General features: G+C 63.5%; 52 protein-coding genes, 1 tRNA gene and 1 riboswitch (2 of these 54 running past the window's edge). Of the genes, 30 read left to right on the top strand and 23 right to left on the bottom strand.

Annotation, left to right across the window (positions count from 1 at the left end; genetic code table 11):
• From B0G80_RS09200 to boxA, 4 genes are all read left to right on the top strand, one after another.
• Window positions 1–957, top strand: partial view of a helix-turn-helix transcriptional regulator gene (locus B0G80_RS09200; protein ID WP_116117779.1) — the 3' portion only. Its footprint begins 18 nt before the window's first position; 957 of the gene's 975 nt are visible here — the last part of the coding sequence; its start codon lies off the left edge, out of view; its stop codon occupies window positions 955–957.
• Between the two features lie 117 nt (window positions 958–1,074).
• Entirely contained in the window at window positions 1,075–2,745 is a 1,671-nt protein-coding gene (gene boxC, locus B0G80_RS09195; RefSeq protein WP_116117778.1) for a 2,3-epoxybenzoyl-CoA dihydrolase, read from the top strand.
• A 124-nt stretch (window positions 2,746–2,869) separates the two neighbouring features.
• Window positions 2,870–4,297, top strand: a complete 1,428-nt coding sequence (boxB, locus tag B0G80_RS09190; RefSeq protein WP_116117777.1) for a benzoyl-CoA 2,3-epoxidase subunit BoxB — start codon at window positions 2,870–2,872, stop codon at window positions 4,295–4,297.
• Between the two features lie 62 nt (window positions 4,298–4,359).
• Window positions 4,360–5,601: a benzoyl-CoA 2,3-epoxidase subunit BoxA gene (gene boxA / locus B0G80_RS09185; RefSeq protein ID WP_116117776.1), complete on the top strand. Its 1,242-nt coding sequence runs from the start codon at window positions 4,360–4,362 to the stop codon at window positions 5,599–5,601.
• Window positions 5,602–5,661: 60 nt separating this feature from the next.
• On the opposite strand, the gene B0G80_RS09180 is transcribed toward boxA, so the two are convergent.
• On the bottom strand, window positions 5,662–6,414 hold the full coding sequence (locus B0G80_RS09180; RefSeq protein WP_181919935.1) for a TetR/AcrR family transcriptional regulator: 753 nt from the start codon (window positions 6,412–6,414) through the stop codon (window positions 5,662–5,664).
• Window positions 6,415–6,716: 302 nt separating this feature from the next.
• Here B0G80_RS09180 and B0G80_RS09175 point away from each other — a divergent pair, with 302 nt between their 5' ends.
• The 8 genes from B0G80_RS09175 to B0G80_RS09140 all read left to right on the top strand — a co-directional run bounded on the left by B0G80_RS09175 (window position 6,717) and on the right by B0G80_RS09140 (window position 16,652).
• Complete coding sequence (locus B0G80_RS09175; RefSeq protein WP_116117775.1) at window positions 6,717–7,997, top strand: Zn-dependent hydrolase; 1,281 nt, start codon at window positions 6,717–6,719, stop codon at window positions 7,995–7,997.
• 130 nt (window positions 7,998–8,127) lie between these two features.
• A complete protein-coding gene (locus B0G80_RS09170; RefSeq protein WP_116117774.1) occupies window positions 8,128–9,477 on the top strand; it encodes an NAD(P)-dependent oxidoreductase in 1,350 nt (449 codons plus the stop codon).
• Between the two features lie 67 nt (window positions 9,478–9,544).
• Window positions 9,545–10,873, top strand: a complete 1,329-nt coding sequence (gene preA / locus B0G80_RS09165; RefSeq protein WP_116117773.1) for an NAD-dependent dihydropyrimidine dehydrogenase subunit PreA — start codon at window positions 9,545–9,547, stop codon at window positions 10,871–10,873.
• Between the two features lie 123 nt (window positions 10,874–10,996).
• Window positions 10,997–12,508, top strand: a complete 1,512-nt coding sequence (locus B0G80_RS09160; RefSeq protein WP_106279294.1) for an NCS1 family nucleobase:cation symporter-1 — start codon at window positions 10,997–10,999, stop codon at window positions 12,506–12,508.
• 66 nt (window positions 12,509–12,574) lie between these two features.
• A complete protein-coding gene (gene hydA / locus B0G80_RS09155; RefSeq protein WP_116117772.1) occupies window positions 12,575–14,026 on the top strand; it encodes a dihydropyrimidinase in 1,452 nt (483 codons plus the stop codon).
• Between the two features lie 355 nt (window positions 14,027–14,381).
• Window positions 14,382–15,164 carry an amino acid ABC transporter substrate-binding protein gene (locus B0G80_RS09150; protein WP_116117771.1) on the top strand — a complete coding sequence of 261 codons (783 nt, stop codon included), beginning with the start codon at window positions 14,382–14,384 and terminating at the stop codon, window positions 15,162–15,164.
• A gap of 22 nt (window positions 15,165–15,186) precedes the next feature.
• Window positions 15,187–15,864, top strand: a complete 678-nt coding sequence (locus B0G80_RS09145) for an amino acid ABC transporter permease (protein WP_106279299.1) — start codon at window positions 15,187–15,189, stop codon at window positions 15,862–15,864.
• On the top strand, window positions 15,864–16,652 hold the full coding sequence (locus B0G80_RS09140; protein ID WP_116117770.1) for an amino acid ABC transporter ATP-binding protein: 789 nt from the start codon (window positions 15,864–15,866) through the stop codon (window positions 16,650–16,652). The genes B0G80_RS09145 and B0G80_RS09140 overlap by 1 nt, the downstream gene beginning before the upstream one ends.
• A 159-nt stretch (window positions 16,653–16,811) precedes the next feature.
• Here the strand turns inward: B0G80_RS09140 and leuA are convergent, their stop codons facing one another.
• Entirely contained in the window at window positions 16,812–18,530 is a 1,719-nt protein-coding gene (gene leuA / locus B0G80_RS09135; RefSeq protein ID WP_116117769.1) for a 2-isopropylmalate synthase, read from the bottom strand.
• Between the two features lie 278 nt (window positions 18,531–18,808).
• Entirely contained in the window at window positions 18,809–19,711 is a 903-nt protein-coding gene (locus B0G80_RS09130; protein ID WP_116117768.1) for a class I SAM-dependent methyltransferase, read from the bottom strand.
• Between the two features lie 266 nt (window positions 19,712–19,977).
• Here B0G80_RS09130 and B0G80_RS09125 point away from each other — a divergent pair, with 266 nt between their 5' ends.
• Window positions 19,978–20,307, top strand: a complete 330-nt coding sequence (locus tag B0G80_RS09125; protein WP_116117767.1) for a hypothetical protein — start codon at window positions 19,978–19,980, stop codon at window positions 20,305–20,307.
• Between the two features lie 314 nt (window positions 20,308–20,621).
• A complete protein-coding gene (locus B0G80_RS09120; protein WP_116117766.1) occupies window positions 20,622–21,083 on the top strand; it encodes a hypothetical protein in 462 nt (153 codons plus the stop codon).
• A 21-nt stretch (window positions 21,084–21,104) separates the two neighbouring features.
• Here B0G80_RS09120 and B0G80_RS09115 read toward each other — a convergent pair whose 3' ends face one another.
• The 3 genes from B0G80_RS09115 to B0G80_RS09105 form a co-directional block, all read right to left on the bottom strand.
• The gene (locus B0G80_RS09115; protein WP_116117765.1) at window positions 21,105–22,979 is read right to left on the bottom strand and encodes a glycosyl transferase family 1; all 1,875 of its coding nucleotides are present in this window, start codon (window positions 22,977–22,979) and stop codon (window positions 21,105–21,107) included.
• A 139-nt stretch (window positions 22,980–23,118) separates the two neighbouring features.
• Complete coding sequence (locus B0G80_RS09110; protein WP_116117764.1) at window positions 23,119–24,405, bottom strand: DUF3443 domain-containing protein; 1,287 nt, start codon at window positions 24,403–24,405, stop codon at window positions 23,119–23,121.
• 59 nt (window positions 24,406–24,464) lie between these two features.
• On the bottom strand, window positions 24,465–24,929 hold the full coding sequence (locus tag B0G80_RS09105; RefSeq protein WP_116117763.1) for a DUF2844 domain-containing protein: 465 nt from the start codon (window positions 24,927–24,929) through the stop codon (window positions 24,465–24,467).
• A 461-nt stretch (window positions 24,930–25,390) separates the two neighbouring features.
• On the opposite strand from B0G80_RS09105, the gene bamC reads away from it, so the two are divergent.
• Window positions 25,391–26,620, top strand: a complete 1,230-nt coding sequence (gene bamC, locus B0G80_RS09100) for an outer membrane protein assembly factor BamC (protein ID WP_116117762.1) — start codon at window positions 25,391–25,393, stop codon at window positions 26,618–26,620.
• Between the two features lie 181 nt (window positions 26,621–26,801).
• Window positions 26,802–26,957: a hypothetical protein gene (locus tag B0G80_RS45760; protein ID WP_181919934.1), complete on the top strand. Its 156-nt coding sequence runs from the start codon at window positions 26,802–26,804 to the stop codon at window positions 26,955–26,957.
• 500 nt (window positions 26,958–27,457) lie between these two features.
• Here B0G80_RS45760 and B0G80_RS09095 read toward each other — a convergent pair whose 3' ends face one another.
• From B0G80_RS09095 to B0G80_RS09070, 6 genes are all read right to left on the bottom strand, one after another.
• On the bottom strand, window positions 27,458–28,384 hold the full coding sequence (locus B0G80_RS09095) for a DMT family transporter (RefSeq protein WP_116119590.1): 927 nt from the start codon (window positions 28,382–28,384) through the stop codon (window positions 27,458–27,460).
• 435 nt (window positions 28,385–28,819) lie between these two features.
• The gene (locus B0G80_RS09090; RefSeq protein ID WP_106279318.1) at window positions 28,820–30,418 is read right to left on the bottom strand and encodes an L-lactate permease; all 1,599 of its coding nucleotides are present in this window, start codon (window positions 30,416–30,418) and stop codon (window positions 28,820–28,822) included.
• Between the two features lie 331 nt (window positions 30,419–30,749).
• The gene (locus B0G80_RS09085; RefSeq protein ID WP_116117761.1) at window positions 30,750–31,232 is read right to left on the bottom strand and encodes a hypothetical protein; all 483 of its coding nucleotides are present in this window, start codon (window positions 31,230–31,232) and stop codon (window positions 30,750–30,752) included.
• Window positions 31,233–31,485: 253 nt separating this feature from the next.
• Window positions 31,486–31,698: a glycine zipper 2TM domain-containing protein gene (locus B0G80_RS09080; protein WP_116117760.1), complete on the bottom strand. Its 213-nt coding sequence runs from the start codon at window positions 31,696–31,698 to the stop codon at window positions 31,486–31,488.
• A gap of 255 nt (window positions 31,699–31,953) precedes the next feature.
• Window positions 31,954–33,885: a phosphomethylpyrimidine synthase ThiC gene (gene thiC / locus B0G80_RS09075; protein WP_116117759.1), complete on the bottom strand. Its 1,932-nt coding sequence runs from the start codon at window positions 33,883–33,885 to the stop codon at window positions 31,954–31,956.
• Between the two features lie 140 nt (window positions 33,886–34,025).
• Window positions 34,026–34,144: riboswitch (TPP riboswitch) on the bottom strand.
• A 151-nt stretch (window positions 34,145–34,295) separates the two neighbouring features.
• Window positions 34,296–34,706 carry a GreA/GreB family elongation factor gene (locus B0G80_RS09070; RefSeq protein ID WP_106279326.1) on the bottom strand — a complete coding sequence of 137 codons (411 nt, stop codon included), beginning with the start codon at window positions 34,704–34,706 and terminating at the stop codon, window positions 34,296–34,298.
• A gap of 450 nt (window positions 34,707–35,156) precedes the next feature.
• Here B0G80_RS09070 and B0G80_RS09065 point away from each other — a divergent pair, with 450 nt between their 5' ends.
• The 5 genes from B0G80_RS09065 (at window position 35,157) to B0G80_RS09045 (ending at window position 39,158) form a co-directional block, all read left to right on the top strand.
• Window positions 35,157–36,002 (top strand): thioredoxin family protein, encoded by an 846-nt coding sequence (locus tag B0G80_RS09065; RefSeq protein ID WP_116117758.1) that lies wholly within the window; start codon window positions 35,157–35,159, stop codon window positions 36,000–36,002.
• A gap of 30 nt (window positions 36,003–36,032) precedes the next feature.
• Window positions 36,033–36,674, top strand: coding sequence for a cytochrome b/b6 domain-containing protein (locus B0G80_RS09060; protein WP_106279329.1), 642 nt, complete (start codon window positions 36,033–36,035; stop codon window positions 36,672–36,674).
• A 40-nt stretch (window positions 36,675–36,714) separates the two neighbouring features.
• The gene (locus B0G80_RS09055; RefSeq protein WP_116117757.1) at window positions 36,715–37,506 is read left to right on the top strand and encodes a molybdopterin-dependent oxidoreductase; all 792 of its coding nucleotides are present in this window, start codon (window positions 36,715–36,717) and stop codon (window positions 37,504–37,506) included.
• A gap of 117 nt (window positions 37,507–37,623) precedes the next feature.
• Window positions 37,624–37,863 (top strand): pentapeptide MXKDX repeat protein, encoded by a 240-nt coding sequence (locus tag B0G80_RS09050; RefSeq protein WP_106279332.1) that lies wholly within the window; start codon window positions 37,624–37,626, stop codon window positions 37,861–37,863.
• A gap of 365 nt (window positions 37,864–38,228) precedes the next feature.
• Complete coding sequence (locus B0G80_RS09045) at window positions 38,229–39,158, top strand: EamA family transporter (RefSeq protein ID WP_116117756.1); 930 nt, start codon at window positions 38,229–38,231, stop codon at window positions 39,156–39,158.
• A gap of 33 nt (window positions 39,159–39,191) precedes the next feature.
• Here B0G80_RS09045 and B0G80_RS09040 read toward each other — a convergent pair whose 3' ends face one another.
• A complete protein-coding gene (locus tag B0G80_RS09040) occupies window positions 39,192–41,240 on the bottom strand; it encodes an NADPH-dependent 2,4-dienoyl-CoA reductase (RefSeq protein ID WP_116119589.1) in 2,049 nt (682 codons plus the stop codon).
• Between the two features lie 340 nt (window positions 41,241–41,580).
• Between B0G80_RS09040 and B0G80_RS09035 the strand changes: the two genes are divergently transcribed.
• Window positions 41,581–42,375 (top strand): DUF4397 domain-containing protein, encoded by a 795-nt coding sequence (locus tag B0G80_RS09035; protein ID WP_116117755.1) that lies wholly within the window; start codon window positions 41,581–41,583, stop codon window positions 42,373–42,375.
• A gap of 261 nt (window positions 42,376–42,636) precedes the next feature.
• On the opposite strand, the gene B0G80_RS09030 is transcribed toward B0G80_RS09035, so the two are convergent.
• Both B0G80_RS09030 and B0G80_RS09025 read right to left on the bottom strand, forming a co-directional pair.
• Window positions 42,637–42,771, bottom strand: coding sequence for an entericidin A/B family lipoprotein (locus tag B0G80_RS09030; RefSeq protein WP_106279338.1), 135 nt, complete (start codon window positions 42,769–42,771; stop codon window positions 42,637–42,639).
• Window positions 42,772–43,003: 232 nt separating this feature from the next.
• Entirely contained in the window at window positions 43,004–44,488 is a 1,485-nt protein-coding gene (locus B0G80_RS09025; protein ID WP_116117754.1) for a sensor histidine kinase, read from the bottom strand.
• Between the two features lie 243 nt (window positions 44,489–44,731).
• Here B0G80_RS09025 and B0G80_RS09020 point away from each other — a divergent pair, with 243 nt between their 5' ends.
• The 5 genes from B0G80_RS09020 to B0G80_RS09000 all read left to right on the top strand — a co-directional run bounded on the left by B0G80_RS09020 (window position 44,732) and on the right by B0G80_RS09000 (window position 47,210).
• On the top strand, window positions 44,732–44,908 hold the full coding sequence (locus B0G80_RS09020; protein ID WP_106279750.1) for a DUF1328 domain-containing protein: 177 nt from the start codon (window positions 44,732–44,734) through the stop codon (window positions 44,906–44,908).
• Window positions 44,909–45,015: 107 nt separating this feature from the next.
• Window positions 45,016–45,177 (top strand): DUF1328 domain-containing protein, encoded by a 162-nt coding sequence (locus B0G80_RS09015; protein ID WP_006052455.1) that lies wholly within the window; start codon window positions 45,016–45,018, stop codon window positions 45,175–45,177.
• 101 nt (window positions 45,178–45,278) lie between these two features.
• The gene (locus tag B0G80_RS09010; RefSeq protein WP_106279342.1) at window positions 45,279–45,851 is read left to right on the top strand and encodes a bacterioferritin; all 573 of its coding nucleotides are present in this window, start codon (window positions 45,279–45,281) and stop codon (window positions 45,849–45,851) included.
• A gap of 277 nt (window positions 45,852–46,128) precedes the next feature.
• Window positions 46,129–46,761 carry a response regulator transcription factor gene (locus B0G80_RS09005; protein ID WP_012433643.1) on the top strand — a complete coding sequence of 211 codons (633 nt, stop codon included), beginning with the start codon at window positions 46,129–46,131 and terminating at the stop codon, window positions 46,759–46,761.
• A gap of 20 nt (window positions 46,762–46,781) precedes the next feature.
• Window positions 46,782–47,210: a response regulator gene (locus B0G80_RS09000; RefSeq protein WP_116119588.1), complete on the top strand. Its 429-nt coding sequence runs from the start codon at window positions 46,782–46,784 to the stop codon at window positions 47,208–47,210.
• 26 nt (window positions 47,211–47,236) lie between these two features.
• On the opposite strand, the gene B0G80_RS08995 is transcribed toward B0G80_RS09000, so the two are convergent.
• Window positions 47,237–48,433, bottom strand: coding sequence for an MFS transporter (locus B0G80_RS08995; RefSeq protein WP_116117753.1), 1,197 nt, complete (start codon window positions 48,431–48,433; stop codon window positions 47,237–47,239).
• A gap of 212 nt (window positions 48,434–48,645) precedes the next feature.
• Here B0G80_RS08995 and B0G80_RS08990 point away from each other — a divergent pair, with 212 nt between their 5' ends.
• Complete coding sequence (locus B0G80_RS08990) at window positions 48,646–49,131, top strand: DUF2569 domain-containing protein (protein WP_116119587.1); 486 nt, start codon at window positions 48,646–48,648, stop codon at window positions 49,129–49,131.
• 10 nt (window positions 49,132–49,141) lie between these two features.
• On the opposite strand, the gene B0G80_RS08985 is transcribed toward B0G80_RS08990, so the two are convergent.
• From B0G80_RS08985 to B0G80_RS08960, 6 genes are all read right to left on the bottom strand, one after another.
• Window positions 49,142–49,969, bottom strand: a complete 828-nt coding sequence (locus tag B0G80_RS08985; protein ID WP_116117752.1) for a phosphodiesterase — start codon at window positions 49,967–49,969, stop codon at window positions 49,142–49,144.
• 55 nt (window positions 49,970–50,024) lie between these two features.
• Window positions 50,025–51,071, bottom strand: coding sequence for an ABC transporter ATP-binding protein (locus B0G80_RS08980; protein WP_116117751.1), 1,047 nt, complete (start codon window positions 51,069–51,071; stop codon window positions 50,025–50,027).
• Entirely contained in the window at window positions 51,068–51,970 is a 903-nt protein-coding gene (locus tag B0G80_RS08975) for an ABC transporter permease (RefSeq protein ID WP_116119586.1), read from the bottom strand. The genes B0G80_RS08980 and B0G80_RS08975 overlap by 4 nt, the downstream gene beginning before the upstream one ends.
• Before the next feature lie 47 nt (window positions 51,971–52,017).
• Complete coding sequence (locus tag B0G80_RS08970; RefSeq protein WP_106279350.1) at window positions 52,018–52,842, bottom strand: ABC transporter permease; 825 nt, start codon at window positions 52,840–52,842, stop codon at window positions 52,018–52,020.
• Window positions 52,839–53,927 (bottom strand): ABC transporter substrate-binding protein, encoded by a 1,089-nt coding sequence (locus B0G80_RS08965; RefSeq protein WP_116117750.1) that lies wholly within the window; start codon window positions 53,925–53,927, stop codon window positions 52,839–52,841. The genes B0G80_RS08970 and B0G80_RS08965 overlap by 4 nt, the downstream gene beginning before the upstream one ends.
• A gap of 152 nt (window positions 53,928–54,079) precedes the next feature.
• On the bottom strand, window positions 54,080–55,150 hold the full coding sequence (locus tag B0G80_RS08960; protein WP_116117749.1) for a LacI family DNA-binding transcriptional regulator: 1,071 nt from the start codon (window positions 55,148–55,150) through the stop codon (window positions 54,080–54,082).
• Window positions 55,151–55,333: 183 nt separating this feature from the next.
• Between B0G80_RS08960 and B0G80_RS08955 the strand changes: the two genes are divergently transcribed.
• Window positions 55,334–55,418: transfer RNA gene (locus B0G80_RS08955), tRNA-Leu, on the top strand.
• Here the strand turns inward: B0G80_RS08955 and B0G80_RS08950 are convergent.
• Window positions 55,381–56,079, bottom strand: coding sequence for a tyrosine-type recombinase/integrase (locus tag B0G80_RS08950; RefSeq protein WP_258878863.1), 699 nt, complete (start codon window positions 56,077–56,079; stop codon window positions 55,381–55,383). The two genes, B0G80_RS08955 and B0G80_RS08950, sit on opposite strands and share 38 nt — an antisense overlap.
• 388 nt (window positions 56,080–56,467) lie before the next feature.
• On the opposite strand from B0G80_RS08950, the gene B0G80_RS08945 reads away from it, so the two are divergent.
• Window positions 56,468–56,599, top strand: the 5' end (the start) of a protein-coding gene (locus tag B0G80_RS08945) for a hypothetical protein (RefSeq protein WP_147309846.1). 135 nt of this gene lie beyond the right edge of the window; 132 of the gene's 267 nt are visible here — the first part of the coding sequence; the start codon lies at window positions 56,468–56,470; the stop codon falls past the right edge of the window.

Raw genomic sequence — 56,599 nt, 5'->3', positions numbered from 1 at the left:
CCGCCACCCCTTGACGACTCATCCGACGAGGACGCGCCCCGTGGCGAACGGTCGCCGGATCGCGGCGCCGAGCGTGATCCGTTTCTCACGGCGATGGGCGACCGCGTGCGCCTGCTGCGCGCGCGCCGCGGCATGACGCGCAAGACGCTGGCCACGGAGACCGGTCTGTCGGAGCGGCATCTGGCGAATCTGGAATCGGGCGTGGGCAATGCGTCGGTGCTGGTGCTGCGGCAGATCGCGGCTACCTTGAACTGCTCGCTGGCCGAGGTGATCGGCGACGAAACCACGGCTTCCGCCGAATGGCTGCTGATCCGCGAATTGCTGCAGGGACGCGATCAGGCGGCCTTGCAGCGCGCCCGCGTGGCGCTCGCCGAGATGTTCGCGCAGGCGCCGCGCGACCCGCATCGCAAGGACCGGATTGCGTTGATCGGCTTGCGCGGCGCCGGCAAATCGACGCTCGGACGGATGCTCGCGCAGGAGCGCAAAGTGCCGTTTGTCGAGCTCACACGCGTGATCGAGCAACTGGCCGGTTGTCCGCCTTCGGAGATTCATTCGCTTTACGGCGCGGCCGCTTACCGGCGTTACGAGCACCGCGCGCTGGAGGCCGTGATCCAGGAGCACGAGCGCGCGGTGATTGCGTCGCCGGGCGGACTCGTGTCGGAGTCGGGCACTTTTAATACGCTGCTGTCGCATTGCTATACGGTGTGGCTGCAGGCCGCGCCGGAAGAGCACATGCGCCGCGTCGTCGCGCAGGGCGACCTGCGGCCGATGTCGGGCAACAAGGAGGCGATGGATGACCTGAAGCGCATTCTGGCGGGGCGCTCCGAGCTGTACGGCCGCGCCGACATGACCTTCGACACCAGCGAAAAAACTTTGGCCGACGCCTACCTGCAACTGCGCGACCGCCTCGCCGCAAGACTCGCCGCGGAATCGCCCGACGAAGCGCGTGCGAGCTAACCTGCGCTGCAGCGTAAGGGTTTACTAGCAAACATGCACTAAAGTGCTTTACATGGGTATGACGATGCACTATTGTTCAAAAAAACAAATTTGCATCGTCCAGTCAGGAGACGCCCCATGTCCACAGCAGAAACCGCCGTCGCGCCGGTCGACTACCGCACCGATCCCTCGCAGTACAAGCACTGGAAGCTGAGCTTCAACGGCCCCGTCGCGACGCTCGGCATCGACATCGCCGAGGACGGCGGCATTCGTGACGGCTACAAGCTGAAGCTGAATTCGTACGACCTCGGCGTCGATATCGAATTGCACGACGCAATACAGCGCATCCGCTTCGAGCATCCTGAAGTGAAGACCGTGGTGCTGACGAGCCTGAAAGACCGCGTGTTCTGCTCGGGCGCCAACATTTTCATGCTGGGCCTCTCGACACACGCGTGGAAGGTCAACTTCTGCAAGTTCACCAACGAGACGCGCAACGGCCTGGAAGATTCGTCGCGCTATTCGGGTCTGAAGTTTCTGGCTGCCGTGAACGGCGCGTGCGCCGGCGGCGGCTATGAACTCGCTCTGGCCTGCGACGAAATCTATCTGGTGGACGACCGCTCGTCGTCGGTGTCACTGCCGGAAGTGCCGTTGCTCGGCGTGTTGCCGGGCACCGGCGGCCTGACGCGCGTCACCGACAAACGCAAGGTGCGGCACGACCGCGCCGACATTTTCTGCACGGTGGTCGAAGGCGTACGCGGCGAGCGGGCGAAAGCATGGCGTCTCGTGGATGAAGTCGTCAAGCCGAACCAGTTCGATCAGGCGATCCAGGCACGCGCGCTCGAACTCGCCGGGCAAAGCGATCGTCCCGCGGACGCGCAAGGCGTTGTGCTCACGCGTATCGAACGCACGGACCGCGAAGACGGCCTCACTTATAAGACGCTCGACGTCTCGATCGATCGTGCAAAACGTATCGCGACGTTCACCGCCAAGGCGCCGGCGGGCGAACCGCCCACGAATATCGATGAGATCGTCGCAGCGGGCGTGAACTGGTGGCCGTTGCAATTCGCCCGCGAACTCGACGACGCGATCCTGTGCATGCGCACCAACGAACTGGCGGTCGGCACGTGGGTCTTCAGAACCGAAGGCGATGCCCGCAATCTGCTCGCCGCGGATGCCTCGCTCATGCAGCACAAGGACCACTGGTTCGTGCGCGAGACCATCGGCCTGTTGCGCCGCACGCTTGCACGTATCGACGTTTCGTCGCGTTCGCTGTTCGCGCTGATCGAGCCGGGTTCGTGCTTTGCCGGCACGTTCGCGGAACTCGCGTTCGCCGCGGACCGCACGTATATGGCGGCGCTGCCGGGCAATGAAGAGGAGGAGTCGGCCATCACGCTTTCAGAAGTCAACTTCGGCCTCTACCCGATGGTCACTTATCAGTCGCGTCTCGGCCGGCGTTTCTATGAAGAAGCCGAACCGCTCGACGCGGTGCGTTCCCTGATCGATCAGCCGATCAAGCCGGTCGACGCCGAGCGTCTCGGCCTCGTGACCGCATCGCCCGACGACATCGACTGGGCCGACGAAATCCGCATCGCGCTCGAAGAACGCGCCGCGATGTCGCCGGATGCATTGACCGGACTCGAAGCGAATCTGCGCTTCAACGGTCCGGAAACGATGGAGACGCGTATCTTCGGCCGCCTCACCGCGTGGCAGAACTGGATTTTTAACCGGCCGAACGCAGTGGGCGAGAAGGGCGCGCTCAAGGTGTATGGCAAGGGCAGCAAGGCGCAATTCGACGTCTCGCGTGTTTGATACGCATTTGATACGCGCGTGATCGGCGTCTGAACGCCATCCGCTCAATGAGCGCGAAACAGGCCACCGTTTGCCCGATACGTGCCATTCATCGTCACTGCAGTTTCCGAACCAGGAACCGACCATGTCAACGATCAACTACAGCGAAAAGATTCCGAACAACGTCAACCTCGCCGACGACCGGGCACTGCAGCGCGCGCTCGAACAATGGCAGCCGAATTTCCTGGCGTGGTGGGGTGATATGGGCCCGGAAGGCTCGCACGGCTACGATGTGTATTTGCGTACCGCGGTGAGCGTCGACGCGGGCGGCTGGGCACATTTCGATCACGTGAAGATGCCGGACTACCGCTGGGGCATTTTTCTCACGCCCGGCGAGCAGGACCGCAAGATTCACTTCGGCGAACACAAGGGCGAAGCGGCCTGGCAGGACGTGCCCGGCGAACATCGCGCGAATCTGCGCCGTATCATCGTGACGCAGGGCGACACCGAACCGGCGTCGGTCGAGCAGCAGCGCCACCTTGGTTTGACGGCGCCCTCCATGTACGACTTGCGCAACCTGTTCCAGGTGAACGTCGAAGAAGGCCGTCACCTGTGGGCGATGGTGTATCTGCTGCATCGCTACTTCGGCCGCGACGGCCGTGAGGAAGCCGAAGCATTGCTCGGCCGCCGTTCTGGCGACGACGACAATCCCCGCATTCTTGGCGCGTTCAACGAGAAAACGCCGGACTGGCTCGCGTTTTTTATGTTCACCTACTTCACGGATCGCGACGGCAAGTTTCAGTTGTCGGCGCTTGCCGAGTCCGGCTTCGATCCGCTCGCGCGCACCACCAGGTTCATGCTGACCGAAGAAGCGCATCACATGTTCGTGGGTGAATCGGGTGTATCTCGCGTGATTCAGCGCACTGCCCAGGTCATGAACGAACTGGGCACGGACGATGCCGCGAAGCTTCGCGCGGCCGGAGTGATCGATCTGCCGACCATTCAGCGTTATCTGAACTTCCATTACTCGGTCACGATCGACCTGTTCGGCGCCGATCATTCGTCCAACGCAGCCACGTTCTATAGCTCGGGCCTCAAGGGCCGCTACGAAGAAAACAAGCGCGACGACGATCATCAGTTGAACGGCCAGAGCTACAAATTGCTCGACGTGCAGGCCGGCAAACTGGTCGAGCGCGGAGTGCCAATGCTCAACGCGATGAACGAAGTGCTGCGCGACGATTACATCAAGGATTCGGTGGCGGGCGTGGGGCGCTGGAACAAGGTGCTCGAAAAAGCCGGCATCGATTTCCGCATGACGGTGCCGCACAAAGCGTTCAATCGGCAGATCGGCACATTCGCGGGCACGCGCGTGTCGCCCGACGGCCGCGTGGTCAGCGAAACCGAATGGATCGCCAACGAGACGAAATGGCTCGCCACGCCGGAAGACCGCGCTTACGTTGCGTCGTTGATGGGACGTGTCACGCAAGCCGGCAAGTTCGCCAACTGGATCGCGCCGCCCGCGATGGGCGTGAACCGTCAGCCGGTCGATTTCGAATACGTGCGTTTCAACTGAGCGCGCGAGCGGCGCTTGACGCGCGTGGCGCCAGAGCGCCGCATCTCAAGGTGGAGGAAGTCATGAACGGCCCAGTATCGATCGAAGTTCTCAGGCAGCATCTGATCGATCCGGAAATCTGCATTCGCTGCAATACCTGCGAAGAGACTTGCCCGGTCGATGCGATCACGCACGACGACAACAACTACGTGGTCAAGGCGGATATCTGCAACGGCTGCATGGCATGCGTGCCGCCGTGTCCGACTGGTGCGATCGACAACTGGCGCACGGTGCTGAAGGCCGACGCATATCCGATCGAAGAACAGTTCACGTGGGACGTCCTGCCGGAACAGAACACGATGGCCGTGCCCGCCGCGGACAAGTCGCCGGGCGCGGGCGGGTCGGGTGATACGCCCGCGGAGGCAGGCGGCATTGAAGTGGATACCGTGCGCGGTTCGGTCGTGCCGCCATGGTCCGCGGCGAAACCGTACGTGAACCTCTACACGCACAAGGAGCCCACTAGCGCGACGGTGGTGGGCAACTACCGGCTCACGGACGGTTCGACCGATAGCGACATTCATCATATTGTGCTGGATTTCGGATCGATGCCGTTTCCGGTGCTGGAAGGCCAGTCAATCGGTATTCTTCCACCCGGCGCGGCCGCGGACGGCCGCACGCATCACGCGCGCCAGTATTCGATTGCGAGCCCGCGCGATGGTGAGCGGCCCGGTTACAACAACGTCTCGTTGACGGTCAAACGTGTTTCGCAGCAACACGGCGACTCGTTGGACGGTGTGTGTTCGAACTACCTGTGCGATCTGAAAAAGGGTGACGTGGTCAAGGTGATCGGCCCGTTCGGCGGCACGTTCCTGATGCCGAACCATCCGAACTCGCATCTGCTGATGATCTGCACGGGCACGGGCTCAGCGCCGATGCGCGCGATGACCGAGTATCGCCGCCGGCGTCGGCTGAAGGGCGCCACGGGTAAGTTGATGTTGTTCTTCGGCGCGCGGACCAAAGAGGAGTTGCCGTACTTCGGGCCGCTCACGAATCTGCCGAAGGATTTCATCGATACGAATCTGGCGTTCTCGCGTACGCCGGGTCAACCGAAGCGCTATGTTCAGGACGCCATGCGCGAGCGCGCGGTCGATGTGGCGCAGATGCTCAAGGACGACAACACGCATATTTACGTGTGCGGGTTGAGGGGCATGGAGGATGGTGTGCTGCAGGCGCTCAAGGAGATTGGTGAGCAGCATCAGCTGGATTGGGAAGCGCTGTGGGTGAAGTTGAAGAAGGAGGGGAGGTTGCATCTGGAGACGTATTGAGGCGCCGGGTCTTATAAGGCTCCGCTGTTCATCATCGACAGCGGGCCTTTTCAGTTACCTCTATCTCGCAGGGTCGACGCCATCCTCATGCTGTGCGGGCGACACCGCCCCGCAAGCCCGAAGCACCAACTGCACCACTTCCTCCGTGGTCGCGTCGAACGCCTTTTGCGTCAACGCGCGCTTGCCTTTGAGCGCGCGAATCTGCGCATCGAAGTCGGCATAGTGCTGCGTCGTCGCCCAGATCATATACATCAGCGTCTGCGCATTCACCGGCGCGAGCAGCCCGCGCGCGATCCAATCGTCGATCACCTTCACGCGGCTGTCGAGCCACGGCTTCACGCGCCCCGTGAGAATGTCCTCCATATGCTCCGCGCCGTGAATGATCTCGCTCGCCCACACCTTCGAACCGAGCGGCCGGCGCCGCGACAATTCCATTTTCGCGCGCACGTACCCGCCGATCGCTTCGACCGGGTCGTCGCTGCATTCGAACGTATCCGCCGCGCGATGCCAGTCTTCGAACAGGTCTTCCAGCACGCGTCGATAGAGCGCGAGTTTTGTCGGGAAGTAGTAATGCACGTTGGCTTTTGGTAAGCCCGCGCGCTCCGCGATCATCGCGGTGCTCGTACCGTCGAGTCCGCGTTCGGCGAAAACCGCCTCGGCGCACGCCAGAAGATGCGCTTCATTCGACTCGCGAATGTGCGCCTTGCGCCGCCGCAAAGGTGCGCGTGATTCCTCGCTTTCCGTGATGTCTGCCGCCACGTCGTCGTCTCTCATGTTCGCCTTTGGCGGCATGGGTGCCGCGTCGCGCTTCATTCTAGTCGTTTGGCGCGCTGCCCACACGCGCATTCATCGCGCGCGCCGCGGGCATGCTGCGATGCAATGGCACGCTTCTCGCTATGTTTCTCACCGCACGAAAGGTGTTGATTTGGCGAGTTTAATCAGCTACAACCTGTCCAACTGGACAGGATTGGAAGAGCGGCCGATACCCCAGGGTTTGCCCGCTGTATGAGAAGCGAGCGACGGCATCGAATCTGCACCGCCCCCGTGCGGGCACGCCCCAAAACCCGCCGCCGATGCACCAGTTTCATGTCGGTTCACCGAAAGGAGCGAGACGAATGAACGCGGTATCCGAAGCGCTGAAGCACGCTGAACCCACCACGTCGATCAGGATCGACGGCAAGCGGCTGTGGGACAGCCTGATGACAATGGCGAAGATCGGCGCAACGCCTAAAGGCGGCGTCTGCCGCCTGGCGCTCACCGACCTCGATAAGGAAGGACGCGATCTGATCGTCAGTTGGGCGAAGGAAGCCGGCTGCACGGTCAGTGTGGACCAGATGGGCAATGTGTTCATGCGCCGCGCCGGCCGCAATCCCGCTGCGCTGCCGGTCATGACCGGTTCGCACGCCGACTCGCAGCCGACCGGCGGCCGCTTCGACGGCATCTACGGCGTGCTGGGCGGTCTCGAAGTGATTCGGAGTCTGAACGATCACGGCATCGAGACGGAACATCCGGTCGAAGTGGTGATCTGGACCAACGAGGAAGGCTCGCGTTTCGCGCCCGCGATGGTGGCATCGGGCGTGTTCGCCGGTGTGTTCACGCTCGAGTACGGTCTGTCGCGCAAGGATGTGGACGGCAAGACCATCGGCGACGAACTCAAGCGCATTGGTTATGCGGGCGATATTCCATGCGGCGGACGGCCGCTGCACGCGGCGTTCGAACTGCATATCGAACAGGGGCCTATTCTCGAAGCCGAACAGAAAACCATTGGCGTCGTGACCGACGCGCAAGGTCAGCGCTGGTACGAAATCACGCTGACGGGACAGGAGGCGCACGCGGGTCCGACGCCGATGCCGCGCCGTCGCGACGCGTTGCTCGGCGCCGCGCGTGTGGTCAATCTGGTCAATCGTATCGGACTCGACAACGCGCCGTTCGGCTGTGCGACGGTCGGCATGATGCAGGTCTATCCGAACTCGCGCAACGTGATTCCGGGGCGTGTGTTCTTCACTGTCGATTTCCGTCATCCGGACGATGCGGTGCTCGCGAAAATGGACGCCGCCTTGCGCAAGGGCGTGGCCGACATCGCGAGCGGTATCGGCCTCGAAACCGAACTTGAGCAGATCTTTTACTACGCGCCGGTCGCCTTCGACGAAGCCTGCGTGAAGTCCGTGCGCGCCGCTGCGGAACGCTTTGGTTATCCGCATCGCAACATGGTGTCCGGTGCGGGACACGATGCCTGCTATCTGTCGCAAGTCGCGCCGACTTCGATGGTGTTCGTGCCGTGCCTGGATGGTATCAGTCACAACGAGATCGAGGACGCCACCTTCGAATGGATCGAGGCCGGCGCCAACGTGTTGCTGCACGCCATGCTGGAACGTGCGTGCGAGCCGGTTTCATAACGCTTTAGCGGTTGCGGTCCTTAGCATCCGTTTCGTCCGCTGCACCGTAGTGCCCATAAAACATGCCGTCCCGGCTTCGCAGCGTGGCCGGCAGGAGCGGCTACGTCCTCACATCGAAGAAGGAACGAGTATGGCCATCAAGCAAACCGGCGACATTGCCGCTCAGCGGCTCTCGCCCGAGCAGCTCTCATGCGAGTTCTCCGACATCGCGCCCTTGCTCGACGCAAGCGCTGCCGCCGCGGCGGCGAGCCGCTGCCACTACTGTTACGACGCGCCGTGCGTGAACGCCTGCCCGACGCAAATCGACATTCCCAGCTTCATTCGCAAGATCAGCAACGGCAATCTGAAGGGCGCGGCCGTGGATATTCTGTCGGCCAACCCGCTGGGCGGCATGTGCTCGCGCGTCTGCCCGACGGAAATTCTGTGCGAAGGCGCTTGCGTGCGTAACCATCAGGATGCGAAGCCGGTGGCGATCGGCGCGCTGCAACGCCACGCCACGGATTGGGCGATGGCGCGCGGCGAAGTGCTTTTCAAGCGCGCGGCGGAAACCGGACGGCACGTCGCGGTGGTCGGCGCGGGGCCGGCGGGACTTGCTTGTGCGCATCGGCTCGCATTGGCCGGCCACAACGTGACGATCTACGACGCGCATGAAAAAGCCGGCGGCCTGAACGAATACGGTATCGCGGCCTATAAAACCGTCGATGACTTTGCACAGCGTGAAGTGGAGTGGCTGTGCTCGGTGGGCGGCATCGAGATCAAACACGGCGTCGCGCTCGGACGCGATGTCGACCTCGACACGCTGCGCAAGCAGCACGACGCCGTGTTTCTCGCGATCGGCCTGACCGGCGTGCGCGCGCTCGCAATGGAAGGCGAAGACCACGGCGGCGTGATGAACGCGGTGGACTTCATCGAGCAGGTACGCAGCGCGAGCGATCTCGGCACGGTGCCGGTGGGGCGCCGCGTGGTCGTGATCGGCGGCGGCAATACGGCGGTGGACGCTGCCGTGCAAAGCCGCAAGCTCGGCGCGACCTCGGTGACGATGGTGTACCGGCGCGGCGTCGAAGCGATGAGCGCGACCTGGGCCGAGCGTGACTTCGCACAGACGAGCGGTGTCACGCTCGTCACGCATGCCACGCCGATGCAGCTGATCGGCGACAACGGCGTGGTGACAGGTGTCGAATTCGCGCGCACGTCGAAAGATGGTGGAGAGGAGCGCTTCGTGGTCGAGGCCGACATGGTGCTCAAGGCGATCGGTCAAACGCTGGTGCCGGTCGGCATCGAGCGTGAGTTGCTGACGTTGGACGGCAGCCGTATCGCGGTCGATGCGAATGGCCAGACTTCGCTCGGGAACGTGTGGGCCGGCGGCGATTGCGCGGCGACCGGCGGCATCGACCTCACGGTGCAGGCGGTGCAGGACGGCAAGATCGCCGCTGCCGCGATCGATGCACAGTTCGCTCGCACCGCGGTAAAAGCCGCCTGAAGCGAATCGCGCCAAGCCCGACTAAGCGTCATACCAGACAAAAACAGCAGTCCCCAAGGAGCCGAACATGGCCGATCTGCGCTGTACGATTGCCGGCATTACTTCGCCGAATCCTTTCTGGCTCGCCTCCGCGCCGCCGACCGACAAAGCCTATAACGTGAACCGCGCTTTCGAAGCGGGCTGGGGCGGCGTGGTGTGGAAGACGCTCGGCCTCGATCCGCATGTGGTGAACGTCAGCTCGCGCTATGGCGCGGTGCAATGGAACGGCCAGCGCATGGCGGGCCTGAACAACATCGAACTGATTACCGACCGTCCGCTCGACGTCAATCTGAAGGAAATCGCGCAAGTCAAACGCGACTGGCCGGACCGCGCGATGATCGTCTCGCTGATGGTGCCGTGCAACGAGCGCGACTGGAAGTGGATTCTGCCGCTCGTCGAAGACACGGGCGCGGACGCGGTCGAACTGAATTTCGGCTGCCCGCACGGCATGAGCGAGCGCGGCATGGGCGCGGCGGTCGGCCAGGTGCCCGAGTATGTCGAGATGGTCACGCGCTGGGTCAAGGAAGGCACCAGGCTGCCGTGCCTCGTCAAGCTCACGCCGAACATCAGCGACGTTCGCACGGGTTCGCGCGCGGCCTATAAGGGCGGCGCGGATGGCGTGTCGCTGATCAACACGATCAACTCGATCGTCGCGGTCGATCTGGACGCGATGTCGCCGTTGCCGATGGTCGATGGCAAGGGCACGCATGGCGGCTACTGCGGCCCGGCCGTGAAGCCGATCGCGTTGAACATGGTCGCGGAAATCGCGCGCGATGTGGAAACGCCGAATCTGCCGATCTCCGGCATCGGCGGGATTTCGACATGGCGCGACGCCGCGGAATTCATGGTGCTCGGCGCGGGTAGCGTGCAGGTCTGCACGGCGGCCATGCACTACGGATTCCGTATCGTTTCCGACCTGACCGACGGCCTCTCCAACTGGATGGACGAAAAAGGCTACGCGACACTCGACGATATTCGCGGCCGGGCCGTCCAGAACGTCACCGACTGGAAGTACCTGAACCTCAAATACGACATCAAGGCGCGCATCGACCAGGACAAGTGCATCCAGTGCGGCCTGTGCCATATCGCCTGCGAAGACACGGCTCACCAGGCGATCATGAAAGAAAAAGATGGCGTCCGGCATTTTGAAGTGATGGACTCCGAATGTGTCGGCTGCAATCTGTGCATGCACGTGTGCCCGGTCGAACAGTGCATCTCGATGGAACGCGTGGACAACGGCGAGTATGCGAACTGGACCACGCATCCGAACAATCCGGCGCGCGTGGACGCAGGGCTGAACGCATCGGCGGACGCGGCTGAAACCGGCGAGCCGGCGCACGCGGCAAATGCCGCCTGAAAAGAGAACGTGGTTGAAGCGAACTGAAACAAACGCAGCGCTAGTACTGAACCTGTCATTCCCCAAAAGGCTCGACGCGCCGACAGAAGCCGCGGGTCTCAACGATCGAGTGGAGAGCTCTAGATGAAGCAGACAGCGCAACCCGCCGACCCGCAGTTCGCGGCCGGCGTGCAGGGCAGCAGTCTTTACAACGACGATCTTGCGCCGACGGGCGTCGCGCAGCGTACGTGGAAGTGGTATCACTTCGCCGCGCTGTGGGTGGGCATGGTGATGAACATCGCGTCGTACATGCTAGCCGCCGGCTTGACGGAAGAGGGCATGTCGCCGTGGCAAGCGGTGGCAACCGTGCTGCTCGGCAACCTGATCGTGCTGGTGCCGATGCTCCTGATCGGCCACGCGGGCGCGAAGCACGGCATTCCGTACGCGGTGCTGGTGCGCTCCTCGTTCGGCACGCAGGGCGCCAAGCTGCCGGCAATGCTGCGCGCCATTGTCGCGTGCGGGTGGTACGGGATACAGACGTGGCTCGGCGGCAGCGCGATTTATACGCTGCTCAACATTCTCACCGGCAACGCACTGCACGGCGCGGCCTTGCCGTTTCTCGACATCTCACTCGCGCAGCTCGCGTGCTTCCTGGTGTTCTGGGCGCTGCAGATCTACTTCATCGTGCACGGCACGGATTCGATCCGCTGGCTCGAAAGCTGGTCCGCGCCGATCAAGATCGTGATGTGCATTGCACTGGTGTGGTGGGCGACATCGAAAGCGGGCGGTCTCGGCTCGATGCTGTCGGCACCGTCGCAATTCGTGCCCGGCGGCAAGAAAGAAGGCCTGTTCTGGGCCACGTTCTGGCCCGGCCTCACGGCCATGGTCGGCTTCTGGGCCACACTCGCGCTCAATATCCCCGACTTCACGCGCTTTGCCAGAACGCAGCGCGATCAGATTATCGGCCAGTCGGTCGGCTTGCCGGTGCCGATGGCCTTGCTCTCGGTGATCTCGGTGGTTGTTACGTCGGCGACGGTGGTGATCTACGGCAAGGCGATCTGGGATCCGATCGATCTGACGAGCCGTATGACCGGCATCGGCGTGGGCGTCGCGCTGATCATCCTGACGCTCGACACCATGTGCTGCAATCTCGCGGCAAATCTCGTCGGTCCCGCTTATGATTTTTCGAGCCTGTGGCCCAAGGGCATTTCGTATCGCGTGGGCGGCATGATTACCGCGACCATCGCGATCGTGATGATGCCGTGGAAGATTCTCGCCACCACGCAGGGTTATATCTTTACGTGGCTCGTCGGCTATTCGGCGTTGCTCGGTCCCGTAGCGGGCATTCTGATGGTCGACTATTTCCTGATCCGCGGCACGCGGCTCGACACGCGTGAACTGTTCGACGAACACGGCGAATACAGCTACACCGGCGGCTGGAATATCGGCGCGGTGGTCGCGCTCGTGATCGGCGTGCTGCCGAACCTGCCGGGCTTCTTGCATACCGCGTTTCCGGCCTCGTTCCCGAACGTGCCGGCGATCTTCAATACGCTCTATACGTACGCGTGGTTTGTCGGACTCGCGTTGGCGTCGATCGTATATAGCGCATGGATGAAGCTGAGCAAAGGACCGAGTGCGCGCGTGGCGAGCGCATAAAGCCGGCCCGCGAGCGCCGGCGAATGACGTAGCACCGAAACCAGCAGTTCATAAGGAGGCGGCAACATGACGACCCTGATTCGCGGCGGCACGATTATCGACGCGGAGAACACGTATCGTGCGGACGTGTTGTGTGCGGACCCGCAGGACGGCGGCACGATCCTGCAGATCGGAGCGGACCTGGAGGCGCCCGCCGGCGCCGCGATCGTCGATGCGGGCGGTCAATACGTGATGCCCGGCGGCATCGATCCACACACGCACATGGAATTGCCGTTCATGGGCACCACGGCGAGCGACGACTTCTACACGGGCACGGCGGCGGGTTTATCGGGCGGCACCACGAGCATCATCGACTTCGTGATCCCGAGCCCCAAGCAGCCGCTCATGGACGCGTTCAAGGAGTGGCGCGGCTGGGCCGAGAAGGCGTCGGCGGACTACGGCTTTCACGTCGCGGTGACATGGTGGGACGATTCGGTCTATCGCGACATGGGCACGCTGGTGCATGAACACGGCGTGTCGAGCTTCAAGCACTTCATGGCTTACAAAAACGCCATCATGGCCGACGACGAAGTGCTGGTGAACAGCTTCTCGCGCTCGCTCGAACTCGGTGCGCTGCCGACCGTGCATGCGGAAAACGGCGAACTGGTGTTTCAATTGCAGCGTCAGTTGCTGGCGAAAGGATTTACTGGTCCGGAGGCGCATCCGCTGTCGCGGCCGCCCGAGGTGGAGGGCGAGGCCGCCAATCGCGCGATCCGGATCGCGCAGGTGCTGGGCGTGCCGGTGTATATCGTGCACGTGTCCTCGAAAGACGCGGTCGATGCGATCGCCCGCGCCCGCAGCGAAGGTCTGCGCGTGTTCGGCGAGGTATTGCCGGGCCATCTGGTGATCGACGAAGCGGTGTATCGCGATCCCGACTGGACCCGCGCGGCGGCCCACGTGATGAGCCCGCCGTTCCGCTCGGCCGAGCATCGCGAGGCATTGTGGCGCGGTTTGCAAGCCGGCCAGCTGCACACCACGGCAACCGATCACTGCGTATTCTGCGCGTCGCAGAAAGCCATGGGCCGCGACGACTTTACGAAGATCCCGAACGGCTGCGGCGGTGTGGAAGACCGCATGGCGGTGCTCTGGCATCACGGCGTGAACTCGGGGCGTCTCACGCCGAACGAGTTCGTGCGCATTACGTCGACCAATGCCGCGCAGATCTTCAACCTGTATCCGCGTAAGGGCGCGGTGCGGGTCGGTGCGGATGCCGACCTCGTGGTGTGGGACCCGAACGCGAGCAAAACGATTTCGGTGAAGACGCATCATCAGAAGGTCGACTTCAACGTGTTCGAAGGCATGACGGTGCAAGGCGTGGCGATGCACACGCTCACTCGCGGCGCGCTCGCCTGGACCGACGGCGAGTTGCGTGCGGAGCGCGGCGCCGGCCGCTATCTGAAACGTCCGCCGAACGGCGCCTACTTCGACGCGATCCGCGTCGCCAACAAGCGCAAGGAACCGCATCCGGTGGAGCGGTAAGCTATTCGCAATCCAACGGGCGGCGCCGCATTCAAACGCGGCGCCGCTCTTTTTTATGCCGCGCGTTCGCCGCGGCAGCACCGCTCTCGCGTTTTCCCCGATGGCGCGCAACACAGGTTCCGTGTTGCGATGCAACCCGCGTCTGTCCTATCTGCTGTAGAGTTGGAATCCGCGTCATACCAGAGGCCTTGGCTGTTCGCTTAGCACGCAAGCGCATATCGATCGAAAACCTGATCCTTTGTAAAAACGCAGGCCGTTTGCTACAGTCCGCCCACTCTGCAAGGCGCACGCGCCGGCGGGGACTGTCCAACACAAGACTCAGCCACCCACGTGGCACATTTGACGGAGCCGCCTGATGAAATCGATTCGTTCCATTCTGCTGATCGCGTTGTTCCAGGCCGTGGCCGTGACTTCCGCATTCGCCGCCGATGAACTCGCGCAGATCAAATCCGCCGGCGTGTTCAAGATCGGCACCGAAGGCACCTATGCGCCGTTCACGTACCACGACGAATCGGGCAAGCTGACCGGTTTCGACGTCGAGATCGGCACGGAGATCGCGAAGCGTCTCGGCGTCAAGCCGCAATTCGTCGAAGGCAAATGGGACGGTCTGATTGCCGGCCTCGATGTGAACCGTTACGACGCGGTGATCAACGAAGTGGCCGTGACCGATGCGCGCAAGGCCAAATACGATTTCTCCGACCCGTACATCACGTCGCACGCGGCGCTGATCGTGGCGTCGAACAACACCACGATCAAGAACTTCGACGACCTGAAGGGCAAGAAGTCGGCCAATACGCTGACCAGCAACTTCGGCAAGATCGCGGCCGCGCACGGCGCGGAAGTGATCCCCGTGCAGGGCTTCAATGAGTCGATCGATCTGCTGACCTCGGGCCGTGTCGATGCCACCGTCAACGACTCGCTGTCGTTCCTCGACTTTAAGAAGCACAAGCCGGATGCGAAAGTGAAGATCGCCGCGCTCGATACCTCGCCCGACAGCAGCGACAAGTCCGCAGTGCTGATTCGCAAAGGCAGCCCGGAATTGCAGGCGGCGATCAACAAGGCGCTCGCCGACATGAAGAAAGACGGCACCTACGCGAAGATCTCGCAGAAGTATTTCGGCAAAGACGTCTCCCAGTAAACGCCTTCCGCGAGTCTGAATCATGCCGGCATGGTTGCATCTGATGGCGCAGTCGCTGTGGCCCCTGCTGTATGCGGGGCTCGTGTTTACCGTGCCGCTCACGCTGATCTCGTTCGCGATCGGGCTCGCGCTGGCGTTTCTCGTCGCGCTGGTGCGGTTGTTCGGGCCCAAGTGGGCGGTGGCGGTCGTGCGCTTCTATGTATGGCTGTTTCGCGGCTCGCCGTTGCTCGTGCAACTGTTCGTGATCTTCTACGGCTTGCCGAACGTGGGCATCGTGCTCGATCCGTTGACCGCGGCGATCATCGGCTTTTCGCTGAATGTCGGCGCGTACAACTCCGAAGTGATACGCGGCGTGATCGAGTCGATTCCGAAGGGGCAGTGGGAAGCGGCGTATTCGATGGGGATGACCCGCGAGCAGGCCTTGCGTCGCGCGATCCTGCCGCAAGCTGCGCGCGTTGCGTTGCCGCCGTTGTCCAATTCGTTTATCGCGCTGGTGAAAGACACTTCGCTCGCCGCGGTGCTGACCGTGCCAGAGGTGTTTCAGGCGGCGCAACGTATCGCATCGGTGACTTATGAGCCGTTGATTCTGTACACGGAAGCGGCGCTGGTTTATCTGGTGTTCAGTTCGGTGTTGTCGTCGGCGCAAGTCAGGCTCGAACGCAAATTCGGGCGTCACGCACTTTTCCAGGCAGGCAACTGATGATCCGGCTGGAAAAAATCGACAAGTATTTCGGCGGCCTGCGGGTGCTCAACTCGGTCGATCTTCAACTCGCCTCGGGTAATGTCACCGCGTTGATCGGTCCATCGGGCAGCGGCAAGAGCACGCTGTTGCGTTGCGTGAATCTGCTCGAGATTCCAGAGTCCGGGGCTCTCGAACTCGGCGACCAGCGGCTGGAATTCAGCCGCGACCAGCGGCCTTCTCGCGAAGCGGTGCTGACGATTCGCCGCCGTACCGGCATGGTGTTCCAGAACTTTCAGCTGTTTCCGCATCTGACGGTGCGGCAGAACGTGATGGAAGGTTTGGTGACCGTGCTGAAGTGGGACAAGGACAAAGCACGCGCTCGCGCGGACGAGTTGCTGGAAAAGGTCGGCATCGCGCAGAAGGCGGACGCATGGCCTTCCACGCTGTCCGGCGGTCAGCAGCAGCGGGTGGCGATTGCGCGGGCGTTGGCGCCGTCGCCGGAAGTGCTGTTGTGCGATGAGCCGACCTCGGCGCTCGATCCTGGCCTCGCCGCGGAAGTGGTGGAGGTGCTCAAGCAACTTGCCGTTGAAGGCATGACCATGCTGATGGCCACGCACGACTTGCGGCTTGCCGCGACGATCGCGCGTGACGTGGTGTTTCTGAATAACGGCGTGGTAGTGGAGGCCGGGCCGTCGCGTGAGATTTTCATGCAGCCGCGCGCGCCGGAAACGGAGCGTTTCGTCTCGACGTTGACGCATAGTTTGCCGGATGAATGGACTGAATCGGGCGGAACCGGACGGCGGTAACGCGGCAGGGCAGGCATGCGGCAGGGCGCAAAGCGGCGCGGCCTGGCTGCGATGCGCCAGCACGGCGCCGCACCGAGACAGCAGCCCAAACAACAGGGGGCGTCGGAACGCCCCCTTCTAACAACACCGCTACGCAGTCGCAGCCATGCTCATCGAACCTTAAACGCCCACGCTTTCCGCGGCATCGTTCATCGCGGCGTCAAAGAAGCTTTCCTGCGCCTGCGCATTGACACGAGCGTAAGCGCGATTCACCCCGCTGATCACCGCGCGAATCGACGCCGTCACCAGATTGGCGTCGATGCCGACGCCGAACGCGCTGCCGGTCACATCGGCGCCGGCCATTTCGGCCACCGCTACCGCGCGGGCATCCGCGCCTTGCGTCAACGCGCGTTCTTCATAGTGCTGAATCCGCACCGGCACGCCGATCGCGTGCATCAACGCGTCGAGCGGACCATTGCCTTCGCCGGTCAGCACGCGCCGCGTGCCGTGGATATCGACCGTCAGTTTGATGCGCTCGCGCCCATCGCGCTCGGCGAGGCTGTGGCCCACGTAATGAATCGGCGCGGTGTTCTGCACATATTCCTGCTGGAACAATTCCCAGATCTGCGCGGACGTGACTTCCTGGCCGCTGTCGTCGGTGAAGCGCTGCACGGCCGAGCTGAAGTCCACTTGCAAGCGGCGCGGCAACACGACGCCGTAGCCCTGTTCGAGCAGATACGCGATGCCGCCCTTGCCGGACTGACTGTTCACGCGAATCACCGAATCGTACGTGCGGCCGAGATCGGCCGGATCGATCGGCATGTAGGGCACTTCCCAGGCCGCGTCCGGCTTCTGCACCGCGAAACCCTTCTTGATCGCGTCCTGATGCGAGCCCGAGAAGGCCGTGAACACCAGATCGCCGACATACGGATGACGCGGATGGATCGGCAACTGCGTGCATTCTTCCGCGGTACGCGCGACTTCGTTGATGTTCGAGAAGTCGAGGCCCGGATCGACGCCCTGCGTGTACAGGTTCAATGCGAGCGTGACGAGGTCCACGTTGCCGGTGCGCTCGCCGTTGCCGAACAAGCAGCCTTCGATACGATCCGCGCCGGCCATCACGGCGAGTTCAGCGGCGGCCACGGCGGTGCCGCGATCGTTATGCGGATGCACGGAGATGATCAGCGACTCGCGGCGCGCGAGATTGCGGTGCATCCACTCGATCTGGTCCGCGTAGATGTTCGGCGTGGACATTTCGACGGTGGCCGGCAAGTTGACGATGGCCTTGTGTTCCGGCGTCGGTTGCCAGACATCGAACACGGCGTCGCAGACTTCCTTGGCGAATTCGATTTCCGTGCCGCTGAACACTTCCGGGCTGTACTGGAACGTGAACTGCGTTTCCGGCATGGTGGCGGCGATGCGCTTCATCGTGCGCGCAGCGTTTTGCGCCAGTTCCTTCACGCCGCTCTTTTCCAGATTGAAGACGATCTTGCGGAATTCCGGCGCGGTCGCGTTGTACAGGTGGACGATGGCGCGCGGCACGCCACGCAAGGATTCGAAGGTGCGCTCGATCAGGTCGTCGCGCGCTTGCGTCAAGACTTCGATGGTGACGTCGTCGGGGATATGGCCGCCTTCGATCAGCTCACGCACGAAATTGAAGTCGGTCTGCGAAGCAGACGGAAACGCGACTTCGATTTCCTTGAAGCCGATCTGCACCAGCGTCTTGAACATGCGCATCTTGCGCTGCGCGTCCATCGGCTCGAACAGCGACTGATTGCCGTCGCGCAGGTCGGTGCTCATCCAGATCGGCGGGTGCGTGATGGTGCGCGACGGCCACTGGCGATCCGTCAAGGTGACGGGCTTGAACGAGCGATACTTGGTAGCGGGGTTCTTCAACATTTTCATCATCCGTGGGTGAGACCAGGTAGCTGGGAGTCGACCGGACGACGAAAAGACATGACGAGGCGCCGGTCGAAAACCGGGGCTGGGTCAGTTACTGGGGAATTTTGCGGTGCTTCGGGTGTTTCAGATGGAAGCGCGCAGCAGCAGACCTAGCCCGGTAGAGGGGGCTAGTAGTAGCGATAGGATGGTCTGGGCGCGGTACATAGTGCGCAATAGGACCATATTATCGGGACGGCGTCAAGCGCCGTTCCCTTGTGGCTCGAGAGTGGCGGAGGTTAATGCGCCGGTTTCACGAAGCGCAAGGTCATGCGATCCGATTCGCCGATCGCCGCATATTTCGCCCGGTCGACGTCGCCGCCTTCGAAGGTCGGCGGCAGCGACCAGACGCCGTTCGGGTAGTTTTTCGTGTCGCGCGGGTTGGCGTTCACTTCGCTCGTTCCGGCCAGTTCGAAGCCGGCCGCGCGCGCGTGTTCGATCACGTAGTCTTCCGTCACATAGCCGGTGTCGATGGTCTGTTGCAGCGAGGTGCCCGGCGCCGCGCGATGTTCCTCGACACCGAGCACACCGCCCGGCTTGAGCGCCGCGTAGAACGCGCGCAGGTTGGCGTCGATCTGGCCGTCCTTGATCCAGTTATGAATGTTGCGGAAGGTCAGGACCTCGTCGACGCTGGCATCGGCCGGAAAGCCGCTGAACTGGCCGGCGTGCAGCGTGCCGACCACGACATGGCCGTACACGGCTGGCGTGGCCGCCAGCTTGCGCGCGAACGCGGCCCGATTGGCCTGTGTTTCCGCCGATGGCGCACTCTGCGGCCCGTCGTACTGCGCCTCGTAGAGCTTGCCGTGCTCGCGCAGATACGGCGCGAGGATATCCGTGTACCAGCCGCCGCCCGGCTCGATCTCCAGCACGCTTTGCGACGGCGCGAGTTCGAAGAATTGCAGCGTTTCCTTCGGATGGCGGTAGATGTCGCGGGCGCGAGCCTTGTCGCCGCGTTGCGGTCCGGAAATCGCGGCATCGAGCAGCGCCGGACTGGACGATGCGGAAGTTGACGCGGAATTCGAGGCAGAAGTCGAGGCCGACGGGCCGGCGCAGGCCGCCAGCAGCAGCGTTGCGGTGAGCGTCGCAAGCGCGGCGCGCAGCGTGCGAGCCTGAAGATTGGGTTGTGGGTTCATGACGTCCATTATCGGGCGCGACCGCGCGGGAACAAAATCGGTAATGGGCGTAAGGATAGGCGTTCGCCGGGTTTCGCGTGGCGCTCGCCGCAACCGGAATAAAAGACCGTGCCCGCCGGTTTCCCTGTTGACCGCGGCGCGTCCTGAAGGTCGCCGAATCCGAAGCGCGGCGTGGCGCGTATAACTGGTGTGGTCAGCGTTGGCCGTCCCGTGCAGGCCTGTTGTATGCCGGGGCGCGACTTGATCCCCTTCATTTCATTTTGCCGGAGGCAGGTATGAAACGAACATCGACGATGTCGCAGTTAGGGCGGGTTTTACTGTGCGCGGCCGCGTGCGCGATCGCCGCACAGGCGGGCGCGCAGGGTTTGAGTCCGCAGGACGACATGAACGCGCCGCAGAACAGCACGCGTTTGATGCCGAACGCGGCGCGAGGCAGCGAATATCCGACGCACGGCAACCAGCAGGCAGGGGAAATGAACCTGAATCCGACCGACCCGCGCGCGCAACTGGTCAACGGCCTGCCGAATCACACCAATTCCGGCGGTTACGGTTCGCCGCTCGCCGGCGTGCGCACCTACGTGCAACCGGCAATGCCCTCGAATTGAGCGGCCCCGCGGACGACAGTCGTGCCGCATCACGCGTCGGATAGCAGCGCATCCTCGCACGGACTGTTTTGTTCAATTGAGCTTTTTTCGGGCGATGGGCCGCGTGTGGCCTGAATACGGGTACGGGTCGGAGTCCGAACACGTTTGGCAGCGTACCGCTCTGCGCGATCACCGCGACGCCGATGGCCACTAGGATCACCAGTCGCAGCGCGGTGCCATCGCGCGGATCAGCGTGCCTCGCCGGCGCCCGACGCCGCTGCCGTTGAAGCAGGCCGTAAGCTACAATTGCCGACGGCTTGAAAAACGGAACATCAATGAAGATTCGGATTCTCTCTCTCGTCTGCGTCACGACCGCCGCTGCGCTGCTGGCGGGCTGCACGGCCGTCTACAAGAACACGGACGCATGCGAACAGTTGATGCGAAGCAAGCTGGCGGAAACGTCGCCCGATCCGCTCAAGATCACCCATGCCGCCGCCGGTATCCACGGCTCGCGCGTGGTGGTCGAAGGATCGATCGAACGGGCAGCGCTCCCGGCGTCCGCGCCCGGGGCAGCGAGTGCGCCGCTCGCCGCTTTGACTGTGGCTGTAGGTGCGGCAGGCGCATCGGGCGCATCAGATGCGTCGGCAACCGGAGGGTTCTGGTTCAAATCCGCCAAGACGCGGAAGACCGTCACGCCGGCGGCCGCGGAGTGCACGTTCAACGGCCCGACGCTGAGCGCATTCAACTGGCTCGCGCCGGCCAGTCTGGCGACGCCGGCCGCCAGCGCCACCGAGTAGCACAGCGCGCGCCGCCGAAACTCAAGCCGTCGCCTCGTCTCGCTTGCGTTGCTTCGCCCGCACCCGTTCCAGCACGCATTCACCGAACGCCTGCGGACGTCCTTCAAAGTACCGTTCCACCGCCCGCATATCGATCAGGCGCTGCCGCAGGGCCGTGCGCTCGTCGTGGGCGTCGATCATTCGCACGGCGGCGGCGACGTAATCCTCGACGCTCTCCGCGGTGGTCCACGACGGCATGCCCACGCGCTCGAACAGCGCGCCGTCGATCCGCTCGAACACCTCCGGCCCGCGCTTGCAGATGCCGGGCAAACCCAGCGTGAGCGCGTCGACGATACCGTTGGTATTGCCGAACGGGAACGGGCTGAGAAACAGGTCCGAGCGATTGACGCGCGCCAGATAGCCCGCGTATTCATGAAAGCTGTGCACGACGGCGTGCGGCAGCGTCTGGCGGATCACGTCGCGCATGCGCTCGAGCGGCAAACCGAACGGCACGCCGCTCATGAAGTGAAATTGGACCGGCGTCGCCGCGCGTTCGCCGATTTCACGGCACGCTTCGAGAAAGCCGGGATTGAGCTTCATTGCGCTTGCCGTGATGACGATCTCCAACGTCTCGCGTGACGGCGGAATCTCGGCGACGATTTCCGGCAGCGCCACCGACGGCCGGTACGGTTGGCCGTCTTTCGGCAGCTTCATCAGACGCTCGCTGAAACAGGCGGGGTCGCCGACGTAGTCTTCCTCCACGCTGACGTAATCGATCTTGTCGGAGTGCGTGGTGGCCGGGTGCCCGAGGCCGGCGACCTGCAACGGCGCAATGCGCAGGTTCGACATGAACACCGTGAGCGCGAACATGCCGACGCTCGGCATATAGAGCACGTCGGGCTGTTCCGCCTCGGCAAAATCGCGAATCGTTTTCAGACATTCGCCGATATATTCCGGCTCTTCCAGTTCGATGAAACGGTCGAACACCGCGCGGCCAATCTCGTCCACCGCATAGCCGAAGCCGAAAGCCACCACTTCGAAATGTTCGCGCGCGGCTTCGAGCGTAAGCGAGTGCGTGCGGTAGATCGAATGCGCGCCGCTGAACCACTCGAGCACGACCACCATGAGCGGTTTCTTGCCACGTTGCCGGCGGCTTTTCGCGCGCGCCAGTTGTGCCGCGGGAATGTCGGCCAGTCCTAATTGGTCCAGCTTGCGGCGCACCAGCGCGTTGATGTCCCGCTTGATCTCGTGCCGCCGCGGCGTGTCCGCGTAGCTGCAGAACATATAGGCGTTATGCAGCACGGCGGTTGGCAGGTCGTCGAGGTCGTCGATCTGCTGCAGTTTGCCGGGCAGCCATTCCATTAGCGCTTCGCGTTTGATATGCGCGTTCGCCGAACCCTTGAAGACCGGCGCCAGCAGAGCGAGTGCAAGACAGGCGGCAAGCGATTTGTCATAGGCCCACAGCGCGGCGAAGTCGAGTTCCAGTTCGGACTCGGTCGAATAGAGCACGCAGAGTTTTTCGATGAAGCGGTCGCCGGGCAGAAACTGGGCATTATCCGGACCACGCGGATTCAGGTGACGGCTTACGTGGTCCGCGTTGCCGAACGGTGTGCAGGCGAACACCAATCCGACCCATTCGTGCAATGTCAGAAGCAATCTGAAGCATTCGGTGGGCAACTGGAATGCCGGGTCCGCAAACAGGGTCGACGCCGCGCTCGCGAGACGTGTGCAGAAGCGCTTGTGCTGTTCGGCGGGCGGCAGACCGGCCATGCCCGAGGCGCGAAAGCTGCCGTCCAGTTCGCCGTGCTTCTGCTGCAGGAGCGCCAGCGCGGCGATGAACTGGATCGCGGCTTTCAGATGCTGCCGGGTGTAGACGAGCTGCTCGAAATGATCGAGCGAAAAAGTGGGTTCTTCCATCTGCCGAGACGTCCAGAATTTGCATGACTAACTAATCGGAACCAGGTTAGCCGGAGCATGGAATTATCTCAGCCGATGGATCCCAAAACGGTTCGCCCGATGAGTTTGCGAAATTTCAGCGTCGAAAGAAGCCATCGGTTCAGAACGCGTAGTACGGCCCCGGGCCCGCCGATGTCTCGCGCGAGGCGATGGCGGTATAGACACGTCGTCCGAAGAAGAACGGCAAGCCCCAGCCGAAGCCGCTGCTGGCCACGCCGGCCAGATTGTTGAAGGCATTGTTCGACGACGCGAACAGCGCCCTCGAATTGGCGACCGCGAACGACACCGTGTTCGACGCGCCATCCGTACCGGTGATCGCGGCGTTCGCGGCTTGAGTCGAAGCCGGGCAGTACCAGAAGCCGCACTGCGGGAACTGGCTCGTGCGATAAAACAGCCCATTCGAGCCGCTGTCGACATAGCTCTGCGAATAAGTCTGCCCGCCGCTCGTGGTGACGACGTAGCCCGTCACCGGATTCGCCTTGAGGACGCTGGCGCCGTTCAGCGCGTTGTTGGCCTGGGTGCCGATGCCGAAGATCATCGAACCCGATACGCTGGCCGCGCCGGCGTCGGCGATGGCCGGCAGGTCGATGACCAGGCCGTTGTTGTCGAGCGCAAAGCGGCTGACCGGATTGGTGACCTGCTGCGCGAGGGCTTGCGTGCTGGCGAGACAGGCGCCGCCGGCATCGCAACTGTAGTACCAGCGCGGCAGCGCGGCGCTGACGCAGCCGCTGCCGCAGTCGGCCGCGAACAGGCCCACGCCGAGAATACCGTTCGAGCGCAGGCCGGCCACCGTCTGCATGGCGCGGCCGGATCCCGCGCAGTCGGCGGGCACGTCGGGGAGCGCCGGATCGGCGATGGTCTGGATCGGAATCGAGGCCGCCAACTGGCCGGCCATGCGGACGTCCGCGCTGCGCACCGCGCCCCAGGTGTAGCCGCCGCCGAACACCGCGCATTCGCCCGCAATCCCGCTGCCCGACGCGATTGCCGCGAGCGGCAGGTCGGCCGGCAATGCGGACGCGAGAATCCTGAGTCCGTGCGAACCGGTGTCGACCTGGACATTGTCGACCGTCACGCAATTGCTGGTGCCGGGCTGGCAGACAGTAACGCTGGTGGTCAGCATGTTGCGCGTCAGACCGGGCGAGGCGGAGACGGCGATCGGCTGGACGTTCGGCGTGTTCGACTGCGGCACGGAGCTGCCTGGGCTCGCGCCCGAGGCGGCGGGCGGCGCGGCGGCTACCGGCGCGCTGGCGGCGCCCGGGCTGTTGCCCGGTGCGGCCGGGCCGGTCGGGGACGTGGCGGCCGGGGTGCCGCCGCCACCGCCGCCGCCGCATCCCGCGAGGGCGGCGCAGATCAGCAGCGGGGCATAAGAGGACAGGTCGGATTTCATGGCGTGGCGCGTGTTCGTCGAGGTGGAGTGCTGATGCCGTGTGCGTGGTCGGGGGCGCATCACTGGAAATCGTCGGCTGTCAGGCCGGGCGGCAGCGCCGTCGGCAGCCATGCGCGACCGGCGTAACCGCGCATCGGGCCGCCGGATTCCACGATCACGTCCGGCCGCGCCACGCGCGAGACGTGCAGATTGCCGTCCGCTGCCGCCGCGGCAGCGCCGGCGCGATACGAGTCCGCGTACTTGCCGAGCAGCGCGCGCAAGTCCGGCATGGTTGGGCCTTGCCACGCATAGCCGATGATCTGGCCGGTGTTCGCCGCGTACTCGGTGATAGTCGTGTTGCCGGCGTCGGTAAATGTGCGCACGCGCAGCGCCCCGTTCAACATGGCGCGCGGCGCGCTGGCGCTCGCATCCGCCCTCGACGGCATGGCGCCGCCCAGTTCGGCGCACGCGCCGCGGCTCGCGATCAAGGCGGCGAAGGCGATCGCCGAGGCTGCGAAAGCCGGCGTAAGAGTAGGCAATGGCATGGCGGTCGGTCCCGTGGCTGAAGCACCCAAAGGCTTCTGGTGATGTCCATTTCAAGATATCACTCGGGTTTTTGAACCGTTACTGGAAGCGGCATTCAGCTAATTTAGATATATCGAAATTGAACGCGACAGGACCTCGGAAAGTGCTGTCGAATCAATGATCTGACGATGACGTAGGGTGTATCTGACAGTGCGTTGGGAAATGTGGGCAATTGTTAAATTTGCCGTGCGCGAGGCCGTCTCAGGCGCGAAAACGACATCCTTGCGCCTTACGGAAAGGTCGACAGAGTTTGGACGCTTCGGAGTCCTTCTCGCGGGTCGATTCCGCGTCGTTTGCGCGCGCCTCGAGCTGCTCAATTCGCGGGCAAACCCGGGTTTTTGCACATGACTCGCCGGGATCGGTAAAATGTTGGGTTGATCCACGGAAACTTGCCGTGGCGTAGCGGAAGGATTCCCCGAACATGACTGATCTTCGTCTTACCAAGCGGTTTGCAGTAATGCTGATGGCAGGCGGTCTGGTCGCCGGCTGCGGCACGTCGTCGCCGACCAAAGTCGACTACAAGAGCGACTCGAAATCGAAGCAGGTATCACTTGCCGTACCGCCGAACATGATCGATGAGACGGCCGATCAGCGTTCGTTGCCCCCGCAGGGCGGCGAAACCTCGTTGTCCACGCTCAAGCAGGTTCAGGCGCAAGCGCCGTCGGCCAATTCCGTGGTGGTGGCGCCGGCGGTCAGCGGCATGCATATCCAGCGCGACGGCACCGAAAGCTGGCTCGTCATCGACAACAAGGCGCCTGAGCAGGCATGGCCGCAGATTCGCCGCTTCTGGCAGGAGCAGGGCTTCCTGCTGGTGGTCGACCAGCGCGACAAGGGCGTGATGGAAACCGACTGGAACGAAACGCACGCGCAGATCAACGACGGCCTGATCCGTGGCACGCTGTCCAAAGCCATGGGCAACAGCTACGTGACCTCGGAGCGCAACAAGTACCGCACGCGTCTGGAAGCGGCGCCGAACGGCGGCACCTACGTGTTCGTCAGCCAGAAGGGCATGCGCGAGGCGCTGACCGGCACGAACAACGATTCGAGCACGTGGGTGGCGAAGCCGAACGATCCGGGCCTCGAACAGGAATATCTGAAGCGGCTGATGGCGGCGCTGGCGCTGGCCGATTCGCGCTCGAAACCGGCTGACGCGCAAAACGCCGACCTGTCGGCCGGCGCGCAAACGGCGCCGAACGCGGCCACGGCGGGCGCCAAGTCGGCGGCTGCGGCCACGGCGGCGCAAAACGTTTCGCTGTCCGCCCAGCAACCGTCGCCGAATGCGGACGCGAACGGCAACGAAGCGCAGCTTTCGTCGACGGAACTCACGCTCGGCGAGCCGTACGACCGCGCCTGGTTGCGGGTGGGCCTCGCGCTCGATCGCAGCAACTTTACCGTCGACGACCGCGACCTGACTCGCGGCCTGTACTTCGTGCGCTACGTCGATCCGAAGGACATGACGTCGGCCGAACAGGGCTTCTGGAGCCAGGTTTTCCACGGCAAGAAGGAAAAAGTTGCCAAGCAGTATCTGGTGAACGTGCGCGCCGTGACGCCTAACCAGACGCGTGTCGCCGTGGTCGACGATAAGGGCACGGTTGACCAGAGCCCGCAGGCCCAGCAGATCATGAGTCTGATGGCCGACCAGTTGCACTGAGCAAGGCCGCCGCAGGCGGCAACGCTATCTGAAACCCGTCCGGGAAAGATCCCGGGCGGGTTTTTTTATGCCCCGAGAGTGCGGCAAGACCCGGCCAACAATCGATCTCAAACGCCTATGCACGTCTTTTGCTTGGTCCGCTCAACACCGGTCCAAACCGGCCGTTTAACGGGAGATGGCCATGTTCGACGTGATTCCTTACTGGATGTGGGCGGCGAGCTTGCTCGTTCTGGCGCTGGTATGCGTCGCAGCCTTGAACCCGCGTGAATCGCGGCGGCCAACCGGCCTGCAGCTTCGGCATGGCGCAGCTCAGCGCACGAAGTGGCCAACGCTTTGACTCGACCCGCCGCTGCGGCCGCCTCGTGCGACTGCACGTAACGTGACGTTACCCCGGTGACGTAACTATCCAGGCCTTCCTGAGCGCCTCTCTCCGCAACCGTCCTCGGCAGAAAACTCAAGAAAAATCAAGCGCTTGTCGTTGGTTTCGAACGATTTAACATAACTGGCACACAAGCTGCTTTTATACACTCATGGGGCCGGATTGCATGACCCGGTGTGAGTTGGCGACGAGTCTCGATCGACGATCTGAAGCTATTCCGGACCATTCCAGCATCGGCCGACGAACCGATGCTTCGCCCGATGACGGCCTGCGCTGCGCGCGGCCTCGGTGGCCCCGTCGCCTATCCTCGTAGGGCGACGGTTTCGCCCGCACTCCGACATGGAGTGCGGGCTATTTTTTGTGCGCTCGGGATTCGGCGCGGCCGGCGTGGCGGCGCGAGAGATGAGAGTTATGAGAGTCGGCGACGCCGTGAAAGCGTCGCGCGAAAAAAGCCGATTTCAGGTGTCGGCGCGGCGCGTGCCGATCCACGGCAGACGCTTGACCACGCCGGTGGCGAGCGCGGTGCCGACCAGAATTACGCCGCAGCCTTCAATCATGCCCGGCGAGACGCTTTCGCCGAGAAACAGCGCGCCCCACAGAATGCCGAAGATCGGAATGACGAAGGTCACCGTAATCGCGCGCGCCGGTCCGGCCACCGCGATCAGATGGAAGAACAGCATATACGCGACGCCGGTACAGGCGACGCCGAGCGCGATCACCGCGCCCCATGCGTGCAGCGAGATCGGCGCCGCCGGCCAGTAGATCACGGCGAGCGGCAGAAGCACGATGGTGGCGCCGGTCATCGTGCCGGTGGCGACGGTCAGAGCGTCGACGCCGGTCAGATGGCGCTTGGTGTAGTTGGCGGCGATGCCGTAAAGCAACGTGGCGCCGAGCGCTGCGCCGGCCGCGAGCGCGGTGGTGAGCGGCGTGGCCGGCGTGCCGTCGGGTGCGGCGATCTGATCCCACACCAGCATCAGCACGCCGAGAAAGCCGATCACCAGCCCCAGCGTGCGCAGCGCGCTCAATCTGTCGCGCAGCCACAGAAAGCCGACCAGCGCGCCCCACAGCGGCGTGCTCGCATTGATCACGGACGTGACGCCGGCCGACAGCGTCAACTCGGCATAGGCGAACAGGCAGAAGGGCGCCGCCGAATTCAGAATGCCGACCACTAGCAGCGGAAAGGCGCGCGTGCGCAGGATCGTCGCGGACTGGCGCAGCGGACGTCGCGCGATCAGCACGATCGCGAGAAAGGCCGCGCCGATGCCGACGCGCAGTGCCATCAACGGCGCGACGCCGAAGTCGGTGACGCCAACCCGGATAAACAGGAACGAGGCGCCCCACAGGGCGGCGAGGATCAGCAACTGGAGCAGGTTTTTAGCATTCATCGAGGTGGCGCCGCGCGCGGTTGAGTCGAGACACCTGTGCATCGTAGCAGTGCAGTCGGGCGAAACGTTTCAGGCTGCAATGAAACGGCAAGTTCCGGGAGACGGAGGCGTTTGATAATCGTCGATCGTAAGCGCAGCGGCGGTCCGTGCATAACGAGCAATTCTCACGCTGATGTGAGAAATATTGCGATCGGGACGGTGAAGTGGGGCTGAAATGACAAGGTGGAGGAAAAGGCCTGCGCACGCAACGTGAATTATTTTGCGGCAGCGCGGCAGCGCGGCAGCGGCGGAGCGCCGACGACCTCGCTCCAGCCTGTTCCGGCTAAAGCGGCGCACGCCGGCGTCTACACGGCCGCTGCCCGCCACTCGGAGCGCATCGCGCGTATCGAGCCAACGGGTTGTGCAGGCGTAATAGCCCGCACAACCCGACCCGCCTCAATGCGGAATCATCCACTGCAGGACATTCTGCTGCAGCCACACCAGCACGCCGAGCAGTACCGTCAACAGAATCGAGTGTTTGAAGGTTTTGGCGAAGACCACGCCTTCCTTGCCTTTGAGTTCGGTGGTCGCCACCCCGGTCGAAATGTTCTGCGGCGAAATCATCTTGCCCATCACGCCGCCGGACGAGTTCGTAGCCGCCATCAGAATCGGGTTGAGATTCAGCTGATTGGCCGCGACCACCTGCAGGTTGCCGAACAGCGCGTTGCCCGACGTGTCGCTGCCGGACAGGAACACCGCGACCCAGCCGAGGAATGCCGACACCAGCGGAAAGAACGGTCCGACCGACGACGCGCCGAGGCCGAGCGTGTACGTGAGCCCCGAGTAGTTCATCAGATACGCGAGCCCGACGATGGTCGCCACCGTGAGGATGGCGATGCGCGTCTGCACCCACGTGTCGGCGATCGCCGCGCCGAATTCGCGCGGGCTCAGTTTGACCACGGCCGCCGTAATGAGCGCGGCGACCAGAATCGCCGTGCCGGTGGCGAGCGGCTGGAAGTCCCAGACCGCGCTGTACGGCGTGTTGTACAGCGTGATGAAGACGGCCTTGTCGAGTCCCGGCCATGGCACCTTGACGTCGCCGATCAGGAAGATCTTCGCCACGGTCCAGATGATCACCACCACCGAGACGATGATCCACGGATACCAGCCCTGGCCGCCGCCGATCTTGCCCCGCACTTCGCCCACGCGGTCGATGTTGACCGCGAACTTCGGATCCGCCGCGGGCTTCCAGACGCGCAGGAAGGCGATCGTGACGATAAGCGAGACCATCGACGACAACACGTCGGTCAAGCTGTAGTTCACATAGTTCGACGCGACGAACTGCGTCAGCGCGAAGCTCGCGCCCGACACCAGCAGCACGGGCCACACCCGCAGCATGTTGCGAAAGCCGGCATAGACGCCGATCACATAGAAGGGCAGCAGGAATGCGAAGAACGGCAACTGGCGGCCGACCATCTTGGCGAGCGTATCGGCCGGCAAATGCGTGACCGCGCCGAGCACGGTGATCGGCACCCCGAGTGCGCCGAACGCGACTGGCGCGGTATTGAAGATCAGCGTGAAGGTGAGCGCTTCGAGCGTGGGGAAGCCGAGCAGAATCAGCAGCGAACTGGTGATGGCGACCGGCGTGCCGAAGCCCGAAATTCCTTCGAGTAGCGCGCCGAACGAAAACCCGATCACGACCAGCACCACGCGCCGGTCGTTCGGCAGGTTGTCGATCATCCACATGCGAAAGGCCGCGAAGCGGCCCGAGCGTTGTGAGATGTTGTAAAGCAGGATCGCCGCGAACACGATCCACATGACCGGCCAGCAGGCGAACACCGCGCCCGCGACCACCGAATCGACCGCGAGTCCCACGGGAAACTGCCAGACCAGAATCGCCACGATCAGGCCGACGATCAACCCCGCGAGCGACGCCTGCCAAGCCGGCCGCCGGGCCCAGCCAAGCAGGAGCAGCACGACGATGATCGGCAGCGCCGCGACGAGGAACGATGGCAATAGCGAATTGCCGACAGGAGTGAGTAGTTGGTGAAACATCACGTCTCCTTCATTGTTGTTAGGACTCGACGCGGCACCACGCACTCCGGAGCGCGTCGCTATGGCATGACGGATGGGCGTCGCCGACTCGCGGGCGCGGCCGGGATCGCTTTTTTAAACGGCTACTGCATGTGGCTTACCAAGCATAGAACCCAGCCCGGCCGCGTCAAGAAGGGAAACTACGGGCGCAGCTGATGCGTGCTGGGAGCGCGGCTTGCGGGACTGGTCGACGCGGGACATGGCGCGCGACGTTGTGCGGGCGCTGCACGGCGGGAATCCGCCGCGCGGGCGCGTTGGTATGAGCGATGCGGTTAAATCGTGCGGGCGGGTGTTAGTGCCAATGACCGTGACCGCCCCATCCGCCACCACCGTGACCGCCCCAGTAACCACCAAAGCCGACGCCGATCGACACCGACGGCCCATACCAGCCCGGATAGCCGTAGTAAGCCGGGTAGACCGGCGGCGGATAGTAGACGGGAGCGGGGGCGACATACACAGGCGGGGCGGCGACCGCATATGTCGGCGGCGGGCCTGGTTGACCTGTCTGCGCTTGTTGCTGCTGCTGATCTGCCGAATAGGCGTCTTGCCCGACCGGGACTGCCTGTTGCGTTCCCGCTGCGGGGACCGTCGCGTAATACGGCGAATAGCCCGCCGGGTAGTAACCGTACGGGTAATAGCATCCGGACAGCGTCATTAAACAGACCGCGCCACCGAGCGCGATGCCTGTTTGCGAAAGGCGTGGAAAAGACGGGGAAAAGCGCAGCGGCCACCGCCGGCCGATCGCGCACGCCGTGTTGATGAGGCGGGACTTCATGACGCGCTCCTGGTTGAATCGGACGCCGCCATCAGGGGCGTGACGTCATGAGCTTACGCCGCCTGGGCACCAACAGGATTGCAAAACCGTAACGGCTTATTTCACCTCGTTGCAGCGCGTCGAATGGAACGGTTGACTGCGTATTCGCGCCGGCTGTTGAGACGCGGAGCCGCTTGCATGTCAGCGTGGGCGAAGCATTGTTCGGCCCACGCTCGCATGACATCCCGACGCATGTCGTACGCATGACTCTCCGTTACTTACCAACCTCATGCCCGATCACGCCGCCTGCCGCCGCGCCGCCGAGCGTCGACAGCGCATTGCCGCCGATCGCTGCGCCCGCCGCGCCACCCAGACCCGCGCCAATGGCGGTGTCGCGCCCCTGACGGCTCATGCCGTCGCACGCGGAAAGGCTCACCAGGACGGCCGCGACGGCCGCAAACATACCGATTTGACGTATCGATTTCATGATGTTGACTCCAGTGGTTACGGTCGGCAGTAGACACCGCCCATGCGTTTGATGGTATCGCCGCATCCTGTATCCGGATGTGTGCGCTTGTCAGCAAAATGACGGTTTCGTAATCAAGTGTTTCCCTCCGTCTAGCACGCGGCGTGCCCGGGCGCCGCAAACGCAAAAGCCCGCCAGTGGCGGGCTTCGTTGCTGCAATACAAAGTTTGGCGGGTCGGGTGGCGTAATCACGACGCCCGCTCCGCGAATCCAACCTTACTGCCGCTGATAGATCTCAGCGCCTTTCTTCATGAACTCGATCGACTTCACTTCCATGCCTTTCTTCAGCGCTTCGTCGTCGGTGACGCCTTGTTGGGCGGCGAACTCGCGTACGTCCTGCGTGATCTTCATCGAGCAGAAGTGCGGGCCGCACATCGAGCAAAAATGCGCGACTTTCGCCGAATCCTTCGGCAGTGTTTCGTCGTGGAATTCGCGCGCCTTGTCCGGATCGAGACCGAGGTTGAACTGGTCTTCCCAGCGGAACTCGAAGCGCGCCTTGGAGAGCGCGTTGTCACGCACCTGCGCGCCCGGATGGCCCTTCGCCAGATCGGCGGCGTGCGCGGCGAGCTTGTAGGTGATGATGCCGGTCTTGACGTCGTCCTTGTTCGGCAGCCCGAGGTGTTCCTTCGGCGTGACGTAGCAGAGCATCGCCGTGCCGAACCAGCCGATCATCGCGGCGCCGATGCCCGATGTGATGTGGTCGTAGCCCGGCGCAATGTCGGTCGTCAACGGTCCCAGCGTGTAGAACGGCGCTTCGTCACACCATTCGAGTTGCAGGTCCATGTTCTCCTTGATGAGCTGCATCGGCACGTGGCCGGGGCCTTCGATCATGGTCTGCACGTCGTGCTTCCACGCGATCTGCGTGAGTTCGCCGAGCGTCTTCAGTTCGCCGAGCTGCGCTTCGTCGTTGGCATCGTAGATCGAGCCGGGACGCAGGCCGTCGCCGAGCGAGAAGGCCACGTCATACGCCTTCATGATTTCGCAGATGTCTTCGAAATGCTCGTACAGGAAGCTTTCCTTGTGATGCGCGAGACACCACTTCGCCATGATCGAACCGCCGCGCGAGACGATGCCGGTCATGCGCTTGGCGGTGAGCGGCACGTATTGCAGACGCACGCCCGCGTGGATCGTGAAGTAGTCGACGCCTTGCTCGGCCTGTTCAATAAGCGTGTCGCGGAAGATTTCCCACGTCAGATCTTCGGCCTTGCCGTTGACCTTTTCGAGCGCCTGATAGATCGGCACCGTGCCGATCGGCACCGGCGAATTGCGGATGATCCACTCGCGCGTTTCGTGGATATGCTTGCCGGTGGAGAGATCCATCACCGTGTCGCCACCCCAGCGGATCGCCCACGTCATCTTGTCGACTTCCTCGCCGATGGAGGACGTCACCGCCGAGTTGCCGATGTTCGCATTCACCTTCACGAGGAAGTTGCGGCCGATGATCATCGGCTCGCTTTCCGGGTGATTGATGTTGTTCGGGATAATCGCGCGGCCGCGCGCCACTTCTTCGCGCACGAATTCCGGCGTGATCGCCGTGAGACCGTTCGGGCCGAACGCGCTGGCGCCGAACGCCTGGCCCGGATGCTGACGGCCCATCATCGCCGCGAGCTTTTCGCCGTTCGGCCCGCTTGTCTTGAGGCTTTCCAGATACTCGGCGCGGCGCTGGTTCTCGCGAATCGCGATGTATTCCATTTCCGGCGTGATGATGCCTTGACGGGCGTAATGCATCTGCGAGACGTTTTTGCCGGCGATTGCGCGGCGCGGCGTGCGATGCAGGCCCTTGAAGCGCAGATCGGCCGTGGCCGTGTCGGCGGCGCGCTCGCGGCTGAAGTCGCTCGACAGACCCGTCAGCGCTTCGGTGTCGCCGCGTTCTTCGATCCAGGCCTGGCGCAGTGCGGGCAGACCTGCGCGGATGTCGATCTTGGCTTCCGGATCGGAGTAAGGGCCCGACGTGTCGTAGACATAGACCGGCGGATTCTTTTCGCCACCGAAGCTGTCGGGCGTGTCGGCCTGCGAGATTTCGCGCATCGGCACGCGGATGTCGGCACGCGAGCCGGTCACGTAGACCTTGCGGGAATTCGGCAGCGGCGCGACAGCGGCTTCGTCGACGTGAGCGTCGGCGGAAAGGAACTTCGGATTGGCGTTCATCTGTATCTCCTGTCGACCAGAGTTGGCGCTTTAGCGCCTTACTCTGGTCCCATGCAGAGCATGGCGTTGAGTGGGGCGGCTAAGCAGGAGACGAGACGGAAGTAGTCGGAATTCGCGGGAGATGAGGCAATAAAGCTTGGCTGCGAAATCCGTACGCTTCCCTGCGCTGGCATTATCCAGATCAGGTTCAAAGGGTATTTCTCACCCACGTGGCACGGACCTCCAACCTCCGTGCGACGCAGGACCCCCGCGTTAGCAGCGCACACGATACACCGGCCGCCCGCTGCTTGGCAACCCATCTTGAAAAGTCGGATGATGGAAATAACAGCGGGCCGCGACGCGTTTCTTGCGGATCGACGGGGCCGCCGCAGATGCCGCGGAAAAGGTTTGCGCGGCGCGCGGGGCGTTGCTTACAGCGTGAAATCGTCGGCGGCTTCGGGCTGAAACAGGATCTTTTCCAGCTTCAGCACTTTCTCAGTACCGCTTGGCGGCGTGAAGCGGATGCGCTCGCCGCGTTTGGCGCCGAGCAAGGCAATGCCGGCGGGCGAGAACACGTTCAGGCGGCCGTGCGCGAAGTCCGCATTGGGCGGATAGACCACGGTCCAGGTCATCTGCTCGCCGCTGGTTTCGTCGACCAGCGTGGCTTGTGAGTTCATCGTGACGACGTTGGCAGGTATCTCGCGCGAATCGACAATCACCGCGCGTTCCAGCACGTCGTCGAGCATGTCTTGCAAACGCGCGTCCGCACCCGGCCTGGCTGCGTGTTTCTCGAGACGGGCGACGTCGAGTTCGGTGAGGTAACAGGTTTTCGTCTTTTTCACGACGGGTACTCCAATTCGATCTGCATTTGAGGGAACAGCGTGCGGATGAGATCGGCCCGGAGCCCGACAACGCGGCTCAGGCAATGGAGCGGGCAGCGTTAGATCGGGCGCCGGGCGGCGTGGAGCGGGAGCGTTCGGGACGGCTCGCCGACGTGGCGCGGCATGAGTTCCGCGCGCGCGCAGCCGGTTGCGCGGCGGGGGCGCAAGCGGAAGAAGGCGCGGGAAGTCGGAAAGCGCATCGAGGTAGCCGGCAGGCAGCGAAAGAAAGTGAAGAAAGCGCCGCCATTCATCTGACTGAATGTGCGCGATCGAAAGGGCAATGTTAGCACGCGAGTCGTGCATCGCCCGACGTGTTCGCGCTTCAGGAAAAAAGCTGGGAAAAATTGCAAATGCGCTGTCATAACCCGCCGTGTGGTCCGACAAACGTGCAGATCCAGATTGGAGCATGTCATGCAAACCGCCGGACTCCGCCGAGACCATCGGCGTTTCACTCGAAGCGTCGCGCTCGCTGTCGCGCTGACCACGCTGCTGGCCAGCGGCCTCGCGGACGCCGCCAGCGCCGTCTGCAGCGCGCATAGCCCGGCGCATCGTGTGGCGCTGGTCGAGCTGTACAGCAGCGAAGGCTGCAATAGCTGCCCGCCCGCCGACAACTGGCTGAGCCAATGGAAAAACAGCGGCGCGACGCAAGGCATCGTGCCGTTGGCGCTGCACGTGGACTATTGGAATAGTCTCGGCTGGACTGACCGCTTCTCGCAACATCGTTTCACTGAACGTCAGCAGGCGCTCACCGATCTCGGCGGCGGTCACACCATCTACACGCCGGAAATTTTCGTCTCGGGGCGCGAACTGCGTAGCTGGTCGCGACGCGACAGTTTCGAGAGCAGCATCGGCAAGGTCGTCGGCGAGCCGGCGCAAGCGAACGTCGCGCTCGAACTCAAGCAACAGCAGACGCCGGGTGCGTTCAACGTCACGGCGCAATTCACCAGCAAGTCGGCAGACACAGCGGGCCAACTGGACGCCTACCTCGCTGTCTATGAGAACTCGCTCAGCTCGCAAGTCGGCGCCGGCGAAAACAGCGGCGTCACCTTGCATCACGAACGCGTTGTGCGGCAATGGATCGGCCCGGTGCCGCTCGTCGCGGGCAACGCACAGATTCGCCGCGATATCCGCATCCAGGACGCCGCCGCGGATGCCAACGTCAACGCGCCCGCCGACCGCTTCGGCGTGGTCGCCTTCGTCGAAAACGAGGCGACCGGCGATGTTCTGCAAGTGGCCGAACTGGCCGCGTGCCATTGATCGCCGCGTCCGCGCTCACAGGAGAGTTTCATGGCAACCCATCATGCACTTCGCGACACTGTGCCGTCCACCGAGCCGCAAAAAAGCGGTGCGATCCATCCACTGTGGGTGCGTCTCACGCATTGGCTCAATGCGCTCGCCGCCATCGTGATGATGTTGTCGGGCTGGCGCATCTACGACGCCTCGCCGATCTTCCCGGCGTTCCATTTTCCGCCCGCCATCACGCTCGGCGGCTGGCTCGGCGGCGCGCTGCAATGGCATTTCGCGGCGATGTGGCTGCTGGTTTTCAACGGTCTGCTGTATCTCGCGTTGAACCTCGCGAGCGGGCGCTTCGTGCGCAAATTCCTGCCGGTGTCGCCGCGCGCCGTACTGCACGATTTCGTCGCCGCGTTGACCGGCAAGCTCTCGCACGCCGACTTGCGCGTCTATAACGCGGTGCAGAAATTCGCCTACCTGTTCGTGGTCTGCGATCTGATCGTGCTGGTGCTCTCGGGCCTCGCGATCTGGAAGTCGGTGCAGTTTCCACTGCTGCGTGAACTGATGGGTGGCTACGACAACGCGCGCATCGTCCACTTTTGCGCGATGTCGCTGATGGCCGCGTTCATCGCCGTGCATCTGGTGATGGTGGCGCTCGTGCCGCGCTCGCTGCTCGCCATGTTGCGCGGACGCTGAGCCGTTCATCCGCTAAAGCGAACGTTACGGATACCGAATCATGAACACACCCGCTCGAAACTCCACTCGTTCTGCCGGCCAGAAGCTCGATCGCGAATCGATTCTGATCGACGCCCGCCGCGAACTCGCGATGCCGTCGCGGCGTCTGTTCGGCAAACGCCTTCTGACGCTCGGCGGCCTGTCGATGCTGACCGGCTGCTCGCTCACCGACGACGACTCGGTCAACAAATTTCTCACCGCCGTCTCGCGCCTGAACGACCGGGCGCAAGCCGCGCTGTTCGATCCGAACCAACTCGCGCCAACCTACACCGAAGCGCAAATCACGCGGCCGTTTCCGTTCAACGCGTTCTACGGGATCGACGACGTGCCCGAGGTGAACGGCGCCGATTACAAGCTGCAGATCAGCGGGCTCGTCACCGGTCAGCGCGTCTGGTCTTTGCCCGAACTGTACGCGCTGCCGCATGCCGAGCAGATCACGCGGCATATCTGCGTGGAAGGGTGGAGCGCGATCGGCCGCTGGGGCGGCACGCCGTTCAGCGACTTTCTGCGGCGCATCGGCGCGGACACGAGCGCGAAGTACGTCGGCTTCAGATGCGCGGACGACTACTACGAGAGCATCGACATGCCGACCGCGCTGCATCCGCAAACGCTGCTCACGTTCTCGTACGACGGCGAGCGCCTGCCCGCGAAATACGGCTTCCCGATGAAACTGCGCATGCCGACCAAGCTCGGCTACAAGAACCCGAAACACATCGTCGAGATGTTCGTCACCAACACGTATCCCGGCGGCTATTGGGTCGACCAGGGCTACAACTGGTTCGGAGGCTCCTGACGCGCGCGGGTCGGCGCCGCTGAGGCGGCGGCGCGACCCCGGACGGCAGAAGCTTCGGAAATACGCCGGCTAGTGCTCTGGCCGGTCTTGATTTATCCATAACCAAGGAGTCATCCCATGAAAAAGTTCGCACTCGCAGCACTGGCCGTCGCTCTCCTCACCAGCGGCGGCGCCGCGTTCGCCCAGGCAAGCGGCGCCATGTCCAACGACGCGATGTCCAAGGACACCATGTCGAAAGACGCCATGTCCAAGGACAGCATGTCGAAGGACGGCATGAAGAAGGACACGATGAAACATGACAAGATGAAAAAGGGCGGCGCGATGAAGCACGAAGCGTCGGGCGCCATGGCCAACTGAGCCGTCCTGACTATGCGGCTCGCATAGCGCGAACGCGCCGGCGGCCCGCACGACAGAAAGCCGGGGCATGTCCCCGGCTTTCTGTTGCAAGTACGCCAACAAGTTACGATTCTTTCAAGCGACGCGGTGGGCGCTTACTGCATAATGCGATGCGCGCCAAACGTTTGGCGCGTGTTCGCCGTGGCTCGATCTCTCCCGATCGTCGCGGCGTTGTGGCCCCATTGGCCATCTATCGTCCTTCCGTTCCACCGACATGTCCGCCAGCCTCGCCCGTCAGACCGCATCGCCGATGCGGTGTCCGCCATCCCGCCTCCGGGTCTTTAGCGGGGGCGCAGCACCTCGAGCGGCATGGGCGGGTTGAACGCATGTCGCTGCAATTCCTGAATCGTTTTCCGCGTGGGTTCCCGATCCGTTTGCCGCAATCGCGCAACGGGCAGATTGCGCTCGCGCTCGCCGTCGTCTATCTCGTTTGGGGCTCGACGTATCTCGCCGTGCACGTCGCGCTGGGTTCGTTTCCGCCGCTGCTGCTGTCCGGACTGCGCAACCTGTTCGCCGGGGTAGGGCTGTTCATATTCGCCGCACGCCGCGATCCGGTCTGGCCGGGCGCCGCCGAAATCCGCAATGCCGGGCTCGTCGGCACCATGCTGGTCGGTTTGTCGAGCGGCATGCTCGCCTACGGGATGCGCACCGTCGGCACCGGTACCGCAGCCGTCATGGTCGCGACCGTGCCGCTGTTCGCGACGGTGATCGCGGCGGTGGCGGGGCGCAAGATCGGCCGCGGCGAGTGGTTCGCGGTGGGCCTCGGTCTGGTCGGCATTGCGATTCTTAGTCACGGCGACAGCGCGCCAGGCTCGGCGGGCGGCAGTCTGGCGATTCTGTGCGGCGCGCTTTTCTGGGCGGGCGGTGCGCATCTGGCCGGGCGTTTGAAGCTGCCCTCAGATCTGTTTCTCTCGACGTCGCTGCAAATCGGCCTGGGCGGCGTGATGTCGACGCTGGTCGCATGGGTCTCGGGCGAGCGAATGCTCGAGGTGCATGTTCTGCCGGTGCTGGCGTTTATCTACCTGATGCTGATCGGAACGATGGCCGCTTACGTCGCCTACGGTTTTCTGATCCGGCACACCAGTCCGATCATTGCCAGCAGTTGCATGTATGTGAATCCGGTGGTGGCCGTCGCGCTCGGCGCGCTGCTGCTCGGCGAACCGGTCACTCATTCCACGGTGGTCGCGACTATCGTGATTCTGGCGAGCGTCGGGCTGTCGTTCTGGTTCGACTACCGGAAGAAGGGACTCGCCTGAGTCCAGCCTGAAGCGGGCGACGACCCGCTTGTTTCACAACGACGCCGCCACTTCCGCGCCTTCGCGAATCGCGCGTTTCGCATCCAGTTCGGTTGCCACCTTCGCACCGCCGATCACGTGGTAGCGCGGGCCGCTGGCGCTGTCCGCCTTCGCGTCCGCCGCCGTCTGCGGAAGCAGATCGCGCAGCGATTCCTGCCCCGCGCACACGACGATCGTGTCCACCTCCAGCCACTCCTCGACGCCCTCACGCGCGATCTTCAAACCGCGCGCGCTGATTTCTCGATACGACACACCGTCTAGCATCTTCACGCCGTTTCTCGCCAGCGTCGCGCGATGCACCCAGCCGGAGGTCTTGCCGAGTCCCATGCCGAGCTTGCCGGCCTTGCGCTGCAACAGCCAGATCTGCCGCGGCGGCTCTGCCGGCGCCGGCGGCTTCAGGCCGCCGCGTTCCCGCACGGCCAGATCGACACCCCATTCGTCGAGCCACGCATCGCGCGGCACGGGCAGCGGCTCGCCCGCGCGATGCAGCAGAAACTCGCTGACGTCGAAGCCGATGCCGCCCGCGCCGATCACGGCGACGCGCTGACCGACCGGCGCACCGCGCAGCACATCGACATAAGACAGCACGTTCGGCCCGTCGATGCCGGCAATCGCCGGCCGCCGCGGCACGATGCCGGTGGCGACGATCACGTCGTCGTAAGCGCCGGCGGCGAGCAGCGCGGGATCGACTCGCGTGTCGAGCCGCACGTCGACGCGATGGCGCTGTAACTGGCTCTGAAAATAGCGGATCGTCTCGCTGAACTCTTCCTTGCCTGGCACGCGCATGGCCAGATTGAACTGGCCGCCGATCGTTGCGCTGGCATCGAACAGCGTCACGCGATGCCCACGCGCGGCGGCCACGGTCGCCGCCGACAATCCCGCCGGGCCCGCGCCGACCACTGCGATCGAACGCGCGGCCCGCGCTCCGGCGACCGGCCGGTAGACCAGTTCGGTCTCGCGTCCCGCGCGCGGATTGACGAGGCAGGTGGCGCGCTGGTTCTTGAACGTGTGATCGAGACAGGCCTGATTGCAGGCGATACAGGTGTTGATTTCCTGCGCGCGTCCCTCGGCGGTCTTCACGACGAACTCGGGATCGGCCAGTAGCGGCCGCGCCATGGAAACCAGATCGCCGGCGCCTTGGGCGAGCAGTGCTTCGGCGACCTCGGGCGTGTTGATGCGGTTCGACACGATCACCGGCACCTTGACGGCCGCCTTCAATCGCGCGCTGAGTGCGGCGAAAGCCGCGCGCGGCACCGAGGTCACGATGGTCGGCACGCGCGCTTCGTGCCAGCCGATGCCGGTATTGAACATCGTCACGCCGGCCGCTTCGAGCGCCTGGGCGACCTGCACGGTTTCGTCCCACGTGTTGCCGCCTTCCACCAGATCGATCAGCGAGATCCGGTAGACGACGATAAAGCGTTCGCCGCACACCGCGCGCACCCGCTCGACGATTTCGCGCGCGAGCCGCATGCGGTTCTCGATGCTGCCGCCGTAGGCGTCGGCGCGATGATTGGTGCGCGGACACAGGAACTGGTTGAGCAGATAGCCCTCGCTGCCCATGATCTCGATGCCGTCATAGCCCGCGCGTTGGGCGAGGCGCGCGCAGCGCGCGTAGTCGCGCACGGTCTTCGCAATGCCGGCGATGCTCAGCGCGCGCGGTTTGAACTTCGAGATCGGCGATTTGATCGCCGACGCGGAGACTACGAATGGTTGATAGCCATAGCGGCCCGCATGCAGGATCTGCAGCGCAATCTTGCCGCCTTCGGCATGCACGGCTTCAGTCAACTTCCGATGGTTGCGCAGATCGAGCACGGAATTCAGCGTGCCGCCGAACGGCAGCAGCCAACCCTCGCGATTCGGCGAGATCCCGCCCGTGACGATCAGGCCGACGCCGCCCTTCGCGCGCTCGCGGAAATATGCGGCGAGCTTCGGATAATTCCAGAAGCGGTCCTCCATGCCGGTGTGCATCGAACCCATCACCACGCGGTTACGCAGGCGGGTGAAGCCGAGGTCGAGTTCGGCGAGTAAGTGTTGGTAAGACATGCGGAGGACCGTGTAAGTATTGGGCGCGCACGAACAATACACCGCGCGGCGTGCCATCCCTCCGAGGAAACTTTCTAATCCTCGTAACTCGTTGCTCCGTAAGACATTCTTCAGTCGCCGGCAGACAGATTAGAGGCTGCGGCACGCGCATTGCTCGAAGCGGGCGTCCGTCGACACGAGCCGTGCGATGGCAGAAGGGATAGGAGGGGCGTTCCGTTTCGCAGAGCTGGCCTGACTGTTCGTATGACCAACGAACCAGCGTCAGACGGCGTGTTGTGCGAAGCGGAAGTCCACACAATCAATGGGCCGTGAGCCCGACAAATCGATATAGGTGAACATAATGAAACTGATCCGAACCATGGTGGCGATGGCTGCCGTTGCATCCGTTCTGAGCGCATGCGGTGGCGGCTCGGACGACGTGGGTAAGGAACTCGGGCTGACCAATCCAGAGATCCATTTCATCCATGCCATTCCCAGCGGCCCGGCGGTCGACTTTCTCGTCAACGGCACCGCGCCGTCGGGACAGACCAACATCAGCTATAAGGGTGTGACGAACTTCACCAATATCAACACGGGCGCGACCACGGTCGCTTACTCCGCGACCGGCACGACGACCGCGCTCGCGAGCGGCAGCTTTCCGGATGTCGCAAAGGGCCACCAATACACCGTGCTCGCCTTGCCGGGTCTGGCCGCGCCAGACATCGGCCTGATCGACGATCCGTTCGACAAGGGCCTGCTGTCGAATAGCGCGCGTTTGCGCGGCTTCAACGCGTCGGCGAACGCGACGAACCTCGACCTGTACCTGGTCCAGTCCACCTCGACCGACATCACCAACGTCTCGCCGACGATGGCCGGCGTCGCCTTCAAGAACGCCGTGCCGGCGAGCGGTCAGGATTCGATCTATGTGTCGGGCGGCACCTACGTGCTGATCGCGACCACGGCCGGCAGCAAGACGCCGATCTTCCAGTCGCCGGCCTTCACGCTGTCGAACAATGCCGACTGGCTGGTCACGTCGGTGCCGATCGCCGGTGCGCTGAGCCAGCTCGTGCCGGGCCAGATCCATCTGCTGGTTGCGCAGAACGGCAACACGCAGACACCGAGCGTCGAGTTGACGAACACGCTCAATGGCCAATAAGCGCTGACCAAAGCGCCGGCTGAGCACATGCAATAAGTGGTAAGTCCTGGGGAGGACGGAGCGGCGATCCACGTGAGTGGATCGCCGTTTTGTTTGCGGCTTCCTCAAACACCCGCAACGCCCGCGGCCTCGATAAAGACCCGCGAAGTCGAATAAAAACGACCGCACGAAAAAAACCCGCCACGGTTTCCCGCGGCGGGCTCTCCCTGTGCTTCATGCCGGGGCTGCAAAGCGCCCGGCGTCTGCTTCGTTATGCGCTGCTTATTTGGCCTTTTCGGCCGAGTTCGTGATGGCGTTGCCACCCTTCGAAATATCCTGCCCGGCCCCCGCCATCGTGTTGCAACCGGCGAGCGCAGCTGTCCCTGCAATGAGAAGCAAAGCGATCAGTCGATTCATGAAAGTTCTCCTTGTCGAGAATGCATTGGTTGACGTGCCCATCTTTACGGCACGCGCCAGCCGAGCTAGCTGCCGTCCGACCGGGGCTTACGCCAGTCGATCCGGTCTGATTGCATGGTAAAAAAAGGGCGGGGGCGGCGCTGTCGGCTGCGCTGCGATTTTGGTGTAGGCGTGCTCCGGTGTTTGCGTCGGCGCACTCCTACACGTCCGCCGCGGCGCGGCGCTTGCCTTGCTAGACGGAGGTTCGCGAAGGAGCCGCCGGCGGCAGATCGACCGATGGCGTCGCGATGCTGACGCTCGGCATCTCCACATGGATGTCGGTGCCGTTCGGCACGCCGCGCCGGATATCGAAGCGCCCGCCATGCGCGGCGACGCGCTGGCGCATGCCCAGCAGCCCGTGGGTATGCGTGCGCTTCAGATCGGCCGGCATGATGCCGACGCCGTTATCGGCGATATGCAGCGCCACCTGGCCGTCGCCGACCTGCAAGGCGATCGATACCTTCGAAGCTCGCGCGTACTTGGCCGCGTTGGTAAGCGACTCCTGCGCGACGCGGAACAGCGCGATCTCGGTTTGCTCGTCGAGCTTGATGTCGTCGGCGGGCAGGTGCAGGTCGAGCGTCCAGTTGTTGCGCTGCGCGGCTTCATCGGCGAGCGTGCGCAAGGCGGTGACGAGCCCGAAGTTCGCCAGCACCGTAGGCCGCATATCTTCGATGATGCGGCGCTTCAGCGCGATGCCCTGGTCGAGGTTGGCGAGCGCCCGCTTGAGTTTCTCGGCGATGTCCGGCTCGCTGTCCTTCAGCTTGCGGTTGGCCCACGCCACGTCCATTTTGCTCGCCGTCAGAATCGCGCCGAGTTCGTCGTGCAATTCGCGCGCGAGCTGGGTCTTCTCGTTTTCACTGACCGCCTGCAAGTGCCAGCCGAGCGCCTCGAGCTGCCGGGTGCGTTCGTTGACGAGTTGATCGAGACTCTCCTGTTGTGTGATCAATTGACGCTGCACGCGTGCCTGACGATCGATCTGAATGCCGAGATTGCGAAACAGCAGAATGAACAGCACGATGTTCAGCGCCGAGAGACCCGCTGCGCACAGCGTGGAAATGCGCTGATCGCCGCGGCTCGCGATGAGCGCGTGTTGGGCGCGGCGTTCCTCGTTGTCGCGCAGCAGCGAGAGCGTGCTGTCCACCAGCGACGCGTCGGCCGGGTTAGCCTCGCTCGCGCCGCCGCAAGCGGACAGATCGAGCGGATGGGGCGCCGCGCGTTGCAGCGCGGACGCGCCCGCGCCGATCCGCGCTTCGATCAGCGCAAGAATCTGCGTGAAACTGGCAAGCTCGGCGCTGTCCGCTTTGCCGCCACGGTAGAAGCGGTTCAACGTCTGTTCGCTCTGGCGGATGCGCACCGCGGTCGCGCAGAACTCGTGCGCGGCGGCGTCCTGCTTCGTCAGAAGAAAATCGCTTTGCAGGGCGCTCAGGCGCGACAACTGGCTCGCCAGCGTGCTCAGTTGCACGGTGACGTCGCGCGCTTCGAGTGCGGTTTCGTATTCGGCGGCAATGCGCTGGCGCGCGGTCTCGAGTATCACGAGGCCGCCCACGGTAATGACGATCGCCACCGTCATGGCGATCGCCCAACTGCGGTTGTGCATCCAGTGGCTCAGCCGGGCGGCGGCCCCAGGCGCTGTGGAACCGGCTTTATCCGCGTCCGGCACGTTCTGCACATTTGGCACATTGGGCTCCTCTGATGGGGCATCAGTTTAACGTCCGCCGCATTCGGCAACGGTGCCGTGATCGCGCGGCCGTTGCGGCGCGGCAAGCCGGACCGGCGAGGCGGACATGCTCGCCGTAACGCCGCCGTAATCCAATGTAAGCGGATTCTCACACGAAAACCGGCGTGCGTCGGAATGCGCCGCGCGTGGCTGATGGATAGGATGGTCCTGATCGTTCAATCAATGTTTCGGGAGGAAGCCATCATGCTGAAATGGGCGTTGTTCTTCGCCGTCATCGCGGTGATCGCCGGTGTTCTGGGCTTTACCGGTGTCGCGGCAGGCGCGGCGGCAATCGCGAAGTTCCTGTTCATCGTGTTTGTGATTCTGTGCGTGGTGTTCCTCGTGCTGGGCTTCGTGGTGACGAAAAAGATCGTCGATTAGCGCTGCTCGCCAGCTAAGTCGCGAGCCGTTTCTGAAGACGGGAGACCGGTTCGACGGTCAATATTGTGCGCCCATGCCGCGCAGTTACAGCAAGAAGGAGAATCGTCATGCTTCACTATGCCATCGTCTTTTTCGTGATTGCGATCATCGCCGCCGTGTTCGGTTTTACCGGCATTGCAGCGGGCGCGGCCGAAATCGCCAAGATTCTGTTCTACATTTTCCTCGTCGTATTCGTGGTCACGCTGCTGCTCGGCGTGTTCCGAACATAGACGGGCGGCCCGTCGTGGCCATCGTTCCTTGTGACGGCGCATCAGGCGCGTTTCGTGCGGGATGCGCAGTTCCCACTCATACCGGATAAAGGAGAAATTCAATGTCGAAGTCATCTACCGCTCAGGGCGCGCCGACTCAATCCAGCGATCCGTTCGTGATGGACCTTCAAAAAATCCGCGAAGACGCACGCAAGCACATGTCGGATGGTCCGGTCACGCAATCGTATGGCGCGGACCGCGAGACGGTGCTGAAGCTGTGTAACGACGCGCTGGCCACCGAAATCGTCTGCGTGCTGCGCTACAAGCGGCATCATTTCATGGCCAAGGGCATCAACTCGGAAGCCGTCGCCGCAGAGTTCGCTGAGCACGCGGCCGAGGAGCAGCAACACGCCGACAGCATCGCCGAACGGATCGTGCAACTGGGCGGCGAGCCGGATTTCGCGCCGGACGGTCTGAAGACGCGCTCGCATTCGGAATACAAGGAAGGCGAGAACCTCACGGACATGATCAAGGAGAACCTGATCGCCGAGCGTATTGCGATCGACACCTACCGCGAGATCATTCGTTATCTGGGCGATAAGGACGTGACCACGCGTCGTATGTTCGAAGAGATTCTCGCTGTCGAAGAAGAGCATGCCGACGACATGGCGGACTTGCTCGAAGGCCGCGAGTAACCGGGAGCGCGCGGCGGCGCGCGGCGGCTCGCAAAACGTGGAACGTAGACGCGAATAGCGCATTAGGGAAACGTAGCACGGCGGCGAGCGGCAGCGCTGTACATCGCGACCCGCTCAGCCGGTGCAGGCGGCGTGGCGGACAGCGCTGATGGCGCGGGGCCGCAAGGTCGCCGGCGCCGGCATGCGCCGCCTGGTTTTCCCAATCCGGCAGAAGCCATGCCGGAGATCATTACAATGTCTGCTTTGAAGCGATTTCATTGCACGGACACCCAAACCGATGATTCGAGTGCTGATAGCTGACGACCATGCGATCGTCCGAGGTGGCTTCAAACAGTTCGTCGCCGACGAGCCGGATATGTGCGTCGCGGCCGAAGCGGCCACCGGCGACCAGACCATCAGCCTCGTGCGCGAACAGGCCTTCGACGTGGTGCTGCTCGACATCGCGATGCCGGACAAGAATGGCATCGACACCTTACGTGTCATCAAGCAGGTGCGCCCTGAACAAGGTGTGCTGATTCTGTCGGGCTACCCGGAGAGCCAGTACGCAATCAATCTGCTGCGCGCGGGCGCGAACGGTTATCTGAACAAGGACTGCGAGCCGGAGGAAATCGTGCGGGCGATTCGCGCGGTGGCGCGCGGGCATCGTTATCTCTCCGAGGCGGTCGCCGACACGCTCGCCGACAACCTCGACAAACCAGCGGCAGGGCGACCGCACGAAGCGCTCTCCGAGCGCGAATTCCAGATTTTCTGCAAGCTCGCGGCGGGGCAGATTCCCACCGACATCGCGGAGGAATTGCATCTGTCCGTGAAGACCGTGAGCACTTACCGGGCTCGCGTGCTGGAGAAAATGCGGTTGGCGAACAATGCCGATCTGACTTATTACGCGATCAAGAACGGCTTGATCGAATAATGCGCGATCGAGATATTCCGATGAACAGCGAATCGAACCCTGTTGTCGACCCAGCCCGCCACGCGCCATTGCGTGTGTTGCTGATCGAGGATTCGCCGCTGATTCGCAGAAGCCTCGTGGAAACGATCGACGCGTCCGGACTGCTCAAGGTCGCGGCGTACGCGGATTCCGCGGATCAGGCCATTGCGCTCCTGAGCGACGAGTCCTTCGACGCGGTGATCGTCGACCTGCAGTTAAAGCAGGGCTCGGGCGTGCCCGTGCTCGCCTATTTGCAGCGTGAGGGATTGATCGACAGAGTGTTCGCCGCGGTGCTGACCAATCACGCGCTGCCCGCCTACCGGGAGCGCTGCGAGCAATATGGCGTGCGGCACTTTTACGACAAGTCGTTCGAATTCGATCGCGTGATCGACGCGCTGCATGAATATGCGTATGCGCGAAGCAGCAAGTAAGCGCTTCGCGCCGTGCAGATAGCGGACTAGCTCGCCGCGCGTGCGGGAAGCGCCAGGTGATTCCACGCCGCCAGCGCCGCGAACACGATCCCGGCCACGCTCACACCGATCCAGCCGAACGCCGGCCACACCACTGCGCCGACACCGGAGCCGAGTGCTCCGCCGATGAAATACGCCACCATGTACACCGTATTCACGCGGCTGCGCGCGTCCGGCTTGAGCGCGTAGATGCGCGACTGATTGGAAATCTGCGCGGCCTGCACGCCGATATCCAGAATGATCACGCCGACCACCAATCCCGCGATGCTCGCCGATATGCCGAATACGACGAACGAAATCGCCACCAGCACGATAGACAGGGTGATGATCGCGCGCGGTCCACGTCGATCGGAAAACTTGCCGGCGAGCGGCGCGGCCATCGCGCCTGCCGCGCCGACGATACCGAATAGCCCGGCCGCCTGCGGCCCGAGATGAAACGGCGCGCCGGCCAGCAGCAAGGCCAGCACCGACCAGAAGATACTGAATGCCGCGAACAGGGCCGCGCCGGTGAGCGACGCTTCACGCAATTCACGATGCTCGACGATCAGATGCCACATCGACACCAGCAGCTTGCCGTAGGGCAGCGTGGAAGTCGGCTGGCTCTTCGGCAGGCGCATCATGATGACTACCGCCAGCACCAGCAGCGCGACCACGGACGCGCCGAACACCGCGCGCCAGCCGAAATATTCGGCGATTACGCCCGACGCCGTTCGCGCCAGCAGAATCCCCAGCAGCAAACCGCTCATCACCGTGCCGACCGCGTGGCCGCGTTCGGACGGCGGCGCGATTTCCGCCGCGAACGGCACCGCTTGCTGCGCGATGGTGGCGAGCACGCCGATCGCCAGACTCGCGACGATCAGCACAGTTAGGGTCGGCGCCGCGGCGGCCACGACCAGCGCGACGCAGATGGCGGCGATCTGCAAGAGGATCAGACGACGCCGGTCGAAACGGTCGCCGAGCGGCGCAAGCAGCAGCATGCCGGCTGCGTAGCCGAGTTGCGTGACGGCCGGCACCGCGCCGACCCACGACGCGCTGCGTGGGAACGACTGGCGGAAGTCGTCGAGCAGCGGCTGGTTGTAATAGATGTTCGCAACCGAGACACCGGCGATGGTGGCGAGCAAAAACAGCAGACCGCGCAACGACCGGTCGGCGGAAGCGGGAGTGGACGCGTTGGAAGTGGACATGAGAGGGCGCAGTCGACGGACCGGCCCATGCACGGTCCTCAAGCGTGCCGATCATACCGGAGCATGGCGGATCGTGCTGACGGCGGCGAGGCGGAGCGGCCCGCTCGCGCAGCGGCGTCACAACGCCTTGCGGACAAAATGAGATGGAGTTTCGGCTTACGTTCGTAAAATCGGCGCGCCTTATCCGACCGACGCTTTACAAGAACGACTCCATGACCTCGATCACGAAACACGAACCTCGACGCATCGGCGGCTCGCTGCTCGTCGCCTTGATTTGCCTGGCGGCGTGGGCGCTCCATACCGCGATCGCAATGCGCGATCCGCTCAAGCTGATGCTCGAATGGGAAGTGCTGGCCGTGTTCGCGCGGCCCGAAACACACGGCTGGTATCGCACCGTGATCGCGATGGTGGGCTGCGACGTGCTCACGGGCGCGTTCATCGTCGCGGGGACGGGCTGGCTGGGGCTGCTCGCATGGCGCAAGTCGCCGCGTTTTACCACGCACGTTCAGGCGTGGCTGCTGGCGATCGTCGTGCTGCGCACCGTCGCGTATCTGCTCGGCGATAACATGACGCACGCGGTCGGCATCGACATCGCCATTCCGTACGACGGCTTCATTCAGGCCGTCGTGGCGGCCGCGCTCGGGATTCCGTATTTCAGGCTGTCCCGGCGCGTTCGTGAGACTTTCGTCGACGCCTGACCCGCACGCGTCAATCGATTAGATCGCCTTCGGGCTCATAGAACGGATACGGGCCGTCGGCTTTTTCCACATACGCGTGATGTGTGACGATACCGGTGGCCGGATCGTAGTGATGCAGCGCATACGCGGGCGGTTCCATCATGAACGCGGACGGCGCATCCTCGCGCAGATCGAGCGCAACCTGATGCGCGGGCGCCGGCACCGCGGAGGCGATCGTGCCGCCGAATCGCACGAACATGGGCCGGTGCACATGCCCGCAGATTACCCGCTCCACGTTCGGATAACGCGCGATCAACGCCGCGAGTTTGCCTGCGGCAGCGGAATCGAGCCGCAGTTCGTCCATATGCCCGATGCCGCACACAAACGGCGGATGATGCAACGCGACCACCGTCGGCTTGCCCTGGGCCGCATCGAGTTGCGTGGCGAGCCACGCGAGCCGTGCATCGCATAGATTGCCGGCGCTTTGTCCCGGCACCATCGAATCGAGCGCGATGATCCGCAATGGACCGACATCGATGGCGTATTGCACGAACTCGCCGCCGCTCGCCAATTCCTTGCGATCGGGAAACGCGGCGCGCAAGGCAGTACGTTCGTCGTGATTGCCGACCAGCATGAAGTAGGGAATCTGAAGCGGCGCGAGCAGCATCTTCAGGTGTTCGTACTGTTCCGGATCACCCTGATCGACGAGGTCGCCGGTCATGATCACCGCGTCGGGACGCGGCTCGAGCGCATTGAGGGCGGCGACGCAGCGTACGAGATAGGCGCCGGTGTCGACGCGCCGATAAGCGAGCGCGCCGGGCCGTTTGATATGCAGGTCGCTAATTTGAGCCAGCAGCATGGGGGATGTCCTTTTTATAGCGCGCTATAGAAACAGCGAAAACAGCGCGGCTTCATTACGATAGCGCAATCAGCGCGTCCTGCGCGATGGAAATTCCGACCGGCGTGCCGCGCGCCAATTCCACGCGGCCGGCTACGTCGATCAGCAACGCGTCCGGCGCGGCGCCGCCGATCGTCAGACGCGTACGCTCGCCGAGAAACGCGGTGCTTTCAATATGGCCACGCAATTGCGCGTGAGCCGGATCGGCCAGATAAGCGTCTTCCGGGCGGAAGAAAATCTCGTCCGCCGAGTTCGCATGCACGGAGCCCGCAGGCAGCGGCACGGCGCCGCCGGTGGTACTCAGCATGCCCTCGCGCCGCTCGCCCGCAAGCCGGTTGATCGTGCCGACGAACTGCGCGACCGTCCGGTTGGCGGGACGGTAGTAGATCTCGCGCGGCGAGCCGATCTGTTCGATGCGTCCCGCGCTCATCACGACGATGCGATCGCCCAGTTCCATCGCTTCGGCCTGATCGTGCGTGACGTAGACGGTCGTGATGCCCAACTCGCGCAACAACGTGTTCATTTCGCCGCGCAAGGTGTCGCGCAAACGGGCGTCGAGGGCGGTCAACGGTTCGTCGAGCAGCAGCACGCGCGGCTGCACGGCGAGCGCGCGAGCGAGCGCCACCCGCTGACGCTGGCCGCCGGAAAGCTGATCGATAGGCTTATCGGCGTGAGCCGTGAGACGCATCATGCCGAGCAATTCGTCGACGCGTTGCCGTGCCGTCTCAGCGGGCACGCGCTTGATCTTCAAACCGTAGCTGATGTTGCCGCGCACCGTCAGATTCGGAAACAGCGCGTAGCTCTGGAACACCATGCCGACCTGGCGCTTTTCGATCGGCAGCGCGGTGACGTCGTCGTCGCCGAACGCGATGCGGCCGCCGGCATCCGGTGTCTCCAGACCCGCGATCATGCGCAGCGTCGTGGTTTTGCCGCAGCCGGACGGGCCGAGCAGCACGAGCGTTTCGCCGGCGTCGATATGCAGGTCGAGCGGTTCGAGCACGCGTGTGCCGCGAAACGTTTTCGCGCATTGCGTCAGCGTGATGGGAACGGAAGCGAGTTTCATGGCTTGATGGACTTCGAAGGAGGTGCGGTGTTGCGTTTTTTCGCCGCGCTGCGCTGGCCGGTCGCATCGACGCCGAGCCATTGCATCGCGACGAGCAGAGGCATCGTCATGATGAAAAAGAGAATCGTGTAGGCGCTGCCGATCTCGATGCGCAACGACGCGTAAGTGTCGGCGAGACCCACCGGCAACGTCTTGGTATCGGGCGTGTGCAGCATCCAGGTCAGGTTGAATTCGCCGATCGACAGCGTCAGCACCGCCAGCGCGCCGGCCACGATGCCGGGCCGCGCGTTCGGCAGCACGATCGTCACGAAGCGTCGAAAGAAGCTCGCGCCGAGACTCGCTGCGCCTTCCTCGAGCGTGCGCAGATCGCTGCTCGCGCAGACCGCCGCGACCGCGCGCACCATGAAGGGCAGGGTGAACACCACGTGCCCGACCACGATGAACGCTACGCTCATGCGGAACATCGTGAAGCCGCCGTAGACCACCAGCAGCGCGAGCGCGGACGCGAGACCGGGCAGCGCGATCGGCAGCACCAGAAACTCTTCGATGATGCGCGAGAGCCGCGTCTTGCTGCGCGCGAGCACATAGCCCGCGGGCACACCGGTCAGCAGCGTGATGAGCAAGGTGGCCGCCGCCACTTCGAGCGAGAGAAACACCGAGCTGTGATACTGCGTCCACACTTCGCCGAGCCAGCGCAGCGTGAGTCCGCTCGACACGCCCTTGAAGTAGTTGACCGTCAGGCCCGCCATGATCGACATGACGACCGGCACGATCAGGAACGCGCACAGCAGCAGCGTGACGAGCCATTGGCCGGTTGCCAGCCACGTTCTTGCGTCCGGCCAGCGCACGCGTGCACGCGGTTTGGCGGGTGGTTGTAGAGAAGTAGTGATTGAACTCATTGAAGTACGATTCTCCGCTTTGGAAGCGCCCGGTTCGGAAACGCCGTTCATGCGCTTGCCGCCACGGCCGAGCCGCTCACGCTGCGCGCCAGCGCCAGCACGGCCCACGTCACGATGCCGAGCACGATCGAAAGCCCCGCGGCCGTCACCATGTTCGCGTTGAGGGTGAACTCGGTGTAGATGGTCATCGGCAGCACGTCGATGTCGGTGGCGAGCGTGAACGCGGTGCCGAACGCGCCCATCGCGGTGGCGAAGCACACGGCGCCCGCCGCGATCAGCCCAGGTGAGAGCGCGGGCAACACGATGTCGCGCGTGATGCGCCACGGCGACGCGCCGAGCGAACGCGCGGCTTCTTCAAGCGATGCATCGAGCTTGGTCGCCGAGGCCATGACGGTGACGATCACGCGCGGAATCGAGAAGTACAGATAGCCGAGAAAGAGCCCGCTCATCGAATACGCGAACACCCAGCGCTCGCCCGTGAGTTTCAGCGAGAGCGCACCGATCAGCCCCTGGCGTCCCGCCAGCATGATGACCATGAAGCCGACCACCACGCCGGGAAACGCGAGCGGAAACGTGAGCAAGGCGAGCAGCGTGCGTTTCAAAGGAAACTCGCGCCGCGCCAGCAGCAGACCCGCGATCACCGAGAGCACCAGCGTCGCCGCCGTGACCGCCGCGGACAGCAGCACGGTCGCGCCGAGACTCGACATGTAGCGCGGATTCGTCAGCATCGCGCGATAGGTGGCGAACGCGTGGCCGTCGCCGCTCAGCTGCGCGAGCGCGCCCATCGGCAGCAGCCAGAAGGCGATGAACACTGCCAGCGCCGGCGCGAGCAACGCGATGCGCCAGCGCAGCGGAAACGTGATGTCGTTCAATGCATCACCTGCAGATAACGCTCGCCGAAGCTCGACTGCTTTTCGGCCATCTTGCCGAAGTCGACCGGCTTGGCGCGCGCATAGTCGTTGGCCGGCAGGAATTTCGCGGCGGTTTCCGGGCTCATCGCATTCGGGCGCACCGGACGCAGGTAGGCGTCGGCCCATAGCTTCTGGCCTTCGTCGGAGAGCACGAAGTCGAGCACCTTCTTGCCGTTTGCTTCGTGCGGCGCGCCTTTGACGAGGCTCATCACGTACGGCACCGAGATCGTGCCTTCCTTCGGAATCACGAATTCGACGTTCGCGTGATCCTTGTATTTCGCGCGGTATGCGTCGAAATCGTAGTCGAGCAGGATCGGAATTTCACCGGACATCACGCGCGCGTAAGCGGTCTGCTTCGGCACGATCGGCGCGTTGGCCTTCAGCTTGCGAAACCAGTCGAGGCCCGGTTCGAAGTTATCGAGCGTGCCACCGAGCGCCTGGTTCACCGCCACCGCGCCTGCATAGCCGACGAATGCGCTCGACGGATCGAGATAGCCGATCATGCCTTTGTACTCAGGCTTGAGCAGATCCGCCCACGAGCGCGGCACCGGCTTGCCTTCAAGTGCGTCCTTGTTGACGAAAAAGCCCAGCGTGCCCGAGTGAATCGAGAACCAGTAGCCTTGCGGGTCTTTCTGATTGGCGGGAATGTCGTCCCAATGCGCGGGCTTGTATGGCTGGATCAAGCCCTTGTCCTTCGCCTGGAAGGCCGACGAAACGCCGAGATACACGACGTCGGCGACCGGACTCTTCTGCTCGGCCATGAGTTGCGCGATCGACTGGCCGGAGTTCTTGTTGTCGAACGGCACGCGAATGCCGGTCTTTTGCTGGATCGCCTTGATCTGACTTGCCCAGTCGGCCCATTCGGGCGGGCAGTTGTAGCAGATGGCGGTTTCGTCGGCGTGCGCTGCTTGCGGTGCGAGCGCGACGAGCGCGGCGGCGACCACCGTGCCGGCCGACAGCGCGGCGGCTATGCGGCGCGTGAGGCAGCGCCAGAGCGGTCTGATCGGTTTGATGGGCGAAGCGAAATGGCTGGCAGAGCGGATCACTGCGGGTCTCCTGGAGAAGAAGGGAGCGGGTGGTTCGGGTTTTGGGTTGGGTGACTCAAAGTCGTGTTGCAGGACAGCGGGTTAAACGTTTTCATGCCGGCACGTGTGGATGCATTTCACGTGTGTTAGCCAATGGCGCTTTGCCTGGCGCTTCAGGCGATCGGCCGCTCGGCGGATAGGGATGTACGCGCGGGCGTTGCGTCGTCACGGCTCGAAATCGCCGCGATCGTGGCGCCCTGGCGCAAGCTGTGCGGCAAGGTCAACCTGAGAGAGGCTTCGCTCAACGCTTCGTGAGTGCCGGTGACGCGTGCCAGCAAACGCCGCCAGGCCGCGCAGCCGATCTCGCGATTCGGCGCGCAGATGCTGGCGAGCGCGGGCGACAGCAGCTCGCCCATTGCGAGGCCGTCGAAGCCGAGAATCGACATGTCGTGCGGAATCTGCAGACGCGCGCGGCGCAGGCCGCGCATGACCACCATCGCCAGCAGATCGTTACTGCAGAAGAGGGCGCTCGGGCGGTTCGGGCCGCTGGTCAGATGGGCGAGCACCGAGGGTGCCAGTTCTTCCGCGTTGAAATCGACTTCGAGCGCGGGCGCCGGCGTGAGGCCGGCTTGCTGCATGGCCTGCGAATAGCCGAGATGCCGCTGACGGGCGCGATCCGAGGCGGCCAGCGTGCCCGCGAGCATGAGGATGCGGCGATGGCCGTGCGCGATCAGCATGCGCACGCCGTCGTAGGCGGCCAGACGATTGTCGACCGAGACCGACGGACGACGCACCGTGTCGTTATGCATCAGCACGTAGAGCAGCCCCGCGCGGTCGAGTTCGTCGAGCAGCGGGTGCGTGTCGGCGTCGGCGACAGTCAGGATCAGGCCTTCGACGCGGTGCTCGCGCAGCGTTTCGATGGCGTGGCGTTCGCGGTCGGCGTCGTACTGCGTGGTCATCAGCATGAGCCGGTAGCCTTGCGCCGACGCCAGTTCGTCGATGCCTTGCAGGCACTCGGCGAACACGGGATTGGCGAGCGTCGGCAGGACTACACCGATCAGGCGCGTGCGTTCGCCGCGCAATTGCCGGCCGAGTGGGCTCGGGCGGAAGTTCAGGGCGTCGATGGACCGACGCACCTTGTCCAGTGTGACCGGGTTGACGGTGTGCGGCGCGTTGATCGCGCGCGACACGGTGGCGATGGAGAAGCCGGCGTGTGCAGCGACATCTTTGATCGTCGGGATCATGGGTTTCCGCTCGGGATGTAAACGTTTTCGTGAGCGGATTATCGGGAAGATTTGTGACTTGAGGATGACGCCGGTATTCGCGGTTGCGGCGTGTGGAACTTGAGACGGGCGGAGCGTCGGCGGGCGGTTTGGTACGCCCGGCGGGCAATGGTAGAATTCGCGTCCACACGCGTTTCGACGCCCGCCGGGGTGATGAAATTGGTAAACATAGCGGACTTAAAATCCGCCGCCTAACGGCTTGTCGGTTCGAGTCCGATCCCCGGCACCACCTGTCCCAGCAAGGATTGCCCGATTTTTTTGTTTGGCTGCATCGAGGCAGGGTAGGGGTTTTTCTGCCCTGAACCGGATTCCAGGCGCGCCCCCTTTTGGCTGACCCTGCCCGGGGCATCCGCTAGTCTGTCTGTCCCCAGGTGCGAATAGCTCTTCTTCAAAACCACCGACCTGTGCCCCAGGACGCCACGGACCGTGAAGAGGTCGATGCCGGCGTTGGTCATCTCAGACGCTGCGCCGTGCCGTAGGTCGTGAGAAATCTTGTGACCGAATAACCTGCGGCCGCTCTCGCCCGCTTCCGGGCTTTCCTTGAACTGCTTCACGGTCAGCTTCTTTACTTCGACGGCCATTGCAAGGAAGCGCGCGGCCCAACGGCAAGAAACATCGTGCAAGATCCATCGGCTCGGCGTGTTCTTCTCGACGGTTGTCATACGGCAGGAATCTTGACGATTCTTTGCAATACTCGCGCTGGCCTGTGTTCGTATACCGCTCCGGTTCATTTCGATCCGCAGTGAGGAACCCGGCACATGTTTTATCTCGGCCCGTACTACGGTTGCGACAATGACAGCCAGCGGTACACCCATTTTTTCTGGCGGAGTCTTCAGCGTTCGATCTACCTGAGCGTGCAGAATCCCCGCATGTTCGATCCTGCTCAACATTACTCTTTTGCGACCGGCAGGTCCCATACCGAGGTCACCCGTGACGAGTTGGAGAGCATCGCACACGCTATGAGAGCCGCCCGCCATGCATTCGTTGCGCGTGGAGGTCAGCTTTCATGGGCGAGCGCATCAGAGCACGATTTGCGGTCCGTACTCGGGCGGACCGACGACTTTCGCAACCAGATGACCGAGGGCCACAAGCTCGTACAGGTTGTACTCGATGCAGTCAGCGATGGCTCTCTGGTCTTCGTGCCGGAGCGCGACGAGTTGCGTGCCTGCGTGAGGGCGATCCAGGAGGACGGTGAGACACGGCCTGCGTTTAGCTCGCAGCTAACAGAAAGCGCCAACCCATACGCGACCGTTCAGCAGATGATGGGCAAACCGCCGCGTGCCGAACGGTCTGAATACATCGTTAAGCGATGCGCAGCCGTTGGAATACAACGAGGATATGCCGGACGGCGACCTGGACGAGCTGGCGGGGAGCGATGGAACACCAGCCAATAACCAGGCACAGAACAAG

The organism is Paraburkholderia sp. BL6669N2, assembly GCF_003387275.1.
Lineage (GTDB): Bacteria > Pseudomonadota > Gammaproteobacteria > Burkholderiales > Burkholderiaceae > Paraburkholderia.
This window is presented reverse-complemented; position numbering and strand designations above follow the sequence as displayed.

Coding starts and splice junctions, on each gene's coding strand:
- B0G80_RS09020 (WP_106279750.1), top strand. CDS start 44,732: ATGCTGAAATGGGCGTTGTTCTTCGCCGTCATCGCGGTGATCGCCGGT.
- boxC (WP_116117778.1), top strand. CDS start 1,075: ATGTCCACAGCAGAAACCGCCGTCGCGCCGGTCGACTACCGCACCGAT.
- B0G80_RS08995 (WP_116117753.1), bottom strand. CDS start 48,433: ATGTCCACTTCCAACGCGTCCACTCCCGCTTCCGCCGACCGGTCGTTG.
- B0G80_RS08960 (WP_116117749.1), bottom strand. CDS start 55,150: ATGATCCCGACGATCAAAGATGTCGCTGCACACGCCGGCTTCTCCATC.
- B0G80_RS09170 (WP_116117774.1), top strand. CDS start 8,128: ATGGCCATCAAGCAAACCGGCGACATTGCCGCTCAGCGGCTCTCGCCC.
- B0G80_RS09120 (WP_116117766.1), top strand. CDS start 20,622: ATGAAGATTCGGATTCTCTCTCTCGTCTGCGTCACGACCGCCGCTGCG.
- B0G80_RS09050 (WP_106279332.1), top strand. CDS start 37,624: ATGAAAAAGTTCGCACTCGCAGCACTGGCCGTCGCTCTCCTCACCAGC.
- B0G80_RS09145 (WP_106279299.1), top strand. CDS start 15,187: ATGCCGGCATGGTTGCATCTGATGGCGCAGTCGCTGTGGCCCCTGCTG.
- boxB (WP_116117777.1), top strand. CDS start 2,870: ATGTCAACGATCAACTACAGCGAAAAGATTCCGAACAACGTCAACCTC.
- B0G80_RS09125 (WP_116117767.1), top strand. CDS start 19,978: ATGAAACGAACATCGACGATGTCGCAGTTAGGGCGGGTTTTACTGTGC.
- B0G80_RS09180 (WP_181919935.1), bottom strand. CDS start 6,414: ATGAAGCGCGACGCGGCACCCATGCCGCCAAAGGCGAACATGAGAGAC.
- B0G80_RS09130 (WP_116117768.1), bottom strand. CDS start 19,711: ATGGACGTCATGAACCCACAACCCAATCTTCAGGCTCGCACGCTGCGC.
- B0G80_RS09005 (WP_012433643.1), top strand. CDS start 46,129: ATGATTCGAGTGCTGATAGCTGACGACCATGCGATCGTCCGAGGTGGC.
- bamC (WP_116117762.1), top strand. CDS start 25,391: ATGACTGATCTTCGTCTTACCAAGCGGTTTGCAGTAATGCTGATGGCA.
- B0G80_RS08990 (WP_116119587.1), top strand. CDS start 48,646: ATGACCTCGATCACGAAACACGAACCTCGACGCATCGGCGGCTCGCTG.
- B0G80_RS08950 (WP_258878863.1), bottom strand. CDS start 56,079: ATGTTGAGCAGGATCGAACATGCGGGGATTCTGCACGCTCAGGTAGAT.
- B0G80_RS09095 (WP_116119590.1), bottom strand. CDS start 28,384: ATGAATGCTAAAAACCTGCTCCAGTTGCTGATCCTCGCCGCCCTGTGG.
- B0G80_RS09035 (WP_116117755.1), top strand. CDS start 41,581: ATGAAACTGATCCGAACCATGGTGGCGATGGCTGCCGTTGCATCCGTT.
- B0G80_RS09065 (WP_116117758.1), top strand. CDS start 35,157: ATGCAAACCGCCGGACTCCGCCGAGACCATCGGCGTTTCACTCGAAGC.
- B0G80_RS09140 (WP_116117770.1), top strand. CDS start 15,864: ATGATCCGGCTGGAAAAAATCGACAAGTATTTCGGCGGCCTGCGGGTG.
- B0G80_RS09000 (WP_116119588.1), top strand. CDS start 46,782: ATGAACAGCGAATCGAACCCTGTTGTCGACCCAGCCCGCCACGCGCCA.
- B0G80_RS09150 (WP_116117771.1), top strand. CDS start 14,382: ATGAAATCGATTCGTTCCATTCTGCTGATCGCGTTGTTCCAGGCCGTG.
- B0G80_RS09105 (WP_116117763.1), bottom strand. CDS start 24,929: ATGCCATTGCCTACTCTTACGCCGGCTTTCGCAGCCTCGGCGATCGCC.
- preA (WP_116117773.1), top strand. CDS start 9,545: ATGGCCGATCTGCGCTGTACGATTGCCGGCATTACTTCGCCGAATCCT.
- B0G80_RS09030 (WP_106279338.1), bottom strand. CDS start 42,771: ATGAATCGACTGATCGCTTTGCTTCTCATTGCAGGGACAGCTGCGCTC.
- B0G80_RS09015 (WP_006052455.1), top strand. CDS start 45,016: ATGCTTCACTATGCCATCGTCTTTTTCGTGATTGCGATCATCGCCGCC.
- thiC (WP_116117759.1), bottom strand. CDS start 33,885: ATGAACGCCAATCCGAAGTTCCTTTCCGCCGACGCTCACGTCGACGAA.
- B0G80_RS09060 (WP_106279329.1), top strand. CDS start 36,033: ATGGCAACCCATCATGCACTTCGCGACACTGTGCCGTCCACCGAGCCG.
- boxA (WP_116117776.1), top strand. CDS start 4,360: ATGAACGGCCCAGTATCGATCGAAGTTCTCAGGCAGCATCTGATCGAT.
- B0G80_RS09160 (WP_106279294.1), top strand. CDS start 10,997: ATGAAGCAGACAGCGCAACCCGCCGACCCGCAGTTCGCGGCCGGCGTG.
- B0G80_RS09010 (WP_106279342.1), top strand. CDS start 45,279: ATGTCGAAGTCATCTACCGCTCAGGGCGCGCCGACTCAATCCAGCGAT.
- B0G80_RS08985 (WP_116117752.1), bottom strand. CDS start 49,969: ATGCTGCTGGCTCAAATTAGCGACCTGCATATCAAACGGCCCGGCGCG.
- B0G80_RS09110 (WP_116117764.1), bottom strand. CDS start 24,405: ATGAAATCCGACCTGTCCTCTTATGCCCCGCTGCTGATCTGCGCCGCC.
- leuA (WP_116117769.1), bottom strand. CDS start 18,530: ATGTTGAAGAACCCCGCTACCAAGTATCGCTCGTTCAAGCCCGTCACC.
- B0G80_RS09045 (WP_116117756.1), top strand. CDS start 38,229: ATGTCGCTGCAATTCCTGAATCGTTTTCCGCGTGGGTTCCCGATCCGT.
- B0G80_RS09055 (WP_116117757.1), top strand. CDS start 36,715: ATGAACACACCCGCTCGAAACTCCACTCGTTCTGCCGGCCAGAAGCTC.
- B0G80_RS09040 (WP_116119589.1), bottom strand. CDS start 41,240: ATGTCTTACCAACACTTACTCGCCGAACTCGACCTCGGCTTCACCCGC.
- B0G80_RS08975 (WP_116119586.1), bottom strand. CDS start 51,970: ATGAGTTCAATCACTACTTCTCTACAACCACCCGCCAAACCGCGTGCA.
- B0G80_RS08980 (WP_116117751.1), bottom strand. CDS start 51,071: ATGAAACTCGCTTCCGTTCCCATCACGCTGACGCAATGCGCGAAAACG.
- B0G80_RS09080 (WP_116117760.1), bottom strand. CDS start 31,698: ATGAAATCGATACGTCAAATCGGTATGTTTGCGGCCGTCGCGGCCGTC.
- hydA (WP_116117772.1), top strand. CDS start 12,575: ATGACGACCCTGATTCGCGGCGGCACGATTATCGACGCGGAGAACACG.
- B0G80_RS09115 (WP_116117765.1), bottom strand. CDS start 22,979: ATGGAAGAACCCACTTTTTCGCTCGATCATTTCGAGCAGCTCGTCTAC.
- B0G80_RS09175 (WP_116117775.1), top strand. CDS start 6,717: ATGAACGCGGTATCCGAAGCGCTGAAGCACGCTGAACCCACCACGTCG.
- B0G80_RS09090 (WP_106279318.1), bottom strand. CDS start 30,418: ATGTTTCACCAACTACTCACTCCTGTCGGCAATTCGCTATTGCCATCG.
- B0G80_RS45760 (WP_181919934.1), top strand. CDS start 26,802: ATGTTCGACGTGATTCCTTACTGGATGTGGGCGGCGAGCTTGCTCGTT.
- B0G80_RS09085 (WP_116117761.1), bottom strand. CDS start 31,232: ATGAAGTCCCGCCTCATCAACACGGCGTGCGCGATCGGCCGGCGGTGG.